This is a genomic window from Segatella maculosa OT 289, assembly GCF_000243015.1.
GTDB lineage: Bacteria > Bacteroidota > Bacteroidia > Bacteroidales > Bacteroidaceae > Prevotella > Prevotella maculosa.
In genome coordinates, this window is sequence record NZ_JH594502.1 from 253,916 (window position 1) to 309,481 (window position 55,566).

The window sequence follows — 55,566 nt, forward strand, 5'->3', positions numbered from 1 at the left end:
GGGCAGCACGGGAATTAGGAGCCCACAAACCGAAAGCCCACCCTCTGGAGCCTCCCCCCACCCCCTCCGAAGGAGGGGGAGCTGCGAGCTTGCGAGGAATTAGTTTGCACGCTGTTTGCGCTCCCCTCCTTCGGAGGGGTTGGGGGAGGCTTCAAGGGTTGGGGGAGGCTCCCGGGCTCCCGGATTTTAGGAGGCCTTCCAGCGGGAAGCCTCTTGGAGGGAGGGCGCACGACTTATCAGCATTTAATCAAACTCAAAATCAAAATCCATTTTATGATTAACTCGCTTGTCTGTGTGCCCTCCCCGTTTTAATACACACCCGGGAGCCTCACCCAAAAGCCTCCCCCGGCCACCCCTCTCGGTCTCCCCGTTATCGGGGAGCAGAAATCTCCCAAGGAGAGGGGAGTAATATGCAAATAGACCTTGCGAACACATTAGTCTGCAAGGCCTATTTTTGTTTATTTTATAATGTATTGTTCATCATTAGCCCGCAAGTTTGTATTCCCCTCCTTTGGAGGGGTCGGGGGAGGCTCTCTCCCCCTCCTTCGGAGGGGGTTGGGGGGAGGTTTTTGGGGTGGGCTTTCGCAGGCTATTTACTATTGAGAACCTTAATTTTTCTACCGCTTTATTAGGAACTTCTCTTGATTTTTCGTAAGTTTGTCGGCAGAAACAATACCGATGAACACAAAGATGTATGCCATGAAAAGGAGCATAGGCCGTATTGCCATTGTGATAGGGCTGTTGATTGCGACCGACGCCCGCGCACAGCAGGAGCAACGCTGGGAAGATTGCTACGAGGAACTCATGTCTACCGAAGGGAGCGAGGCGTCGGAGCCGATGGATTATGAGTTGTTGAGCCGCTTGGCAAGCCACCCTTTCAACATTAATACGGCCACGAAAGAGGACTTGGAGCAGTTGCCTTTTCTCAACGATCAGCAGATTGCAGACATCATGGAATACGTCTATAAATACCGCGCCCTGCAATCCGTGGGCGAACTCTACATGATTCCGTCGCTCGGGAACGCCTGTGCCCGACTGCTTTCCTATTTCATTGTCATCGGAGAACCGGAAGAACACAATCGCCTTTCATGGCGAAACATGTTGCGATATGGCAAACACAAGGTCGTCGGAACGGTGGGTATACCGACCTATCGCAGCAAGGGTTTCAGCGAAGGGAAGTATCTTGGCGGTCCGTTGAAGCATTGGTTGCGCTACACGTTCGACTATACCGACCGGTTTGAGCTGGGACTTGTGGCTGCACAGGACGCCGGAGAGCCTTTCTTCAGCGGTAGGAACCGCGGGTATGATTACGCGTCGTTCTATCTGATGTTGCGCGGACGGGGTAGCCTAAAAGCCCTCGTCGTGGGGAGATATCGGTTGCGCTTTGGCATGGGACTGGTGATGAACTGTGACTTTGGCTTCGGCAAACAGATGCTCCTGCAGTCGTTGGGGCGTTCGTCGGCTGCGGTCAGGCCCCATTCTTCGCGTTCGGAGAGCAACTATCTGCAAGGAGCCGCGGCCACGTTCAAGCTGAGCAAGGCGATAGAAACCACGCTTTTCATGTCTTATCGCAGTGTGGACGGAATGCTGCGAACAGATGGCTCGGGCGCGATTTCGGCCATCGGCGGTAGCGGATATCATCGTACGGAGACGGAGATGCAGCACAAGCACAATACATTCCAATCCGCCGCAGGCGGCAACCTACGCTACTTCAAAAACGGATTTCATGTCGGCGGAACGGTGGTTTACACGGCATTAAGTCGCGAACTGCGCCCCGATACGGGCCGGATTTATAAGCGTTGGGCGGCCGAGGGCACGCACTTCTACAACATCGGCCTGAACTATGGCTACATGCGTGGCCGATATTGCTTCAGCGGCGAGGCGGCAACAGACAACCGACAAGCCCTTTCGACCATCAATCGCTTGGATTTGCGTCTTACTTCGGCGGTCAGTGTGATGGCCATTCAGCGTTATTATGCCTACAAATACAACGGTCTGTTTGCCCGAAGTTTCTCTGAAGCAGGGGCTGTCCAAGATGAAAGCGGCCTCTATCTGGGCATGAACTGGAAGCTCGGCAGGCGACTTTCAGCGTTTGTCTATGCCGACTATGCCTATTTCGCATGGCCGAAATACAGGCAGAGTTTTGCGGGAACCCACGCGTGGGACGGCTTCTTGCAACTCGACTATCAGCACAAGGATTTCCTACTGACGGCTCAATATCGACTTCGGCGCAGGCAACGCGACAATAAGGACAAGTCGGCTTTGATGGAACGCAACGAGCAACGCGGGCGCATCAAGGCCGCTTATCACTTAGGAGCGTGGCAGTTGCGCACGCAAGCCGACCTTTCCTATGCGCATCAGCAGGTGAGTAGTGTCGGCTATCTCGTCGCGCAGAGCCTGCTCAGACATTACAAATGGCTCACGGCCTCGGCCTCTTTTGACTATTTCCACACGCAGGGCTACGACAGCCGCGTCTATGTCTACGAGCGCGGAACCCTGTATGACTTCAGTTTCCCTTGCTTCTTCGGTCATGGTATCAGATACAGTTGCAACATGAGGGCTGATCTTGGCAGCCACTTCACCCTCATTGGCAAGGTCGGCACGACCGATTATTTCGACCGCAGCGTCATCGGAAGTGGCAATCAGCAAATCAATCATTCCTCTCGGACCGACATTCAGCTTCAGGCGATTGTGAAGCTGTGAGCCGCAGGCCTTGCAACAGCTTTCCGATGTCAATCATAAAAAGGAATCTGAGCTCTATGAAAAATAGAAGAAGGAGAAAAATATAGGGGATAAAGAGATCTTTACCTGTAAAAAATCTACAAATATAAGGAGATCTATTACGCGAATTTGGAATAAATCCCAATGGGGGAAAATTCAAAAAGAGCCTCGGTGCCTCCGCCGAGACTTCGAGAAACAAAAAATACGTAGCGGGACCTCCGTCGGAAGCCAAGGGGGTAAAATACATATCAGCGGGAGCCCCGATAGGGGTTAAAAAGGCAAAAGATGCATAGGAGTGCGGCACGCTGACAATTAAACGGTAAGAAAAGCATAAGAGTGCGGCACTCTAACCGTAAAACGTTAAGAAAAGTATAGGAGTGCCGCACTCTGGCAGTTAAACATTAAGAAAAGTATAAGAGTGCCGCACTCTGACGGCTAAACGTTAAGGAAAGTATAGGAGTACGGCACTCTGACGGCTAAACGTTAAGAAAAGTATAGGAGTACCGCACTCTATTCGCTTCCGTTAAAAGAAACAAAAAAAAGAATATGATACTGCTTTTACCGCGCAAAATGTCTAATTTTGCAGGCTAATGAAGCGCATGCTATCCATCATAATGCTGCTGTTTTTCCTGATGAGTGTGTCGGGAGTAAACTTGAATATTCACTATTGCGATAGTGAATTGGTAGGCATGACCGTGAATGGCATTCATTTTAAGACCGAAGCCGGACAGAAAATGGCTGATTCTTGCAATGAGAATACAGGCTGTCCGATGTGTAAGCATGTCGCGCATCATTACCAGCTGCACCAGCAATTCATGCAAAGCAGCACGCCACAGGTGCATCCTTTGCTCCTGGCTAACGATTGGTTTCATGGTGTAACCATCAACTTTGATTACTTTTTATTTAATTTTATACCTGCAGAGGAGGGCAGCAACGGCAACGCTTATGCGTATGTTAACTCCTACTTGGGCTGCCTTTACCTTCCGTATAGCGGACTTCGGGCTCCTCCTACGATGAAACGGATTTCGTTTCAACATTTATTTATGGTATAATTTGACCGAACCGAAAGTTTGATTTTCGCAAGAAAAGAGACAGATCGTACAGATACGATTGGGCGATGCTTTTCTTTTGATGAGTCTTTAGCACGGGTGAGGTCGTTAAATAACAAGTACATTCAATGCACAAAATTATTGGATACTTTCTTCACAACCGTTTAATCACGGCACTTGTGTTGATATTGATTATTGTAGGTGGACTGTCTACCGTCCCCTTTAACTGGCATAGCGGTCTCATACCACGCAATCCTGTGGCCGTAGATGCTATCCCCGACATTGGTGATAACCAACAGATTATCGCAACAGATTGGATGGGACGATCGCCTAAAGACATTCAAGAGCAAGTCACATACCCCCTAACAACGGCATTGTTAGGAATTCCCGGCGTCAAGACCATTCGGTCATCGTCGATGTTCGGTATGTCGTTTATCTATATTATCTTTAATGATGATGTCGACTTTTATTGGAGCCGGTCACGCATTTTGGAAAAACTCAACTCGCTTCCTGCCGGTTTATTGCCCGAAGGAGTGAAACCAACACTCGGGCCAGATGCCACGGCATTAGGCCAAATTTATTGGTATACGCTCGAAGGACGAAACCCCAAAACGGGAAAACCTGCCGGCGGTTGGGATCCTCAGGAATTGAGAACCATTCAAGACTACTATGTAAGATACCAATTAAGTTCGGCCGAAGGGGTCAGCGAAGTGGCCTCGGTAGGTGGCTATGTGAAAGAATATCAGGTTGACCTCAATCCCGAAGCCATGCGCGCTTACGGCCTGAATCTCGTACAAGTCATGTTGGCTGTGAAGAATTCGAATATCGATGTAGGCGCCGGAACGATGGAAGTGAACCGCGCAGAATATTTGATTCGCGGCCTCGGCTACGTCAAAAAGCTGAAAGATTTGGAAGAGGCTGCCATCACAGATCGCCATGGTGTGGCCGTAAGAGTTAAGGATGTGGCTAAAGTTTCGTTTGGACCCGGCGACAGACGTGGCGGACTTGACAAGGAAGGACAAGAGGCTGTGGGCGGCGTTGTCGTGGCACGTAACGGCAGTAATCCCATGGAAGTCATCAACAATGTGAAAGCAAAGATTGCCGAAATGCAAGGAGGCATGCCTGAAAAAACGTTGAAAGATGGTTCTACATCACGCGTTACCGTCGTGCCTTTTTACGACCGTACCAGATTGATTAAAGAGACGATTGGCACACTCGAAAGCTCACTGATGCACGAAATCCTCATCTGTATCATTGTTGTTCTTATCCTGGTGCTCAACCTGCGCGCCTCTTTCGTGATTGCAACCATGCTGCCTTTGGCTGTATTAACCACGTTTATCGTCATGAAACTCTTAGGGATTGAGGCCAATATCGTGGCACTTAGTGGTATCGCTATAGCCATTGGTGTGATGGTTGACGTAGGAGTTGTGTTCATGGAAAATGTGGTTCGTCATCTGAGCACCGCTCCCCATGCTCGCGGTAAGCAATTAGAAGCATTGATTTTGAATGCTGTTCATGAGGTTTCAGGGGCAGTTATGACGGGCATGGGCACTACGATTATCAGCTTTCTACCTGTATTTGCCATGCAGGCACAAGAGGGAAAGATGTTTCATCCGTTAGCTTTCACAAAGACTTTCGCCCTATTATCAGCTCTGCTTTTAGGCATTTTAATTCTCCCGACGTTAGCTTACTGGATTTTCTCACTAAGGATTCCAAAACGATGGGCATTGAAAGTCTTCAAAAAACGTGTGCCACGCACCTTCAAAATCATGCATTGGACGGTCAGCACCAACATGCTGATTATTGCCATTGTGGTGCTTTTAGCTACCTATGAGCTTTCAAGTGTGTGGCTTCCTTTAGGCCCTCAGAATGGAACGTTGCTCAATTTACTATTCGTTATCGTTATTGTGGGGGCTATCCTATCTATCCTTTGGCTTCTGGTGCTCAAGTATGAGCAAATCCTTCGCTGGTGTTTAAACCACCGATGGAAGTTTATGTCTATCCCCATATTGACCCTGATTGCCGGCGGAATGATTTGGACAAAGACGGGAAGTGAGTTCATGCCCACCTTAGACGAAGGCACTTTCATGCTCATGCCCACAAGTATGCCCCACAGTGGTGTTGAAGAAAACATACAGAATTGCAAGATTTTGGACCAGCGTATAAAGGCCATTCCCGAAGTAGAATCGGTTGTTGGCAAATGGGGACGTGTGGAAAGTGCTCTTGACCCGGCACCCATTCAAATGTATGAGATAACCATCAACTACAAACCCGAATACCAATTGGACGATGATGGCAAACGCATTCGCGACAAGAATGGCGACTATATACGTCTGTGGAGAGACGAGATTAAAAACGAAGATGACATTTGGAAAGAGATTGTTAAGGCCGCTAATCTCCCGGGATTGACAGGAAGCCCGAAACTACAACCCATTGCAACCCGGCAAGTGATGCTGTCAACGGGGATGAAAGCCCCTATGGGATTAAAGATATATGGTCCTGATTTGGCTTCGATTGAGCAGGCAGGCTTGCAAATGGAGAAGGCTTTGAAAGCGATACCCGACATCAACTCATCCTCTGTGTATTATGATCGTGCAGAAGGAGCACCTTATATAGAGATTCATCTCGACAGAGAAAAACTCGGACGTTATGGCATTCAAGTGGGGACTGTGCAAAGTGTTATCGAGACAGCTATCGGTGGAATGGCTGAAGGAAGCACTGTTGAGGGGCGCGAACGTTTTCCTATCCGTGTGCGTTATGCACGTGAATTGCGAGATGACCCTGAGGTGTTAAACGGAATACTCGTTCCAACAGCCGACGGAACACAAATTCCTTTAGGCGAACTGGCAACCTTTCATTTTGTCAAAGGCGCGACGATGATTCAGAGTGAAAACACGTTTTTAGTGGGTTATGTCACGTTTGATAAGGTGGGAAATAAGGCAGAAGTGGATGTTGTTCATGCGGCGCAAAAGCACATTGACGAGCTTGTAGCTCATGGAAAGATTAAACTTTCTAAGGGCGTCACGTATAAATTTACGGGCACTTACGAGCAACAAATTCATGCTGCAGAACGCCTTCAGGTAGTCATTCCTATTGCGTTGATTCTGATTTTCTTGGTCCTTTTCTTCCAATTTAAGAGCGTCACGGCCTCAATGATACACTTCTCGGGTGTTTTTGTAGCCTTTGCGGGCGGCTTTATCCTGATTTGGCTCTACGGACAAGACTGGTTTTTAAACTTCAATATCGCGGGAGTGAATATGCGAACCCTCTTTGGTATGGGGCAAATCAACCTCAGTGTTGCCGTTTGGGTAGGCTTTATCGCACTCTTTGGCGTCGCTACAGACGATGGTGTTTTGATGGGAACCTACATCCATCAGGTGTTCTTAAAACGACAACCTCATAGTCCTTTAGAGATTCGAGAGGCTGTTGTTGAAGCCGGAATGAAGCGCGTTCGCCCAGCAGCAATGACCACTGCGACAACACTCATCGCGCTATTGCCCGTGCTTTCATCCACAGGAAAGGGCTCAGACATCATGGTTCCGATGAGCATTCCTACCTTTGGCGGTATGTTAATACAGACCATGACGATGTTTGTTGTGCCGGTTTTCCAATGCTGGTGGCGTGAATCGGCCTTGAAACGTGAACAAAAGAAGAAAAATTGAAAACGAAAATGACAATGAAGAATAAGATTTTATATTTCCTATGCATAGGACTATTCACCTGCTATGGCAGTGCTTATGCGACAGGAATAGACAATAAAGAAGATAGTTTGGCCGTGTATATTGCCGAAGCAATACGCAACAATCCCGGTCTGAAGAGTGAATATCAGGCCTATCAGGCGCAAATGGCCAATGCGCAAGGTGCGGGTGTCTTGAGCGATCCACAGCTAAGTGTCGGCCTTTTCCCACAAGCGATGCACCATGTCAATGGAAAACAGCTTGCAACCATAACCATTATGCAGATGTTTCCATGGTTTGGTACACTGAAAGCAGGTCGCGAACAAATGGAATATAAAGCGCAAGAGGCCTACCAGAAGTTTCGCGAAAAAAGCTTATCAACAGCTTTCAACGTTGAGAAACAATGGTATTCCATACTCGCAACGCAAGAAAAGGTGAAAGCTGTAAAACAGAAACGTGCGCTTTTAAACGATATTAAAAAGGTGGCTATCTATCTTTATAAGAACTATACTGCAGGGCGTGACACAAAAATGAGCGACCAATTGCGCCTCGATGCAGAAGAGGAGCGATTGAAAGAACAGACGGAAAGTCTTGAAACCCAGTTGACTTTACAAAAGCAGCAGTTCAACATCACGCTGCATCGGCAGCCAAATGCAGCTTTGTCCCTACCCGATTCCATCCCATTACGACAGATGCCCACCTTTAATTGGACAGAGATTGAACGAAACAATCCCAAACTCGCACAGTATTCGGCTATCCAAAAGGCGTTTAAATCACAGGAAGAGCAGACCAGAGCAAAAGGTATGCCCATGATAGGTGTGGGACTTCAATATATGCTTAATGGGAAAGTTGACATGCCTATGATGCCCAACATGAATGGAAAAGACATGGTGATGCCCATGGTGAGCCTCACAATCCCCATTTATCGCAAAAAGATTACGTCGGCTATCCATAGTGCACAACTCATGGAACGTAGCGCAGCCTACAATTATCAAAGTCAGTTGGATGCACTTCAAAGCACATATCTCAGCATTGAACAGCGTGCTGACGATATAAAACGCAAATTGAAACTTTATGAGAGTGAGGTGAGTTTGCTCAACAGAACGCTCGAACTGATGCAAAAAGAATATGCTACGGGGGCGACATCGCTCACCGATATTCTTCAAACAACACGCGAAAGCATCGACTACGACCTCTTAAAAGCCGAAGCCAATGCGCAATATAACACCATCACGGCAGAGGCTATTCAGCTCCTTGCACGCGATGTGAAGTAAAAGAATGTATAACCAAAAGAAACAAAAAATGATGAAAGATTTCATTAAAAAACATATCCTGCTATCGTTTGCCGTTGCGCTGATGATAGGACTCCTATTAGGGTGGCTCCTCTTCCGCACTGCTCACGCAACAGATGTACACCAACATTCGGAAGGAAAAACGATGTACACCTGCTCCATGGACCCACAAGTGAGACAGGATCACCCAGGAAAATGTCCCATTTGTGGAATGGATCTTATCCCTGTCAACGATGAAAAGCAAAGCACAACAACAACCGATTCCAATGCTGTTGTGATGAGTGATGAGGCCGTTGCATTGGCAAATATCGAGACAGAGGTTGTTGGCAGCGGAGCAACAAACAAAGAAGTGCGCCTATTCGGGAAGATATTGCCCGATCAGCGCTTAGAACAAACGCAGTCATCTTACGTGGAAGGACGCATCGAGAAACTATTGATCAATGCGCCGGGCGACCGTGTTAGTCGTGGACAAACATTGGCTGTAATCTATTCTCCGACGCTATACGCCATTGAACAAGAACTGATTGCTGCTGTAAACTTCCCTGCATCGCCCCAAAAGAAACCGCTGATTGACGCAGCTATTGAGAAGCTTAGACTGCTGAATATCACACAAGCACAGATCAATCAACTGATGCACACACGCAAAGCATCCCCCTACACCACGCTGAAGGCCAATACTTCGGGCACTGTGATTGAAAAAAATATCAATCCAGGCGATTATGTTAAACAAGGACAAGCGTTGCTGAAGATTGCAAATCTCGGCAAGGTTTGGGCCATATTCCAAGCGTATGAGAGCGACTTACCATTTATTCATGTTGGTGAAAAGATTCACTTTACAGCCGAAGCGATGCCTGGAAAAGTGTTCACGGGCAGCGTAAGTTTCGTCGATCCCGTGATTGATTCTTCCAGTAGAACGGCCGGTGTGCGCGTCGAAATGAATAATGCAAGTGGATGGTTTAAACCCGAAATGACTTTGACGGGCAACATTGTGGCTAATATGAAGCAATATCATGGTGAGATTGTCGTGCCGAAGAGTGCCGTGATGTGGACAGGGAAACGAAGTGTCGTCTATGTAAAAGACACGGGAGAAACGCAACCTACTTTCAGATTACGGCGTGTAACGTTAGGGCCTTCGCTATCCAATGGCTATGTCATCACGGATGGTTTGGCTGAAGGCGAAGAGATTGTGACGAATGGAACCTTTGCTGTTGATGCCAGTGCACAGCTGGCTGGCAAAGAAAGTATGATGGATCAATAAATTTATTTAATATAACAAGAAAATGAAAAAAGTGATTTTAACAATGCTTGCTGTTGCAGCCATGAGCGCAACCATGCAGGCCAAAACAGTGAAAACAGAAATTCCAGTAAACGGGAAATGTAACGAAATGTGTAAGCCACGCATAGAGAAAGCCGCAAAAGCTGTTCCCGGTGTGTTGTCGGCTACATGGAATTTAAAAGCACAAAAGCTCACGCTTGTGTATGATAACACCAAGACAGACACTAAAAAAGTGCAGAAAGCGGTAGCCGCTTCAGGTCACGATAGTGGCAATATAAAAGCCCCACAAGCCACTTATAACAAACTACCTGGATGCTGCAAGTATCGTAAATAGGGATGTATGGACATTTGACAGGCTAAAAACCTCTTGATTTTTAGCACTGAACATTTAGTAGGCTGGCAAATCCAGCCTACTTTTTTATATTCAAGAACGCATCTATAAACTTCTTTTTAGAAGTAAATTGTGTTTCTGTCCCGCTTACGGGTGAGTTACGCATCGTTTTTACAGCTGCAAAGTTCGACATGATTCTTTGAATAACAATGAAGTATGCGGTATCTATATTTACGCTGTATGGTATCACTGGCTACAATTTTAGAAGTATGATTTTTCCTGTAGCCATATTGTAGCCAGTTTGGAGTATTTTAAGCGACTCGGTGATACCTGTATGTACTCCCAAATAGGGGTATATAATAGATAATCGCTGTAATCTCAAAGAATTACAGCGATTATCTGATTTAATCAATTTCCTAAAAACTCTTGTTCAGAGTACGTTAAGTGGAGCTGGTGGGAGTCGAACCCACGTCCGCACAAGGAAACCATACGCTTTCTACACGTTTATTCCGGACTTCATTTTCGTGCCATGGCAAGACCCGGACTACCAACCATGACCTTATCCTCTAAAGTTTCACGCCCGAAGCGAGGCATTCTGACGCTATTTCCGATTTACCTGCACCGCTTGACCCTTAGATTCGGAACCACATCCTTGGAGCAGTGTCTCGTCGCATCACCTTGTAACGCGATAAAGCCAATGATCTACTATGCTTCGATCAGGCAGCGAGAGCGTAATTATTTTCGCCAATTAATTTTCTGATTCCTCTGATTTAGGAGCAAGAAACCAAGGCTCCACGTGCTTACGTACCATTTCATCTCGCCGTCAAATCCAGTCAACCCCGAGATTATCTACGCCTTATAACCGCCGTTATAAGTGCGAAGAATGGTCCGACGCAGCTGTCTACACGGATTTAGGCACACGTTTCGACCGCCTTGTCGGCTATTTTAATGATGCAAATATACCGCAAAAGGGACGTATTTCAAAATAAATTATGCTTTTTTTACATTTCGGTTGTCACATTATCTCGCAGAAAACACCCCCTCACCCCGCCTTTCTCTCGTGATGTGAGCGCTTCGGAAAGAGCTTAAAAGGCATGTCCGCCCTCCATTTCTCCACCTTATAGAGTATCCGGGCCACAGCTTTTTGATAGTCAGAAGGGTAATACAACGTGAGCACGTACCAGCGTTTATCGCGCCGGATATAGTGGGAAGCATAGGCATAATCGGGCATATCGTCAAGCAATCCACGCCGTATGAGGTCGCCACGACGGAACGTATAGACACTTTCGGGCACCACCTTGCACTCCATAACGATGTTCACACCATCGTGATAGCCGAACCTTACGTGCCCACAACCATAGCCATCGACTTGCTCCTGCCGCAGAAATGAGGGATATTCAAACTGATAATCGAAGTCTGAATCCGTGTAAGTGACAAATCGGGCAAAGTTCATTCCCTCTTTGAAACGCTCCATCGGCGTGCGTTCGTGGCCGAAGAAGAAGGCCGAAGTAGCAACACAAGCCACCAAGAAGAACAATATGACCAGCAATAGTTTCCTCATCTTAAGACACCGGTTATGCATTTCATGGCTCAAAGATAAGTATCTTTCAGCGGAAAAGCAAGAAAACAAGATTGAAATTTGCCAGAAATCATCATGCTGCCGCAATGTTGTTGCTACGTAAACCACCCTTGAAAAGAAAGTAAAAATAATCAGAAAATTTTACAGAATGGGTGTGTTAAAAACCTTACTCCGGTCAAGTCGGCTCTCAACATCAGCCCCTCCACAAGCCAAAATCACTCATCTTGCCACGCAATGTCAGCCACTTTACACTGCAAAATAACGCATATTGAAGCATTATATCAGGCGTATTGAAAGCCTATTCCAGCCATACTGACCCTTTTTCTACCCCACACAACAAAAAAGGAGAAAGCCTCTTGAGACTTTCCCCTATGCAAATATACAAAAAATTGCAGGCGAATGCAAATCGAATATGAATTAAATTGACAATTAATAAGAGCCTTTCCCCGGCTTCTCACAAGGAAGGAGAGAAGAAATCGCAGGCATATTGCCAGCGAATAAGGCCGTTTTTGCATGACGATGTAGTGTATCATCCTGCGTCAAGCCCTGCTTTCTGCCGCTCCGTCCACGGCTTTCGCGGACAAAGCCCTGCCGAATATTAGGGAAATTCCCATGCCCCTTTAGGGAAAATCCTTTCTTGCAGGCGATGAATAGTCCTACCTTTGTAACGTGAAGGCGAGGCGTAGAGTGCCTCAGACCCCACAAACAAGATAGCAATATAAAACATACGACGATGAAAAAGCTGATATTAACCCTCGTTACGCTGTTCACATTGACAGTCACTGCAAATGCAATGAGTTATGAACAAGCCCGCCGACAGGCCCTTTTCCTCACGGATAAGATGGCGTATGAACTGAACCTCACCGACGAACAGTATGAGGCTGCCTACGAAATCAACCTCGACTATCTGATGAGTATCAATGACTATGGCGACCTTTATGGCACATATTGGACCCGTCGCAACCTCGATTTGAGTTATATTCTGCTTGACTGGCAATACCGAAACTACTGTGCAGCCAACTATTTCTACCGTCCGCTTTATTGGAACGACGGCTATTGGCGCTTCCGAATCTACGCCCGTTATCCCCATAGAGACTATTTCTATTTCGGTTGTCCCGACTTTTATGCCGTCTATCGTGGCGGACATAGCTGGCGAATAAACGGCGGACGGAGTTGGTATTACGGCCGAAATTACGGCTTTGAAGACAGCCGCAGGTTCGTCGGCATGCGTGACCATTTCAACAACGGCAGCTATGGGCGGGGCTTCAGCAGTAGGGAATCCGACTATAACCGCATTGAAAACCGCGTCTTCGGAGGCAACAGAAACAGTCGCATCTATGGAAACGAGCCGCGCAACAACCGTGTTTTCGGTGGCAGCGACAGCTATTCTCGCAGCGGAAATTCGTTTGACAACAACGCTCAGAGCCGCATATTCGGAGGCAGTGCCGCTACCGAAAGCCGCAGCAATGGCGCATTCAACAACCGACCGAGCAGCACCCGGTCTACCGTTCCGGCCGTTCCAGACCGCGTGTTTGGCGCAGATCGCGGCAGTAACGACAGGCAACCGAGTCGCACTTTCGACCGTCCAAGTACGGGACGGAGCTTCGGTGGCGACGTGCCAAGCCGTTCTTTCAACAACAATGTGCCCTCAAACACTTTCGGCGGAAGCGCTCCGAGTCGCTCATTCGGCGAAAACAGTGCACCAACCCGCTCATTCGGAGGCGGCGGAACCACTCAGAGTGGGCAAGGAGTCTTTGGCGGAAGAAGATAAGGAAAGCCAAATCAGCCTAAACAATAGGTCAGACAACATATATATTCTCACGAAAAGGATTACCGAAAAGGCAAACGTCTGGCGGTAATCCTTTTCTCGTCATGGGCTACAGCACGTAAACCCGCACCTCTGCATTATCCATTTTCGGAATCTCGTTCATCGGTTTTTTGAAATAAACGCTTTGAATGGCCTTGTTGATGATGCCATGACCGACGGCCAAAACCGTTTGGTCGGGGAACGAAGTCTTGACGTAAGTGAGGAAATTCTGGGCCCGACGCTTCATTTGTTCAAGGCTTTCGACGTTGTCGGGCCATGCAACATCGTGCAAATCGGGAATAAATCGGCCCGTGAAGTCGCCCCAATCGCGCTCGCGCAAGAGCGGTGTCGTCTCCACGTCTTTATGATGTGGGGCTGCAATGATGCGGCAAGTGTCGACCGAACGCTTCAAATCGCTCGACACAAAGGCGTCGATTTGCTCGCCTTTCAACTTGTCGCGCGTGGCTTCGGCCTGCTTGATGCCCGTTTCGTTGAGCTCGCCTTGCTGCTGTCCTTGCAAGATTTGGGCGGCGTTGTCCACGGTTTCGCCGTGGCGCACCAAATATAATGTGGTCATATTCGTTGGCTTTTGGCTGCAAATTTACAAAAAAGGGCAGAGACATCGCGGTGAGTTTGAAGTTTTTTACTACCTTTGCCAACATATAAACACAGCCTATGAAAGTTTTAAGAAGTTCTCTTTTCCGTGCCATCAGTGCAATCGTCATCGGCGCACTCTTGATAGAATACCGCGAACAAACCGTCGAATGGCTCACTATTGTCATTGGCGTACTGTTCTTTCTGTCGGGTGTTATCTCTCTTGCTTCCTATTATACGGCCCGCAAAACGGCCGGCGAGCCGGAGGTATATGACAGCAACGGGCAGCTGATTTCGGGCGGTCAGCGCCCCGCTTTACCCATCGTCGGCCTTGGAAGTCTTATCCTTGGGGCCATTTTGGCACTCACGCCGGGCACCTTTATCACCGGTCTTATCTACATCATTGCCGCATTGCTCATCATCGGAGCCATCGGACAGTTCATCAATCTGGCCGAAATCAGCAAACTGGCCGATGTTGGTTTCTTTTATTGGGTGATGCCTTCTGTGATCTTGCTCACGGGACTTGTGGCCGTCATCTACCCGAAATCGATCGCTTCGGCACCGCTGTTCGTCATTGGTTGGTGCATGTTGCTCTATGGAGTCGTGGAGTGTATCAACGCATTGAAGATATATAGTTGCAGAAAGCAAATGGAAAAGAAGCCGGCGGCACAGGCTTCTGTGGAACTAAAGGAATGCGAACAGGAACCAACAGAAAGTAAGGAATAACCCTTTGTATGCCGGTATGAGATACAGGAAGACTGTGATAGACCGAAAATTTTATAGCGCAGTCCTGACATATATAATAAGGTATACCCACATCGTAGACCTTCTTGCAGAACATGAGCAATACTTTCATTGCACAAAAGAAGAGCTTTGTGCACAAGAAGTAGGTTTTTGTGCATTTTGTTTGGCTAAGAAATAAAAATAATGTACTTTTGTGCAGACCTAATGTCAGAACTATACATAAACACTATAAATAACAATGAAATTGAAAATCGTTGTACTTGCCAAGCAAGTACCTGACACACGAAACGTAGGAAAGGACGCCATGACGGCCGAAGGCACCGTCAATCGCGCGGCACTTCCTGCAATCTTCAATCCCGAAGACCTCAATGCGCTCGAACAAGCACTGCGTATCAAAGACCAACATCCCGGCTCCACCGTCGGTATCTTGACCATGGGGCCTCCCCGTGCGGGCGAGATTATCCGCCAAGGACTCTACCGCGGGGCCGATGAAGGCTGGCTTTTGACCGACAGAAAGAGTGCCGGTGCCGACACGTTGGCCACATCTTACTTCCTTGCCAAGGGCATTGAGAAGATCGGCAACGTCGATATTGTCATCGGAGGCAGGCAAGCTATCGACGGCGATACAGCGCAAGTGGGTCCACAGGTTGCCCAGAAGTTGGGCCTCAACCAAGTGACCTATGCCGAAGAAGTGCTGAAAATAGAAGACGGAAAGGCCACTATTCGTCGCCACATCGATGGTGGTGTGGAGACCGTCGTGGCTCCTTTGCCCGTTTTGATTACTGTCAATGGCAGTGCTGCTCCTGCTCGTCCGTGCAACGTAAAGCGTGTTATGAAGTACAAATATGCCACATGTCCGATGGAACGCAAGGGCGATGAGCCTTGGAGTTCGCTCTATGCGCGCCCATACCTTACACTTGGGCAATGGAGTATAGCCGATTGCGGAGCCGACGAGGCCCAGTGTGGACTCTCGGGTTCGCCAACCAAGGTGAAAACCGTGCAGAACATCGTGTTCCAAGCCAAGGAGAGTAAGACGCTCACCGGCAGCGACAGCGACGTGGAAAGCTTGGTAAAAGAATTGTTAGACGAAAAGATTATTGGCTAAAAACAGAAAAGGAGCGGAAGAAAAGCCTTGGAATGGATTGCCATACAGATGCTTTTGAAGGATAAAGAAATGCTCATTTGTCATTCTTCCTTGTTCATGTTACGCATCAATTCCACACGCCTCATTCCTCACTCCTCATTCATATTATGAACAACGTATTTGTATATTGCGAAACAGAAGGGCCAAATGTCCTCGAAGTTTCACAGGAATTGCTGACGAAGGGTCGCAAACTTGCCGATAAACTTGGCGTAGACCTGCATGCAATCGTAGCCGGAAGCGGCATCAAAGGTAAGGTGGAAACGCAGATTTTGCCTTACGGTGTGGACAAACTCTTCGTGTTCGAGGGAAACGGTCTCAGGCCTTATACCTCAGCACCTCACACGGATATCCTCGTAAACCTATTCAAAGAAGAGCGGCCACAGATTTGTTTGCTGGGCGCAACTGTCATAGGTCGCGACCTTGGACCACGGGTTAGCTCGTCCTTAACCTCTGGTCTTACGGCGGATTGTACGCAACTTGAGATTGGAGACTACGACGAAAAGAAGACCGGAAAGCACTATGATAACTTGCTATATCAAATCCGTCCGGCCTTTGGAGGCAACATTGTGGCAACCATTGTCAATCCCGATCATCGCCCACAAATGGCAACTGTGCGGTCAGGAGTGATGCAGAAAGCACTCTATGAGGGCCAAGCTAAGGGCGAAGTTGTCTATCCTGACGTGGCAAAATATGTGCCCGAAGCCGACTATGTGGTGAAAGTCATCGACCGACATGTTGAGGCTGCGAAGCATAATCTCAAGGGTTCACCCATCGTTGTGGCTGGAGGTTACGGCGTAGGAAGCAAGGAAGGCTTTGAACTTTTGTTCCAATTGGCAAAGGAACTCCATGGAGAAGTTGGCGCAAGTCGCGCTGCCGTCGACGCGGGCTGGGCTGATCACGACCGTCAAATCGGTCAGACCGGTGTCACCGTTCACCCGAAAGTCTACATTGCCTGCGGCATTTCGGGCCAGATTCAACATATTGCCGGCATGCAAGACAGCGGCATTATCATCTCCATCAACAGCGATCCTGATGCCCCAATCAACAAGATTGCCGACTATGTCATCAATGGAACCGTTGAAGAAGTGGTGCCGAAACTGATTAAATACTATAAACAGAATTCAAAGTAAAGCCTCTCCCCCGCCCCCTCCCCGAAGAGGGAGGGGAGTAATATGCTGTAGTGTAGGAAAGGATAAGACAAGGATAAACGACTGATATATGATGAATAAAGTGGAAACATCATTCGAATATATGAGCGCTTCGCCCGACCGTTATGCACTACTAAAGGCATTTGCCAAAGAAAATCGGCTAAAAATGACACTTGCCGAGACCATACTTTGGGAAGAACTGAGGCTACTTCCAAAGCCCTTTAAGTTCAGACGTCAGCATATTATAGGTGACTTTATCGTTGATTTCGCATGCTTGTACCATCACTTAGTGATTGAAGTTGATGGAGAATATCATCAAGAACGGCTACAAAAAGAAGATGACAAGCTGCGCACGGAGAGTCTAAATAGAATGGGATTTACAGTGATTCGGTTCACTAATACACAAATAATAGAGAATTCACAAAGCGTGATAACAGAGATAAAAAACATATTGTATAACGAATAAAACAATCCACCACCAGCCCCTCTCGGCGATTTAAGGAGAGAACATATTACTCCCCTCCCTCTTCGGGGAGGGGTTGGGGGTGGGGCTTTAGCTTATGTCAAACTATTACACCGACCATCCTGAGATTGAGTTCCACTTGAACCATCCTCTGATGAAACGCATTGTTGAGCTGAAAGAGCGCGACTTTGCAGACAAAGATGCTTTTGACGACGCGCCCGTTAACTACGAGGACGCCATCGAAAACTACAAACGAATGCTCGATATCACAGGCGATATCGCAGCAAACATCATTGAACCGAATGCCGAAAGCGTAGACCAAGAGGGCCCGCATTTGGAGAATGGGCGCATGATTTATGCGAGCAAGACCGTCGAAAACATTGAGGCTACGCGCCAAGCCGGGCTTTGGGGCATCTCTATGCCACGTCGTTATGGTGGCTTGAACCTCCCGAATACCGTCTTTTCCATGGCCTCCGAGCTTATCGCTTCAGCTGATGCCGGCTTCCAAAACATTTGGTCTTTACAGTCGTGTATCGACACTTTGTATGAATTCGGCACCGAAGAACAACGCCAAAAGTATATTCCCCGCATCGCAGCAGGCGAGACGATGTCAATGGATTTGACCGAACCTGATGCGGGATCCGACCTGCAACGCGTCATGTTGAAGGCCACTCAAGATGCCGATGGCACGTGGCGACTCAACGGAGTGAAGCGTTTTATCACCAATGGCGACTCAGATATTCATCTCGTTTTGGCCCGTTCCGAGGAAGGAACACGCGACGGACGCGGCCTTTCCATGTTCATCTACGACAAGAAAGACGGCGGTGTTACCGTGCGACACATCGAGAATAAGCTCGGTATCCACGGCAGTCCCACCTGCGAACTGGTCTACAAGAATGCCAGATGCGAGCTTTGCGGCGACCGAAAGTTGGGACTTATCAAGTATGTCATGGCCTTGATGAACGGTGCCCGCTTGGGAATTGCAGCCCAAAGTGTGGGCGTTGAGCAGGAAGCCTACAACGAAGGCCTTGCTTATGCCAAGGAACGCGCCCAGTTCGGCAAGAAGATCATTACCTTCCCTGCCGTTTACGACATGCTTTCCCGCATGAAAGCGAAACTCGATGCAGGCCGTTCGCTGCTCTACATGACAGCCCGTTACGTCGATATCTACAAGGCACTCGAAGATATTTCACGCGACCGTAAGCTCACACCTGAGGAGCGTAAGGAGATGAAACAGTATAGTAAGCTGGCCGATGCCTTTACTCCTATCGCCAAAGGTATGAACTCTGAGTATGCAAACCAGAATGCTTACGATGCCATTTCCATTCATGGTGGCTCGGGATTCATCATGGAATACAAGAGCCAGCGGCTCTTCCGCGACGCCCGAATCTTCTCCATTTACGAGGGAACCACCCAACTTCAGGTCGTTGCCGCCGTGCGTTACATCACCAACGGCACCTATCTGGCCATCATGAAAGAGATGCTCGAACAGCCGACCACGGCCATGCAACCGCTGCAAGTGCGCGTTGCAAAGCTCGTGGCCCACTACGAAGAGGCACTGAACAAGGTGAATGCCGACGAAAACCAAGAAGAACAAGACTTCCTCGCACGTCGCCTCTACGACATGACGGCCGAAATCATCATGTCGCTACTCATCATTGCCGATGCAGAAAAGGCACCCGAGCTCTTCGAAAAGAGTGCAAACGTCTACGTGCGCATGGCAGAAGAAAGCGTCATCGGCAAGGCCGCATACATCAATTCGTTTGATGCAGCCGACTTGAAGAACTTCGCTTCGGAAGCAAAACCTGAAGAAACGGAAGCCTGACAGCCCCATCTTCAACCTCAAAAAGAGGGCGCAACATAAATCCATTTTATGTAGTGCCCTCTTTTTCTTATACCTTTTATCGCGCCACCAAGTGTTTTCAATCAGCTTTTACCTATTGAGACGGGCGCAGTAGAGCTTTCATGAGCGTGGAATCGCACGCCTATCCTGTCCTATAAACAAAGAAATTGCGATGCGTTTTACCCATGAAAGGTAATTTGTTTGGCCATAAGCCTTACTGAATGAAGCCCATCAACAATCCTATCGAGCCGTGCGAGCGATTGATATAAGTCAAGAATCAAGCCGGAAACAAATGATTTCGCATGTCGATTCTTTGCAGCAAGCAGGATTGTCCCTATCTTTGCAGCATCAGAGAAAGGTATTGGTAAGTTAGAATTCACACTGTAAAAACGAAGAGGGTTATTCGATATAAAAAATAAAATTAGTTCTTTTGAGGGAAAGGTTGTTTCAAAAAGGATAACATTTTAGAGAGAGAAGAATAGAAACCTTGGAAGGTTTGAGAGAGAGATACGGTTCCATAGCAATATGGGACCGTTTTTTTTGTGAGTTTGCCAGATTTACATTACTTTTGCACATTCAAGAAAACAATATGTTAGGCAGCAAGAAAAGCGAAGCTTTATTGGCAAACATACGCAACGGATTGCCCATGTCGCGGAGAGAAAAGCTCAGTTTGATCATCAATCTGAGTATCCCTTCGATGCTGGCACAGCTGACCACGGTGATGATGTTCTTCATCGATGCCGGCATGGTGGGCCATTTGGGGGCCGAAGCCTCTGCAAGTATCGGACTGATAGAGTCGACGGCATGGCTAATAGGCAGTGTTCTGAGCGCCTCGGCCATCGGCTTTTCCGTTCAAGTTTCACATTTTATCGGAGCCAACGACTTTGTAAAAGCACGCCAAGTCTTCCGTCATGCCTATATCTGTGAAATCATTTTGAGTCTGTTTCTGCTTGCCATCGGTGTCGCTATCCATGCTTCTCTTCCCATTTGGTTAGGAGGAGACGCTGCAATAGCAGGCAATTCATCAAGCTATTTCTTTGTTTTTTCATTGACGATTCCGTTCCTGATGCTGTTTCATCTGTCGTGCGACATGTTGAAATGCACCGGAAACATGCAGTTGGCCAGCGCAATGAGCGTGCTATTATGCGTGCTTGACGTGGGCTTCAACTATGTTTTCATCTATCTATTTGGACTTGGTGTGATTGGTGCAGCCCTCGGAACGGCGATGGCTTACATCTGTACTTCGCTCCCGGTTACGTGGATGACGACTTGCAGAAACAAGATTTTGGCTTTGAAACTCGATACAATACCTTTCCATTGGGTGTGGGATTACGTGATCAAATCAGCTAAAATCAGCTTTCCCATTGCCGTTCAATCCATCTTGATGAGCGGTGCACAGATCGTCAGCACACTGATAGTGGCTCCCTTAGGCAACATTGCTATTGCGGCAAACTCGTTTGCCATCACGGCAGAAAGCCTGTGTTACATGCCCGGATACGGTATCGGTGATGCTGCAACCACGCTGGTTGGCCAGACTTACGGGGCTGCCCGGAAGGACCTTTGCACGAGTTTTGCCCGCATGACCGTGGGACTTGGTATGCTTGTCATGGCCTTTATGGGAGCTGTGATGTATGTGTTTGCCCCTGAAATGATTGGCCTTTTGAGTCCTGTCGAAGCCATTCGCACGCTCGGAACCACCGTCTTGCGCATCGAAGCCTTTGCAGAACCGTTCTTTGCAGCATCAATCGTGGTCTATAGTATCTGCGTCGGTGCAGGCGACACCCTGCGTCCTGCCATCATGAACCTCATCTCCATGTGGTGCGTTCGCCTTACGCTTGCCGCATGGCTTGCCCGTGATTACGGCTTAAAAGGCGTATGGACAGCCATGGCCATAGAGCTTACGTTCCGCGGTTCACTCTTCCTTTACCGGCTTTTCCGCGGCAATTGGCTCAAAGGATTGGCGGAAAAACCAGCTGTTGAGACCCTACAAACAACATAAAATAAGCCTGTCATGAAGAGAACGCTTTTGATTTTAGCTGGGATTTTGGTTTCCCTTGCATCGTTTGCACTAAGCAAAGACGGTGCAAACGCCGTCACAATGCTGGATTATGAACAGGCATGGAATGACGACACCGGCCGACTTTCACTGAAAAACAACACGAAAGAGCCCATTGAAGACGTTGCTTTCCAAATCACATATATCAATATGGAAGGGCAAACCATCGGTTCCGAAGACTTCAATAAAGATGTATATATTGCCCCCGGAGAGGCAAAAACGGTCGAAATCCCTGCCTTCCGATATGACGACCACTATGCTTATTACAAGTCTATAGCCAAGAAAGACGCTGCAAATATCTTCATCATAAGGTTTGATCTTATGGATTACAACCGGCAGAACAGGCTAACAGCAGGAGAAAAGGACCTAAACAATGACACGACTTCTGCAGTTTACCATTCAGACGAAAGCCTTTTCCATAGATTAGGCCCTATCGCATGGCTTGGTTTGTATGTCATTTTAGCAGGAGCAATGTTTGGTTTATATGTCATTGTTGCCGTTATGGCCAATAAACGCCATCGAAATGCAGCCTTATGGATACTCCTCAGCTTCATCACCACCCCACTTTTGGCCATATTCGTCCTGCTGATCGTCGGCAAAGACTGTGACCGAAACAACGAGGAAGATGGTATCAGATAACCGAAAGTACCATTTTAACGGCCGAAATAGCTATTTAAAAAAATCAAAAACATTGACATTCTCGATTGGCCGCCATTGTTCTGTTTTTCCGTAAGCACCAAATCAGCCACTCAATTCAAGGATTTTACGCGCTTATCTCACCCATTTCATGCGCTAATATGGGTTATTTCGGCGTGCAATATGATTGATTTTAGCACGCCACATGGCTTATATGAGCTGGAAACTTCACCCATTTTAGCCGCCCATTACGGCTGTTCACGAAAAAAGGAAAGCCATCATCGACTTTCCCTCCATGCAAAGATAACACTTTTGACAGCCAAATGCAAATCCACTATGAATTATTTTGACAGTTATTACCGTTGAGAAAGGGTTATATTAGGACCTCCCCCGGCCCCTCCGAAGGAGGGGGAGAGCGAACGAACATCAAGTGAGTTTGCATGTGATTTGGGCCTCCTCCTTTCGGAGGGGCTGGGGGTGGCTTCATATTTTGGTGGAGCGGACGCACGAACCGTGCGTCCCTACATGCTGTCAACAGCATTTGGCGAGGATTAATTGGGAAAAACCGCATCGCGGTTTCGTTGTTTATAGGGCAGTGTTGGCGTGTAGCGCCAACGCTGTCAAAGCCGGAGAGTGAGGGAATGCAACGCCATCGGTGTTGCGTTTAAGCCTCCCCCAACCCCTCCAAAGGAGGGGAGTCCAATCTGTTTGCTGGTACATTCTCCCTCCTTTTGGGAGGGAAGGGGTGGGCTTCACATCTTTTGACGTTGCTTTCTCGCTTACTTCTCAGATAGGGTTACCTCACTTTGTTCGGCAACCCTGCCCTGTAAATAACGAAACCGCGATGCGGTTTGTCGATAGCGAGCCTCATACACCACTCCGCCACAGCCCTGTAAACGATGAAACCGCGATGCGGTTTGTCGAGAAACAGCGTTATGTTCTGCCCTATGTGCTACCAAGTAAAGTTAGAAGTGCACTGCTATGCCGCACTACTTTTATGTTTCGGTTCGCCTACCTATGGTGTGCTACTTCGCTCATACACGTTTGTTAATATCTGTTTCAAATCACCTTATTTCCCGATTTAATTTGTTTTAAACCGTTAAATATTGCACTTTATTATGCATTTTCTTGCTTAAAAGCTTGACAAATAAGTGAGATTGAACTACATTTGCAGTGTTCTATTGAAGTGGTACACTAAAGTTCGCAAAATAAAATAACGTAAATCGCAAGATGACTTAAAACAAAATAATATGGAACTAATTATCACAAGCACTACAATCGCAGCGATGTTTTTCAACATTTCGACATCATCTGTCAGTAACGGTTACTGTTACAATGCTGAAACGAACGGAAATGAAGTGAACAAAATCACGGTATTCGAGGCCAGTGGCAAGTATCTTGGCCGCAAACTTCAGTATCGTTTTGACTATGATGCATTGGGAAGGTTGGCCAATAAGGAAGCACAACGTTGGAATAACCTTACAGAACAATGGGAGAACGTCTACAAACTGGTTTATCATTACACAGAAACGGGATTTAGATTGAGCCGTCATGATTGGGACAAGAAGACCCAATCGTATGGCAAAGCAACCACATTGACAGACTATGAAATGCTTGGTGACCGCCTAATGGCCGTGACAACCTACAGCTGGAACACCCGGAAAAACGACTATACCAAGGTAGATGGCTTTGTTATTATGGACCCGCATGAAGGTCTTTTGCTGGCCGAAAGCCTTTCTCCTATCCTCGCCAATGAGCAAAAATGACGCAAATAAAAAATGAAAACCAAGAAAACAAATGACAATGATAGAGATTAAGAACCTCAGGTTTGCCTATAATAAGAAGGCAAACGTGTATGATGACTTGAATTTAACATTCAAAGAGAACTGTATTTACGGCCTGCTTGGCAAAAATGGTATGGGAAAGAGCACGCTACTCTACCTCATTTCAGGTCTGTTGAGCCCTCAAAGTGGACGGCTACTTGTTGATGGTAAGCAACCAAACAAACGTACACCTGACTTCCTTTCCGACATCTATCTCGTGCCCGAAGAGTTTGATTTGCCCAAGATGAGCCTCAAACAATTCACACAATATCACAAAGATTTCTACCCAAACTTCAGCTTTGAACAACTCAAACGCTGCCTTCGCGACTTTGAACTCGCTGAAGATTTAGACTTGAAAGCACTGTCGTTGGGCGACAAGAAAAAAGTGTTTATGAGCTTTGCGTTGGCTTCGGGCACGAAAATCTTGCTGATGGACGAGCCTACCAACGGTCTCGATATTCCCTCGAAAAGCCTCTTCCGCAAGGTGATTGCAGGTAGCATGAGCGAAGACCGCATTCTTGTTATCTCGACACATCAGGTGCACGACGTGGAAAGTCTGCTCGATCACATCGTCATTCTCGACCATCAAAAGGTGTTATTCAACGCTTCGATTGCCGACATCACGGCCCGTTACGACTTCAAATATCGCCATCAAAGCGAACAAAGTGAGGGCGTTCTCTATGCCGAACCGGCGCTTCAAGGCAACGCAGTCATCACCCCTCACCATGAAAATGACGAGGAAACGCCGCTAAATCTTGAACTATTCTTTAACGCAATCACGAAAGGAGCCCTGAATGAACATGTTTAATAGAAAACGATTTGCCCATTATGTAAAATGGGACATCTGTAATCAGCGCAGCAAAGAAACACAGGTTTTCGGCATTCTGTTGCTAAGTTTCACGCTCATCATGTTGATGCTGTTCATCGATACGAGCAGTGTTACAGAAGGAATGCACCTAACGGCGTTTCTCATGTCGGCCATTATCTTCGTCTTTGCCACTTTTGCCGCCTGCCAATCTCCCTTTGGAAACAAGGCGAACAGCACAAAACGCGGTCGCATCAGCCAGTTGATGGTACCCGCATCAACGCCAGAGAAGTTTGTCTCGACCTATGTCGTGCGGCCGATTCTCTTTGCCGCAATCGGGATAATCGCCTTTTGTTTGGCCGACATTATCCAGCAATTATGGGCGAAAATGATTGGTATTGCGCCGCAATCCCACCTGTCTTACGCCATCAATAGAGTCAGAGAAATCGTATATCAGGCAGGAACCGTGGCTCAATTCTATGATAAAGCTCGACTTTATGCAGCTATGAGAGGGGGCAATGTGGCTGATATGTATGTCTTTAATCCCGTGATATTCATCTATTCAGCAATCAGTTGCCTCTCGTGCTACGCCTGTTTTACGTTCTTCGGCATTGTGTTCAGGCGGTTTGCCTTCTTCATTTCGCTCCTTTGCCTCGGCCTGATTATGGTGTCAGACCTATATATCATCAAGCACATCAGCTATCATCTTGTGCCCTTGACCAACCTTGTTTGCGTCGTCACCTTATATTATTATGCCTATCAAAATTATAGGAAATTGCAGATTATTCACGGTAAATTCATGAACATATGAACGCATTCAACCCCACCCGATTTATGAAATTGCTGAAGTGGCGCATACACTTTGGTGGAAAGTTTCCCTTGGGTTATCTGTTCGGTATATTTGTTCCGCCGATCATTTTTGCCTTTATCGGACTCTATTCTGCACCGATTTACATGGACTACATGCCAAGTGTAGATGCCTATCAGATATATATTTCCAATACATCTACCTATATGCTCCTCATGATATTACCCTTGGCGCCGAGCTTTTTGATGCCTCGAATGAAACGAAAGAGCGACCGTATCAATGAACTTATGCTGCCGGCAAGCAACATGGAACGCTATCTGAGCAGCTATCTTGTTGCTGTTGGCACTACCATCGTCGTGATTTGCAGTGCTTGGGAACTGACAAACCTTGTGCAATATGTCGCATCAGCGCTTTGGTTTCACGATGCCCAATGGATGTATTTGAGGATACCAACCACGTTATCAGGCCCGAACAGCCTGCTGCTACTCGTGTTGTTGCATGCCTTTATGATGATGCTTTCAAACTTCAGAGCCGTCACCATATTCTTTACCGTGGCAACATTGTTCTTGGCCTTGATGGTCGTTCCCCATTGTCTTCGGCATATTTCCGCCCATACATGGGTCTGTTTGCTCGGCATTATCACCTGTTTTGCGGGCGCATACATCGGTTATTGCCACAAGAAACTTGTCTCACAAAACTCCTTCAGCTTATGAATTTCAACAATGATAAAGCCATTTATGTGCAGATGGCCGACCGCCTTTGCGATGAAATCCTTGCAGGCAACTACGCTGCCGACGACAGAATACCGAGCGTAAGAGAGTATGCTGTGATGTTGGAAGTGAACACCAACACGGCCGTCAAAGCCTATGAGCTGCTCGCCCGCAACGAGATTATCTACAACAAACGCGGACTTGGCTACTTTGTAAGCCCCTCGGCTCACGACCATATCCATGCTTCGCGCAAGCAAGTCTTCCTCGGTCAGGTGTTGCCCGACCTGTTCCGGCAGATGAAACTCCTTGGTATCGACATCAAAGAGATTGATGCAGAGTGGGAGAAAAGCAACGAACAGCCTCCGGAAAACGCGAGTCCGGTAGATGAACGGGGGTAAACTGCATTTGCAGTTGGTTGGTTTTCTCCCCGTGACTCATAGCGGACGCACGTATGCATTGGCATTAAACGACGCAGGAAAGCCCGGAAAGCGAAACAAAACGAATGAAACAAGCGTGCTTCATGTGTCACATTGTCACCCGCTTGTGTCACATTTCCACCACGTGTCAACCTTGGCACGTGGTTTGTTATTGTAAGACTGACTTCGGAAAAGCTCCGATGAAGGAACAATCAGAAAACAAATAAAAACAAATATAATTATGGGAAAGATTATTGGAATTGATTTAGGAACTACAAACAGTTGCGTTGCCGTGTTTGAAGGCAACGAACCGGTAGTGATTGCAAACAGTGAAGGCAAGCGCACAACGCCTTCTGTTGTTGGTTTCGTAAAGGACGGAGAGCGCAAGGTGGGTGATCCGGCAAAGCGTCAGGCTATCACCAACCCGCAGAACACAGTGTATTCTATCAAGCGTTTCATGGGCGAGACCTACGAACAAAGCCGCAAAGAGGCAGAAGCTATGCCTTACAAGGTGGTCAACGACGGCGGTTATCCGCGCGTAGAAATCGAAGGTCGCAAGTATACGCCGCAGGAAATCTCGGCCATGGTGCTCCAGAAGATGAAGAAGACTGCTGAGGATTACCTCGGTCAAGAGGTCACCGATGCAGTGATTACCGTGCCGGCTTACTTCTCTGACTCGCAGCGTCAAGCCACCAAAGAGGCCGGACAGATTGCCGGACTCAACGTTCAGCGCATAGTCAACGAGCCTACGGCTGCTGCTTTGGCTTATGGTGTAGACAAGGCCAACAAGGATATGAAGATTGCCGTGTTCGACCTCGGTGGCGGAACCTTTGATATCTCAATCCTTGAGTTCGGCGGTGGTGTGTTCGAAGTGCTGTCTACCAACGGCGACACTCACCTTGGCGGTGATGACTTCGACCAAGTGATCATCAAATGGCTGGCCGATGGCTTCAAAGCTGACGAAGGTATCGACCTGACAAAGGACCCGATGGCTATGCAACGCCTGAAAGAAGCTGCCGAAAAGGCAAAGATTGAGCTTTCAAGTTCTACGTCTACTGAAATCAATCTGCCTTATATCTCGGCAGAAGGCGGTGTACCAAAGCACTTGGTGAAGACCTTGACGCGTGCACAGTTCGAGCAGTTGGCCCACGACCTGATACAAGCTTGTCTGGTTCCGTGCCAGAATGCCATTCGCGACGCAAAGCTGCAGACTTCCGATATAGACGAGGTAATCCTCGTAGGTGGTTCGAGTCGTATTCCTGCCGTGCAGACCTTGGTGAAGAACTACTTCGGCAAAGAACCTTCGAAAGGTGTGAACCCCGACGAAGTGGTAGCCGTGGGTGCAGCAATCCAAGGTGCCATATTAAACAAGGAGAGTGGTGTGGGCGACATCGTGCTGCTTGACGTAACCCCGCTGACGCTCGGTATTGAGACCATGGGCGGCGTGATGACCAAGCTCATCGAGGCCAACACAACCATTCCGGCCAAGAAGAGCGAGATATTCTCTACCGCAGTCGACAACCAGACGGCCGTAACCATTCACGTGTTACAGGGTGAGCGTCCGATGGCCGCGCAGAACAAGAGTATCGGTCAGTTCAACCTCGAAGGCATCGCACCGGCACGTCGCGGTGTTCCGCAGATTGAAGTAACGTTCGACATCGATGCCAACGGTATCCTCAACGTAAGCGCAAAGGACAAGGCCACGGGCAAGGAACAGAAGATACGCATCGAGGCCAGCAGTGGTTTGAGTCAGGAAGAAATCGACCGCATGAAGGCCGAGGCCGAGCAGAACGCTGCAGCCGACAAGGCCGAGCGCGAGAAGGTGGACAAGCTCAACCAAGCCGACTCGATGATATTCACCACCGAGAACTTCTTGAAGGACAATGCCGACAAGATACCGGCCGACAAGAAGGCTCCCATCGAGACAGCCCTTCAGCAACTGAAAGATGCCCACAAGGCAGCCGACATCGCCGCCATCGACACGGCAACCGCAGCCCTCAACACTGCTGTTCAGGAAGCCAGCGCACAGATGTATCAAGGCGGTGCACAGCCCGGTCCTGATGCAGCACAAGGCGGTCAGCAGTCAGAAAGCAATCCCGACGATACCGTCCAAGATGCAGATTTTGAGGAAGTAAAGTAAAAGTGCTAACAAACACTAATTAAAAATAAGTAAATCCCAGTAACATAATACGTTGCTGGGATTTTTATTTCTTAATAATAATTAAATCTTATCGTTTTTAATCGTTTTTGTGCTTATATTTGTACCATATTTGTGCCGCGACTTAATGGGAGATAATGTGCGACTTAATTTAAAAGATAGATTGATAATCAAATAGATACAAATAGTATGGCAAGTGCAAAATTTCAAATAGAGCGGAAATGCGAAATTTGCGGTAAATCTTTTATTGCAAAGACGCTAACCTCCAGATACTGCTCTAAGATCTGTTCTCAAGCTGCATACAAACAAAGAAAAAAGGAAGAACAATTGGATGTATTGAAAAGAGAAAAGGCTGCGAGAGTTCCGAAGAACCAGCCTTATCTCTCAATAGCTGATGCAACTGCATTATTTGATATTGGACGAGATTCCCTTTATCGCTTAATCAGGAATAAACAAGTCCGTTATTATAACCTCGGACTAAGGATGATACGTATTTGCAAAGCTGATTTACAAGAACGTTTTAATCTACGTCCTTACGATGAAAGAAGAAAAGAAAAGCAATCGGAAGTAAAGACTTATCGGCTTGAGCCTGAAGATTGTTATACGATTGGAGAAATAGCCAAGAAGTTTGGTATCCATGATAGTACTGTATATCTGCATATTCGCAAATATTCTATTCCAACAAGGCAGATTGGTAATTACGTCTATGCGCCAAAATCAGAGATAGACAATTTGTATAAACACTAACCCCGACATACAATGAGAAAGGAACTTGATAACACAAAGGCAACAGTACGATTGCGAAAGAGTGCCTATCGAAAAGAATGGTACCTGTATATAGAAAGCTATCCTGTGAGAGTAGCAGGCAAAGATTCTCCACAAAGAGTGCGTGAGTATTTAAACAGAACAATCACTACTCCTATTTGGGATAAAAGCAGATCTGCTCGTACTACCGAAGCGACTCAAACATTCAAACCTAAACGAGATTTGAACGGAATTATCTTGTGCAAAAGTGAGATAGACCAAGAGGCCTGTATTTATGCAGATAGTGTTAGAAAACTACGGCAGCGTGAATATGATAATGCAAGCTTGTATAGTGACACAGAAACAGCACAAGCAGAACAAAAAGAACGATTGCAACAAAATTTCATCAAGTACTTTGATAAAGTGGCAAACAAGCGACACAGTAATAGTTCCCTTTCAATTCAGACAAACTGGGAGCGAGTACATGCTTTATTGAAAATGTTTGCTGGAGACACGCTACTCTTTTCACAGATAGATAATAGATTGGCAGAAGATTTCAAGTTTTTCTTGTTATCTGCTCCTTGTGGTGGAAGTAAAAAAGGGACAATATCACGAAACACAGCTTCCACATATTTCTCTATTTTTAAGGCTGCACTCAAACAAGCATTCATAGACGAATATTTGACCATAGATTTATCTGCAAAAATCAAAGGCATACAGGAACAAGAATCCCGAAGGGAATACTTAACCCTTGATGAACTTAACAAGTTAGCTAATACCCCTTGTGAACGTGATATACTTAAACGAGCTGCACTATTCTCTGCTCTGACAGGATTAAGACATTGCGACATTCAAAAGCTAAAATGGAAAGAAATTGCTATAGAAGGTAACCAAGCCAAACTTCTTTTTACTCAGAAAAAGACAAAAGGGGTGGAGTATATGCCCATTTCAGAGCAGGCTTTTAAACTTTGTGGAGAACCAAGACAACCAGAACAACTTGTTTTTGAAGGATTACCAAATCCTTCTTGGATTTCTCGTCCATTAAGAGCATGGATAGAAAAAGCTGGTATTCAGAAGCATCTCAGCTTTCATTGTTTTAGGCACACATTTGCTACTCTTCAACTTGCAAACGGAACAGACATCTATACTGTAAGCAAGATGCTTGGGCATACAAATGTCAAAACAACTCAAGTATATGCAAAGGTTGTCGATGAAAAGAAAAATAAAGCAGCCAATGCTATTCAAATAGATATTGAAAATGATAAAACTTAATTCGACAACATAATATGAATACCAAATATTTTGAGCATATCGTAGTATATCTGTCCGTTTTTGTTGTTTGTGTCATCATTGCGTTGTTTGCAAGAGTGGTTGCCTTGCGTTTAGGGGGTGATGAATTTACTGCACAAATAGTCTTTTGGAGTGTTGTTGCAATAGGCATCATCATTTATTCTATATTGTCTATTTTGGTGGAGGGACTATTTACGGCATTAGTCAAGTTTTTCTTTCCAAAGAAACAAGAAGATAAGACAAATGATAAAGCATTGGACGCTGAGGCTGGACAAGTAGTAGACAATGTTGGCAGTCCATCTTCCGCACAACAGCAACAATCAATGGACTTTGACTCAATTCGACAGCAGCAACAAAAGTTAATGGACCAGAAAGTACAAGATAAACGTGCTGTAGCTATTAAATATACTCAACAGCAATTCGCACCTTATGTTTCTGACAAAGATTTGCTCAAACTTTGTGAATATATAGAGTTGTACTCAGCTAAGCTTCCTTTATCACACGTTGAACCAATTAATATTAAAGGTTTAGTTGCCTTAGATCTGTTTCATTTTGGTTGGAATATATGGAACCATTTTAGAGTTGGCAAGCAAGATGAAATTTCGCAGTTTCTTAAGCAGGTTTTTGCCAACACATTCAAAGATGTAGAAGTTGGAAGCATAAAAAGTCACCTCCGTGATGATGAGAAGAAAGGCACTATACCTATTGTACAAAGCCTTTCAGACCACCAAATAACAGAATAACACACAAACCTATTGTGTTTTTATAGTGTTTCTTCAGTGTCTTAGGACACAGAGGAAACACTTTTTTCATTTGCACCGTAAAAATCAATAACGAGTATTATGGTACAAAATGAAATCACTTTTGAGAACTTGCCAAAGGCAGTTGCTCACTTAGTCAGCGAAGTTACTGAAATCAAGAATTTAGTATGTAAAGGACAAACACCTGTTGTCCCTCCCAAACGTATTTCTATTGGAATAGATGATGCGTGTAAACTAATAGGGAAAGCCAAGCCAACAGTTTACACCTTAGTACGAAAACGCTTACTACCTTGTTATAAGAATGGTAAGCATCTCTATTTTTTTGAAGATGAGTTGTTGGCATGGATTGAAGGAGGTAAGAAAAAGACTGTTGCCGAAATCAACGAGGAGGCAAAAGCTTTTATCTCTGAGAAACATTCTGATTCTTCCCTTTTATAAATATATGCATTATGGAAAAGGAAAGAACTGAAGGGCGAGCCAAGCAATCTAAGAATGAACGCATAGAGCAATTCTTGAAAGAACATTATGTTTTTCGTTTTAATACAGTTAAAAGTAGAACAGAGTTTCGAGAACAAGAGTCTAATACATCATTCCGTCCTCTTACTAAATATGATATTAATTCTATGCGTCGGCTGGTAGATGGGACTTTGGGGATATATACTCCCTCTGACAATATTCGTGCAATATTGGAGAGCGACTTTTGCAATAAAGTTAACCCGATTCGTGAGTATTTGTTGAATCTTCCAAAGCCTAAAGGTGAAGATGAATCTGAAATCATAAGGTTGGCAAATTGTGTTGTGGTGAGAAATCCTGATAAATGGAAACACTACTTTGTAAAATGGTTGGTTGCTGTCGTAGCCAATGCTATGGATGATTTACAGTGTTGTAATCATACATGTTTAGTACTTACAGGTGAACAAGGAAAATTCAAAACAACTTTCCTTGATTTACTCTGTCCAGAAGAACTGAAGAGTTATCTTTTCACAGGAAAGATTGACCCACAAGGAAAAGATGTACAAACACTGATTGCGGAATATCTTTTTATCAATATTGACGACCAGCTAAAGGCACTCAATAAGAGAGATGAAAATGAATTGAAGAATCTGATAACGACGCCAAGAGTAAAATATCGTAGACCATACGACACTTACATCGAAGAGTATCCACATCTGGCAAGCTTTATGGCATCTGTTAATGGTAATGATTTTCTAACAGATCCGACAGGCAGTCGTCGCTTTCTACCTTTTGAAGTTGAACATATTGATATTGACGCAGCTAAAAAGATTAATATCAATAAGGTGTACTCCGAAGCAGTTGAATTGTGGAGAGTTGACTATCATTACTGGTTCAATGAAGAGGAAATAGCTGAACTGCATCAAGAAAGTGAAGGTTTCCAAGTGCAGACTGTTGAGTATGAAATGCTTCTTAAAGGCATGGAAAAGCCAGCAGCAACCGAAGAATGTTATATGACTACTTCTGAAATCCTAAACTATTTGCGTGGATATACAACGCTTAACCTAAGTGAAAGGAGAATGGGAGAAGCCTTGAAAAAAGCTGGTTTCTTGCGGAAATCCAAAAGGGTAGGTGGCAATCCAATGTATGTTTACCATATACGCAAGATTGTTCCAAATCCCTTTATTCAAAGTTACAATACTAATTATTAATACTACTTTACTACAAAGAGAGATAAAGCATTGAAAGAAAAAAGGTTAGACCGTAGTAAATAATGATATAAGGTATTACTACCTCATTACTACCAACCTACCATATACATGTGCAATAATTACTACAAAGATAGTTAGTACTACATGTTTTTCTTTCATTGTCAATGACTTAGAAGAATATTACATTGTAGTAAGTACTAAACTTAAAAGTTACAAGTATGACAATAGATGAAATTAAAGCAATATCAATTAAAGATTACTTAGGTAGTATGTCTATATACCCTATAAAGAATTATGGCTATTACGGAATGTATAAAAGTCCATTCCGAAATGAACATACTCCAAGTTTCAAAGTTGATTATAACCAAAATCTATGGTATGACTTTGCTCTTGATGAAGGTGGGAGTCTTATAGATTTAGTTATGAAATTACATAATTGCAGTTTAGTACAAGCTATAGAGTTGTTTAATGGCAAACAAAATAACCTACCAAAATTCTCCATAGCTAATAGCAAAACAAATTCTCCAAGCCAATCACGTATAGAGGTTATCGGCTCTACCAACTTATGTCATCCGAATCTCATAGAATATTTCACACATAGAGGAATCAATCTGAACATTGCGAAAAAATATTGTAGGGAAATCCATTATAGAATTGGTGATAGAAGTTATTACGCAATAGGCTTTCCAAACAATTCTTATGGGTATGTGTTGCGCAATCCATACTTCAAAGGGTGTTTGCCTCCTTCCGATATCTCGTATGTTCCCAGTCCTTCAGAACAAATCAATCTGTTTGAAGGTTTTATGGATTATCTTAGTTTGCTTACGATGAGTCCAGATGAAGAGAAGAAAGCTGCACTGATACTGAACTCGATTAATAATATCAAAAAGTCAAGATCTTTCCTTTCAAAGCACAAACTCATCTGTTCATATTTAGATAATGATGAAGGAGGAAAGCGAACTTTAGAACAACTTAAAAGAGATTGTTTTGCTGTTCAAGACTGCTCTTCCGTCTTCCAGAATTATAAAGACCTAAATGAATACTTATGTGCTGAATTCAAGCATTCAGAGAAAGCAAAAAATAAGAAAACCAAAGGGATTAAGCTATGATTGTAGGATTTGCTTTGCATAATCTATTTTTGGGGGAGCAAGTTTATGTTTTGGGCATACCAAAACCACTTGCTCCACCTCCTGACAGTCGTTGCAGAGGATTATCCCGCTGGTCTCCATCAAATCAAAGAAACAGGTATGATAAAAACAGAATATAAAAAAGGTGGTCGTCCAACCAAGGGCGTAGCCGAAAAGAAGAAATACCGTATCACGGTGAAACTGAATACGCAGGATTATTATACGCTTAAAGGCAAAGCCAAAAGCGCAGGAGTAACCATGAGTGAATTTGTAAGGAAAGTTCTTGATAAAGGAAATGTCATTGAGCGACTGACCATAGAGCAAGCAGACTTCATCCGCAAGCTGTGTGGAATGGCAAACAACCTCAATCAGTTGGCACATCGTGCTAATGCGGAAGGATTTCATACCATTGCTCCTTTCCATAAAATCATCATTAGCAAGATTGATGAAATCCTAAATCTGATACGAAGATGATTGCAAAGATAATGAAAGGTTTGGGCTTCAAGGGTGTAATCAATTACATCCTTGACCCGAAGAAAGGAACGGAACTTATAGACTGTTCCGGAGTGAGAATAGACAGTATCAACCATATTGTTCAGAGCTTTATTGACCAAACGGAACTTAATCCACGAGTGGGTAAGGTTGTGGGACATATCTCCCTAAGTTTCTCTGTACAGAATTCTTCCAAGCTCAGTAATGAATGGATGGCGCAGATTGCTCGTGAATATATGGAGAAGATGGGAATAAAAGATACGCAATACATCATTGGGCGCCACTTTGACAAAGAGCACCCTCATGTGCATATAGCTTTCAACCGAATAGATAATAACGGCAAGACTATCTCTGACCGTAATGACAGATTCAGAAGTGAGAAGATTTGCAAGGAACTGACCACCAAATATGGTTTATACTTTGCCGATGGCAAGGAGAAAGTCAAAGAGTATCGCTTGAAAGAACCCGATAAGACCAAATATGAAATCTATCAGGCATTGAAAGCAGAAATAGCTCGGTGCAGGGATTGGACAACTCTCCTTAGTCATTTGGAAAAGCAGGATATTGGTGTCCGTTTTAAGTATAAAGGCAACTCACAGGAGGTGCAGGGAATTATCTTTGAAAAGAACAGTTATCATTTCAATGGCTCAAAAGTGGATAGGGGGTTCAGTTATTCCAAGATAGACTTTGCTCTGCAACAGAATAATAAGGAACACGAACAGCAAACACAGGGAATGATAAACCTCATATCCAATGTTGCAAGTGTTACGAGCGAAATTACCAACAACCTCATAGAAGGAGGATTGGATTTGTTTCAAACTCATGGTACTGTCCCTGCGGAGGTCTATAACACACTCGATAAAAAGAAGAAAAAGAAAAAACGTAAAATACATTTGTAACTATGACAGATAATAATACATTCGTCCTCTTCGAGGAAATCAAAAACAAGTTGGAAACAATTTACAGGGAGCTAAAGGAGTTGAAAGAAAAGGAGAACGGTTCTGTTTCCCTCCCTGTTCAATCTATACCAGCACAAAGTGATGAGCAGAAGGAACAGGAATTGCTCAATCAGTATGAGCAGCGGACAAAAGAAGTGATTAACAAGTATATTGGTGTGCAATTGCGCATTAAAGACGAGGAGGTTAAATCCATGGACAAATTGGTGGCAAGTGTCTTGACCATGTTGCACGAATGGCAGGAACAGAAAGAGCATCCAATACCGCAGGAACATATTCACAGGCATAGTTTTGATATCAAATCGTCTAAGGTCTTCACCTATGTGGTTATAACAGCAGTTGTGTGTCTTGTTTCTTTGGTCGGTAATTACTTCTTGTGGCAAAGAAAACAGCAATACAAGGATGATGCCTTGAAGTTTCATATTATCCGTGTATGGAGAGGTTGTAGCCCTAAGGAAATCCTATGGCTTAACGATGTGTTTGACATTCATCGCAATGAAAAGATTATCAAACTAATCAAGGAAAAAGCCGATGATTACGACATGGAATTGAAGCAAAAGGCAGATAGTTTGATGCAGAATAATCTACAAAATAAGAAAGGCAAATAGAATTGTAGATATAAGACTTTTGAAGGAGGAGAAAATATCTCCTCTTTTTTATTCTTTATACAAGAATATTTACTATATTTGCAAACAATCAGATGATATTTATGGAAAGTCCAACTAATAGAATTAAAGAGGTGCTTATCGAGAAAGGGATTAAGCAAACATGGCTTGCGGAAAAACTTGGTAAGAGTTTCACTATTGTGAACTCATACGTTTGTAATCGTCGTCAGCCAAGCCTCGAATTGCTATTTCAGATAGCAGAGATCTTGCAGGTTAATCCAAAAGAATTGATTAACACCCCAGATGAGTAACTTTATTATGGTAGAGCATAAAAAATCTATTCGTTTTTTCAACGACCGTGAAGTTAGGGCGGTGTGGGACGAGGAACACAGTAAGTGGTGGTTCTCTGTGCTGGACATCATTGCTGCGATTAACGAGCAAGATGATTACCAAAAGACGAGAAACTATTGGAAGTATCTCAAAACAAAGTTGAAGAAGGAAAATAACGAACTGGTTAGTGGCACTAACCAGTTCAAAGTGCAAGCCTCGGATGGGAAGCTTCGATTGACGGATATGTTGGACAGTGAGGGAGTTGTCTTATTGGCAAAGGCAATACCTAATAGCAAGGCGATGTCATTTCTCGATTGGTTCACTTACAGCGACAACACCATTGACGGGCAAAGTAAGAAGAAAGCCTACCAACTATTTGAAAGTGGGCTATTGAAGACGGCAGAGCCTGGTAGTGTAAAGTGTTTGCAACAGATCCATGCTTATCTCTTTGGAGGATTGTATGACTTTGCAGGACAAATCCGCACGAAGAATATTTCAAAAGGTGGTTTTACCTTTGCTAATTGTATGCACTTCCCCGAAACACTGCAAACAATAGAGCGTATGCCCGAAACAACCTTTGATGAGATTATGGACAAATATGTAGAGATGAATGTAGCTCATCCTTTTATGGAGGGCAATGGTCGCAGCACCCGTATTTGGCTTGATCTCATGCTGAAGCGTTCTCTCAAACGGTGTGTGGATTGGAGTCAGATAGACAAAAACGAATATCTGACCGCAATGCGTGAGAGTGTGTCTGATAGCATGCATATTAAGGCTTTGGTACAACCTGCACTTACCACCAAGATTAATGATAGGGAAATGTTTATGAAGGGCATTGATTATTCATACTATTATGAACAAGAATGATTGATTCAAAACGTATTCCAATAATTTATTTGGAATATCCTTTCCTGTTACAATGAATCCTCAGATGGGATAGGCTAGCGAGAAACATGCATTAAAACATCAAATAAATATATTGTTATAAACCCTAAGATAAATTGAAATGAAAGAGCATATAGTTTTTGAAAGAGGAAGCGAATGGCGCAAATGGGATTTACACCTCCATACACCAGGTACTGCTAAAAATGATGGTTTCAAAGGTGATGATATTTGGGAAGAATATATCACGAGTATAGAAAAATCAGATGTAAGAGTATTCGGTATTACTGATTATTTTTCTATGAAGAATTATTTGAAAGTAAAGTCGTATCAAGAAAAAGGGAGGTTAAAAGATAAACTCATTCTTCCAAATATAGAATTAAGGATTCAACCTGTTACAGGGAGCGGAATCCCTATAAATATTCATGCTATATTTGATCCAACCTTGACAGAAGAAGAAATAGAACGGGAGTTTTTTAGAGATTTAAAATTTGAATATAAAGAATCCACTTATTCATGTACATCTCAAGATTTATGCAATTTGGGAAGAGTTATAGCAGAAGATCCTTTATGTCCAGAGGAATCTGCCATAAAGAAAGGAATAGGTTCTTTCAGTATAGCATATTCTTTGTTGAAGAAGATATTTGATAAGTCTTTCTTTCACAATCGCCTAATCGTAGGAACAGCTAATAGCTCTAATGATGGTATGAGTGGATTGTTAAAACAAGAAGCTGGACTACAACCTGCTAGAGAAGAAATTTGTCGGATGTCTGATTTTATTTTTTCAGGAAATCTCAATGACATAGACTATTTTCTTGGTAAAAAGACATCGATTGATGAAGTGATAAATACATATGGAAACTTAAAACCATGTGTTATCGGTTCTGACGCCCACTCAATGGATAAAGTAGGAGTATTCCCTAACAATAGAATTACTTGGATAAAAGCGGATCCGACTTTTGAAGGATTAAAGCAGGTTATATTTGAACCAGAAGAAAGAATTAGAATATCAGAAACTTGTCCAGATACAAAGTTCGACTATAATGTCATTGATTATGTAGAGTTAAATAAAGCTGGTACTTGGCACCAAAAGATCTATCTTAATCAGAATTTAAATACTATAATAGGGGGACGTTCAACAGGAAAGTCAACCTTATTATCCTCTATTGCATATAAATTTGATGCAATAGAAGAAATAGAACATAAAGATTATATAAGTTCATTAAGTGACTATATCCGAGTTTTTTGGAGAGATGGTAATGAATCCTACCAACGAGATATAGAGTTTTTTCCACAAAATTATATTAGCAAAATCGCCGACACAAAATCAGATGAACTTTTATTAGATATCTTATTAGGAAATGAAGAGAAAAAGCAGCGTTATGAGGTATATCTATCAAAGCGTGCAGAACAATTTTCTATGATTCAAACACAAGTAGCTCTGTTGTTTGAAAAGAAGAGATTATGCTTAGAAAAGGTAGCATATATAAAAGGTATTGGAGATATTGAAGGTATAAAACATGAGATAGATAAACAACAAAGTTTTCGTAACGAAATCCAAGCGAAATTAAGTGATAAAAAAGATATACTAGAGACATATGAAGAAATAGAAAAAAAGCTTAATGTGCTGAAAGTGCAGCAACAATCTTACAAACAGGAGATTGATTTCTTAAACCAATTATCTCAAAAAGATTTTCTAAATTTGAATAGTTCTATTTCTTTATTGTCTTTACCTAAAGATACCATGGATTTATTATCACAGAAAATAAATCAAGTCATAAATCAAGCAAACAAGAGTATCAAGGAGGAAATAGGAAATCAAATAATCAATAAAAGTAATGCTTATAAGAAAGTATCACACGATATTAATACTACCTTAGAAAAGGAGGAATATAAACAGGGCAAACAAATTTTTACTGATAATAAAAACCTAAATGAAATAATTAAGAATTTGGACGCTTTAAATAAGAAGTTAGCTCAAATTAAGAAGGAAATAGAATCTCTAACTACATTACAAAAGGAATATGAGGAAATAGGACATTCCATTATAAAACATCATCTTGAGTATTTAGATATAATGAATGATATTGCTTCACACATGAGGATGCAACATGAAGGGGTAAAATTAACCTCTGAGATAGCGTTGAAAAACGGATTAGAAACTGCTCTTAATGAAAGTATCTCTTTGCGTTCTGGGGCAATGAACGATTTTATCAAACAGATCGTTGATGGATATAGAAAGACTACAAAAACAGATATTGAGCTTTCTGTAAAAACTCTAATTAATTCAGGTATGGAAGATAAACTCACATTAAAAGGTAATGCTTCAGTCCAGTCTCTTATAACAAGAATACTATCTGAATGTTGGTTTGAATTGAAACTGAATGTAGAATATGATGGAGATAATCTGAAAGACATGTCTCCTGGTAAACGCTCATTTGTCATATTAAAGCTACTTCTAGATTTTAGTGATAAAAAATGTCCTATTCTTATAGATCAGCCAGAAGACAATCTTGATAACCGTGCAATATATAATGAATTGGTAAAATATATACGAAGTAAGAAAAAGGAGCGCCAAATTATTTTAGTTACCCATAATCCGAATATTGTTGTTGGGGCTGATGCAGAAGAAATTATTATAGCTAATCAAAATGGTAAAAATTCTCCTAATAGAGATTCTATTAAGTTTGAATATGTATCTGGAAGTATTGAAAATAGAAAAGCTAAGGATATAAACGGTACAGATAGCCCTATATTACAACGATGTGGCATACGAGAGCATGTATGTGATATCCTCGAAGGAGGAGAGATTGCATTTAAACATAGAGAACATAAATATGGTTTTCACAATTTGTAGTTTATACTTATTTACAGGCATATTCTATGATCCTATGTGATAACATCCAAGATGTTTGCTAATCAATACTGCTCAAATTGAGGAGACATTTTTGTACCATACAAATATAAATCGTTGATAATCAGCATAGGATATATTTGAGGAAGTAAACTTGCTACTTTCATGCCTCAAACTTATCGCTTTCAACACGAAGTAGGACTACACCTCGTCTAAAGTAGGAGTAGATGCCATCTAAAGTAGGACTACATCGTGTCTAAAGTAGGAGTAGATGTCATGTAAAGTAGGAGTAGACGCAGCCTGCTTCCAAACCGGATGCACAGCACTCGTGGCAAAGCCCCATGAAAAGAGGCGGAAGCATGCCTGGCACGGGGCAACGATCATTCATCTTCGATAACCAACTTTTCCTAATTTTATAGGCATAGGATTGGCCAATACCCATTTGGCGGCCAGTTCCTGCAGGCGATTGAAGTCGTCTTCCGTACTTCCGGCATGGATGCCTTTTGCCAAATCCGTAAGCTCTTCGTTCTCATCATGCTGCTGTGAAGATGTCGGTGGCGATGAAAAATCAGTCGCAGGAATAGGATTTCCCATGGCAAAATAGGCGGGAAGTGCTTGGGGGAGTTTCCGATAATCGCGGCTCCAGTTGCATGCCCCGTTGTCAATAATCTCATGGGCTACCTTTCCGCAGATGCGGATAACCTCACCCTGCACGGTCTTGGCATGACCTTCAGAAGGCACAAGAAAGTCCCATAGTTCATTGAAACGAGCGCCCCAATCGGTCGCAAGGACGGTAATCGGTTCCTTTCCATTGTGTTTCCGACAGGCAGGAACAGGCTCTACATCGAACAAGGTGTAGAGCTCTTTCATGCCTTCTTCACATTTCTGCAGCGTTTCGGGTGGCAAATCAGCGCGTGAACTTTCAAATTCGTGGCCGATGGCACGCACTTGTGCGCGCATTTCCTCGTTCACTTCGTCGCCGGCTCCGATGAACAATTTGGCCACTTTTGCCATTCGTACGATATCAAAGGTCCGGCATTCCATGAGCCGCCGCATGAGTGGCGTCTCGTTCATATCGTTCTTTGCACGGGAGTCGGCACCATTCTTCAATAAGATTTCAATGGTTTCGGGGGCCTCAGCATAGTGCAAAGCCGTTCGTTGGTAGCCATTTTTGGCGTGAATATCGGCTCCGAGTTGCAGCAGTAACCTGACCTTTTCTGTTTGGTTGATACTTGCCTGCCGCATCAACGGTGTGTCGCCGTAAACGTTTTTGGCATTGATGTCGGCCTCATGTGCCACCAACCAGTCGATAAACTCCTTTGAAATGCCATACATACACAAGGCGGGAGTCTTCATCCAATCACGTTCGTAGGCATTGATGTCGCAGGTTTCATACACCTTTGCAAGTTCGCTGATGTCGTTGCGCTCCATGATTTCCTCGAAATCCTTGGGCAGGGTGGTTCGCTTTTTCGCCATATCTCAGTCTGAATAAATCGGTTTCATTTTCACAAAGATAGGGAAAAATATCAGGGTGACAAGGAAGCTTTGAGAAAAAAGACGGGAAAAAGGACGCAATTATGAAGAAAATATATAATTTTGTAACAGACTTTGAAGACAGAAAACATATTTTTTGTATGTGGCGTCTCATAAAACAAACACTATGAACATCAGAAACCTTTTCAGAAAACAGTTGCGTTCGGTCATTGAATGGAAGGAACAAGACTCGCACATCCTGTTTCATCGCATGGCAACATCGACCGATGAAATCAAGAATTCAAGTAAATTGATTGTGGCCCCGGGACAAGGGTGTCTTCTCGTCTATGATGGGAAAGTGAAAGCCACGCTGACGGAACCCGATACGTATGAATTGGAAACGGACAATCACCCGTTTATCACGACAATGCTCAATCTGGCGCAAAGCATGGAGAGCGAGCACAAGATGCGTTTCTATTTCTTCCGCACGGCCGAACTGGTGAATGTGCTTTGGGGTACAGCCACTCCCGTGAAATACATGGAACCCAACTATAAGTTCCCTGTTGCTTTGGGAGCCTGTGGCAATTTCTCGGTGAAGATTGACGACGCAGCCACAATGTTCAGCACCCTTTTGGCCACGGTGAACGACTATACTTCCGGCGATGTGCGCGAGCTGGTCGTATCGCGTATCGTGGCCCCCTTGACGGCTTTCCTCGCCGAAAAGGCCTATCCCTACACCGAAGTAGACAAGCATTTGCTGGAACTGTCGACCGACCTGAAGGCACGCACTACGGAAGAGCTGCAACGCCTCGGGTTCATTCTGACCGACTTCCGTATCGATTCCGTCACTTTCGACGACGATACCCTGTTGCGCATCGGTAAGATTGCCGACATGACGGCCGAAAAACAAGCCGCGGCTGAGGTCGATCTTGACTATGTCGGCGTGCAAAAGTTAGGTGCATTGCGCGACGCGGCACGTAACGAGGGCGGCCTTGCAGGCGCAGGACTGCAATTGGGTGCCGGTGTTCAATTGGCAAAAGACATTTTTAAGACGCAGGAAACTTCTGAGACTTCTACCGGAACGACACCTGCTGATGTTGCCGTGCGCCTGAAGCAATTGAAAGGACTGCTGGACGAACAGCTCATCACCGAAGAAGAATACAACAAGAAAAAGGACGAAATACTCGAGAAACTATGAAAAGAATCATCATCATTGCCCTCGTCGTACTCATTGCCAATCTCCTCGCCGGCCTGCTGATAACGGCCTATTCGCCACTCAACCTGCTCTTCACGAGCATGGCCATCGTGGTCAACACGTTGCTGACAGTCCTGCTTTTCATGGGCCATGCTGAAAGCACACATCGCTTGAGTCTGGGCTTTGTCTTCGCAGGAGTGGGCATGCTAGAGTTCCTTACGGGCTTTTTCGCACCGCAACATTGGGCCGATAACTGGTGGCTGCTCGGCATGATAATCCTCACGGCCCTGCAATCCATACTGCTGTTCCTTGCTGTTTATTATTCAAAAGAGGCTTAGTCGCGCATGGCAACGAAAATCAAAGCAGTGAAATGCCCGCAATGCGGTAGCGAGAAGCACGAACAGATAGACGAGAAGCGGTTCAGATGCAAGAGTTGTGGCACGGAGTTCTTCTTCGATGATGACGACATCAACATCAATGTCAACCATCACTATGAGTTTCAGCCAAGCCACATTTCCAATACCTCCTTGGACAACAGAGTCAAAATCATTTTTGCGGCCATCTTAGCTCCGTTGTTATTCCTTTTCTTGTTTGTGTTTCCAATGTTCCGGTCGAACGATGGCAGCGGCTCTGACAGCGGAAGAAAAGATTCCATCCACGTGAGAGACAGTTACGAAGAGCTCGTGCCGATGCTGCACAACGGCAAACCTTGCTTCTTCTATCTGACCGACCGCGACTACAGAGTAGGCTATGGGGAAGACAATCCCAAGTACGTCAGCGGCTATTACTTCGGCTTTCGCGATGCAGCAACGGGGCAGGTGTTGAAAGAACAGTTGTTCATCTCGGAGAAAGATGCGAGCGACAACTTTTCTCTTTCGTTCTCCATGACCACGGTCTCTTATCTGCAGCAGGCCCATCGGTGGTTCATTGTGATAGGAAAGCATTATGTTTATGAAATCAATCCCAATACGCTGACCGTCACGGACGTTTCTCAGTCGCTTTTCAAGGGGAAACAGGCCATGAGCACAGGCATCTCTTCCATTGAATTCATCAGTGAAGACTACGGTGAAGGCTTCGAGGTGCACAACAACTTGGCCGAAACTTACTATTACTTCCCTGCCACCAAGCGGCTCTATACCGAAGAAGCATTCAAATTTGCCCGCAACCTTCCGCCCTCGGAACTCAACGGCGAGGTGCGTGACACGACCTATTTCGACCTGCAACAGGTGAATATCAGCGAGGAGACCCGTGCCGGTGGCCGGTTACGCCTTTGGAAACTTCGTGCGAAATACCACTTGGGCGACCCGCAGCAGGCTGGTTTTTATAACTGGATCAGCAAGTCTTACTCCTTCGACCCTGCCAATCGGCTCGTCAGTGCAGCCCCCCTCACCGACTGGTTCATTGGTTTCAACGGCAAAGTGCTTTATCAGAATGCGCAGTATATTCTGATAACCTACAACCCAACCCTGTCGGCCGATGCAAGTTCGGTCTTCCAACTGCGCAGCACTGACGGGCGCAGGCTTTGGACACAGGCGTTGAACCGATTTTCACGCGTCAGCAATGCCACGCGCAGTGGCGACAGCCTGTGGATATCGGGACGCAGAGACCATCGTAGCGGCGATGACGACCTCCATGCCTACAGTTTCAACATCAAGACAGGGATGTGGCAGCAAAGGGCCGCCATTCCTATCACATACAACATCAAACCTGAATAGCTGATGAAACAAGTTCTCCTCCTCGTTCTGCTTCTCCTTTCGCCAGCCGCATCGCATGCGCAAGAGAAATACATGGAGCACGATGCCGATGGCAAGTTGCGCGTCTTGGGATATATCAACAAGGAAACCGGAAAGAAAGAAGGTCATTGGATAGCCTACGGGAGCAACGGACGGAAAATACGTGAGACCGACTACAAGAACGGCGAGAAAGAAGGCCGTGAATACGACTATGACGATGCAGAGCGCGTCTATATCATGCGCACTTTCCGCAATGGTCTGCTCGACGGTCCCTACTTGCAATACCATGACGAGCCTTTTCGGAATGGTCGGTTACCCCTCTACGTGCGTTCCGTTTATCGGGATGGACAGCAAGAAGGCATGGAATATGTCTACGAATGCGACGGAACAATCCTCCACTGCAGGCGTTATGAGCAAGGAATGATGGTAACCGACACGAGCTATGCACACAACGGCATCTACATCACGTCATGGCGTCGCGTCACCGACCCAACGGCATTCAATGGTTACCGCTATAAAGAGGTGACGGAATTCACGCCTTACAAGCACCGGCCCGCTACTACACGGCAAAATAAAACGGCTCCGCAAAGAAGACATGCGCAGCCTAAGCGCGACAAACCGCAAGCCACACCGAAGAAGAACAAACTGCGAGTGGGCAAAAACGGTACCATAGAAGTGGGCTGAAGGCTTGGTATAGTTGACCGTTGACAAATGAACGGGTTAACGAATTGCATGCTTTGAGGCATGTAGGGACACACGGTTCGTGCGTACGCGCGGCGCGGTTGACAAGTAAACAAGTTGACAAGTGGACGAGTTGCATGAACACTCAGCTTGTTCACCCGTTTGCTCGTCAACGGTCAACTGAAAAACGGTAGGGACGCACAGACCGTGTGTCCCTACATTCATTCATAACGGTTTGCTGCGTCGGCCATATAGGAAAACAATCTCAGCCATTTTGTGCGGCAATCTCAGCCATTTTGTGCGGCAATATGGGCCATATTAGCGTGCAATCTCAGCCATTTTACCGCGTAATCTCAGCCTTATTGCGAACCGAGATGACTATGCCTGATTTCACTTTACACATTTTTGGTTATTGTTACTGATATTGTTTATACATTTTTTACTTGCTTCCTGAAAGATTTTACGGTTTGCATGAGACCTTCCTTGAAAGGGTTTACGTCATGAAACTTCTTTACATGCGGCTCGGAAGTGGCCCCGTCGGGTGCAAAGTTGAGAATTTTCCTTCATGGAACGAAATCTGACACCATGAAAAACATCAAAGGCTTCCGTCAGGGGACATGGGCATGGCGCTGTTTCTTTTGCACGGGGGTGAGCATGTCGTTGCTCATGTGTGGCCGTCGGTTGTTGTAGAAGTCTATAATGTGTGCAATGATACGCGTTGCCTCACGAAGGTTGGCGGGGTGTTTCGTGTGATAGAGCCATTTGGACGTGAGGATGCCGTTCACTCTTTCTGCGATGGCGTTGTCTGTGGGCTTGTGGTCTTCGGTCATGCTGATGGCCGCATGGATTTAGTTGAGCCTCGCGATGTAGACATTGTAGCAATACTGCGAGCCACGGTCTGAGTGCTGGGTAAGCGTAGACAGGTCGGTGCTACCGGCTTGTGCGATGGTCATGTCAAGGGCGGCCAACGTGTGGACGGCCCGCAGGCTTTCGAAAAGTGTCCAATCTATGATTTCGTGCGTGAACGCGTCGGTGATGATATGCAGGTAGGTCACACCCGCGTCGGTGTTGACGTAGGTTATATCTGCGACTCATAGTTGGCCGGGGCGTGTGGGCGTCATTCCCTTTACGATGTTCTTGTACTTGAAGTAGTTGTGGTTGGAGTTGGTCGTATGCCGGCAGCGTGCTGGTTTCAGGATAAGGTGGTGTTTGTGTAGGAGCTTGTAGAACTTGTTGCGACCGACCATCAGGTCCGGACTGATGCCCTGAGTATATAAAGCATTTTCTTGGTACCTATCCGGGGGCTTCGGCGCGGATGTCCCTCACGGCCTGGACGAATGGTCCGCTTCTTGAAACTACTGCGTGAACGGTTTGCCTTGCCTGAAGCGTAATAGCCTTCTCTTGTCTTCCCAAACAGCCGACTCAGCAGTCCGACCGTCAGGGTCGGGTTGTTGAGCTAAAGGCTGTCTGACTGAAATAAACTCACAACCGAAAGGTGTGTAAGCCAATATGAGATTATTTTAGTCTATTTATTTTTTTTTGTTTATTATGTAATTTTAACCGTGTTTACATTTATTAATCAGAATATAGTGTGTAATTTTGCAACGGAATTTTGATTTTGGATATCTTATTGGAAGTTTTTCTAAGGTAAAGAAAGCGAATATTTTGGTGTTCTTGATGACAAGACACTTTATTTATATCTATAATAATAAATTACATAAGGATTAATGAAAGAATTTCAGGAAAAAAAAATCTTAGCAGAACGAAAGAAGTATGTTTGCCCATCCATCAGTGTACATGCAATGATGTATGATCTTGCGATGCTTGATGCTTCATTTGTAGGTCTTGATACGCCTGGACAAGCTATGGACAGTGATGGCGGACTGACAAAGTATGGAGTTGGTGGTGAAGCCGGTGAAATTGAAAATGGCGGTATGCTCGACAATGCAAAATCATGGGGAAGTATTTGGGAGGACGAATAAGGACCAGGATTTTTGAAGTATTTGTAAAAAACAATCAAGAAACATTATTTTAAATGAAGAATAAACAACTAATTATACAATTGTTTGCCCTTGGAGCACTGATATTGAATTTTTGTGCTTGTGCTGAAGATAGTGTTGATAAGGGAAATGAGAATAATAATAACGGTGGCGTCAAACCTGTTCAAGGCTCTGAATTCCGTGGATATATAGATTCTATAGCTTGGCACGAAGGCGAGAAAGAGTCTTTGGTCGCATCTGCACATACCCGTATGACAGGCTTTTATGGTAAACTCAAAGATAATGTCAGGAAGGGTATCCGCTTTTATTTCGACCAAACGGAGGATGATCAATATACCAGTGCAGGTTATCCACTGTTTGTCAATCTTGGTACAGACGCTTCACCTGTTTGGCAGTATTATCCCAACAGTGGAACCATGACGGTTTTAGAAACGGACCCGGTCACCAATGGTGTTACAAAGGCTTCATGGGTCGGTTCTCAAAAACTGAATAAAGAGAAGTACAAGATAAGGTATGGCCGTAATGCAAATTCTAATCAGTCATATATTCAGACCCCACAAGTGCAACTTGAACCGGGAAAAGCCTCTAATCTTCGACAGTACGGTGATTATGCCACAGCTGATGCAGAAGATAATGGTGAGTACTATGCTTTTGTTTTGAAGCATCATAGTGCTTATATCACTTTTTTCCCATATGCGGGTGCGGGTGACAGCCAGACAGCCTTGATGAACTGTAAGTTGCTGAAAGTGCGAATTACCTCAGATCAACGTATGGGTAGTGTCAGTTTCCCTGTTAATGATGCCGGTTACAACATTACATCATGGCCGACTTGGGGGCAGCAATATATCGATTTGGATTGTACTGATAATATCAATCAGCCGAATATTGTCAACTATTCTATCAAGGGAAATAAAGCAGACGCAGAGAATGCAGGAGGTGCAATCATGGTATTGGCACCGGGAACCTACACGAATGTAAAGATTGAATATGTTTTGTGGGATCCGGTTGTAGATACTTATGCCGTCTTCACAAAGACTACGCCGTCAATGACTTTGGCATCGGGCAAGAATTTCCAAGTGTTTTCTTCCTTAATTTGTAAGGACTACACAAGTCAATACTTTAATACCTACCACATGTGGGGTGCAACGGACTATTATTGGAATGCCTCTCGTCCGGCTCCGCATAATTGGAATAAAACGGGAAACGTTGGATCGAGTTCTAATGTACCACAGACAGGAAATCCAAGTTACTATAATGCTGTAAATGCAAATGCACAAGGAACTGTTGATGCACCTGCAGGCTCGTTGGACTATAATGCTCCTACGGTGAATCTATATGCTTGGTACATTGAAAAGGGCGATCCACGCTATGACAATTATCCCTTTACTTATGATGGGCATTTGTTTAACGGCCGTCTATGGTTCAAAAAAGCCAGTGTCATTGCCAGCGAAAATGGAACAACTGTAGCACAAATGTCCGCTGCAAGTTCTGCGTATAATGATATTTCTACCAGTTCTGCTAGCTGGCTATATAATGTATTTCCACCATCATGGAGTGAAGTGCAAGAATCTGAACGTCATAAATACTTTTTTATCTTGCCTTTAGGAGGATATATAAATGGAAGTTTGACAGGTATGACCAGAGGAAGTAATTCATCTCAATATATTTTTACTGCATATTGGTCAAGCACAGCATATTATAATAGTACTAATGTAAGTTGGGCGATTATGGCCAATTTGCGATATAACTATAGTACTATGTCTCTTTTTAGGGCTAATCTTTGGGTAAATTCGACTTATGGCAGCTCTGATGCATTAGGTAGTACGCAAAGTTACCGTTATACCGGTTTGCCGAAATGGCCGGGAGAGGTGCATACCTACGCCAATCCATAAGTGAAACAGTGAAAATAAAAAAAGAATTGAAAATGAAAAAGAATATCCTAATATGGGTTGCATGTACAGTTGCTGCTTTCGGGTTAAACAGCTGTGCTTCCGATGATGCGCCTGAAAAGAGTGAGGAAAGAAATACGGAAGGTATCAGTTTTGAAATTCCTGCAGAGAGCCAGGCGGCTTCGACTAAGGCATCACGAACGGGTGGTGTGAAACTGTCCGACAGATTGAAATTTGTTTGGTCGGAAACAGACTTCAACTATCTTTGGTGTGATGTGAACCAACAGGCGACCACTGCCAATTGGCAAAAGCCTACGATGCAGTACACCCTGTCAAGAGATAATGCCAATCCGGCTCAACTTACTTCGGTATCTTTTGTTTATCAGCAGTTGATGCCACTCGTCAAGCGCCAAAACGAGTCTGATTATAATAGCCCGACAAGTCTTTTCAATAAAGGTTATTATACCTTGCTTTACACAGGAGGAAGTAGTTCGCCGACAAAGGTAAACATCCGTAGCGTGCAAAATCAGACCGGAACTGCGGGTTATGCGGACAAGTTAGGAGAGAATGGTGACTGCTTTGTAGCTTATGCTGCAGCTTTGTGGGGCAATCAGACACAGAGCTACGACTCAAATTTGGGAATGTGGACATATACCTATAAACGTTATCGTGTTTATGTCGGGGATAATGTGAGTGGAGAGAGTGTATTGAACTCAACTTATCAGCCTTATTCTCATGGCATATACTATACAACCGGACACAAGGCAAGCTATATAACATTCTTGGTGTATAATTCTACAGGCGCTCTGCCCGCTACTTATATCACCCAAGTGAGTGTCACCGTGGGCAATCAGAGTATTAATGGTGAGTTGAACTTTAGTGTCAATGGCATTGATCTCAGTACGCGTCCTAATACAGTTGCGAGCAAAACGACCGCGCTGAACATCACCGACGGACTTTCGGTTGCCGGTAATTCTACAGATGCGCAGCAGAAAGCTGCTGTGATGGTGGCACTTCCCGGCGAATATCAGAATGTACAGGTGAGTGTACGCCTAAAAGATTCTGCAACGGGAATTATTCGTAATGTTAACAGGAGTTATCCTAAATTGAAATTGGAAGAGGGTAAAAATGTCCCACTACCAATCAAGATTGATTAATAAGACTGATTTTAGGAAAATGCGGAGTACACCTTGAGTGTGCTCCGCTTTTTTATAATGGATTTATAATAGATACGTAAGTTCGGGATAAGGCGCTTTCCAAATAGAAGTGCAAAATCTTGGTGGTGTTTGACACCATGAAAAACACGTCTGTTCGGGATAAGATAGTCTTGTAGGAAACGCTATGAGCATATTCAAAAGAGGGCACTCTTTTTTACAATATGGAAACAGTACTACTAAAATAAGATAGCATTTATTTTGCCAATCACTAAAAACTCAGTACATTTGCAACCATATTTACACTAAAAATATGGATTGGTTAATTAATCTTTTTACCACAACTGACTCAATAGCCCACATTGCATTGCTCTATGCCATTGTAATCTCTGTCGGAGTCCTATTGGGCAAAGTGAAAGTAGGCGGTATTTCATTGGGCGTCACCTTCGTACTCTTTGCCGGAATTCTCGCAGGTCATATAGGCTTTACTGCTCCTATCAATATCTTGGGATTCATACAGGACTTCGGACTTATTCTCTTTGTGTTCTGCATCGGTCTTCAGGTAGGACCGGGCTTCTTCGAGAGTTTCCGCAAGGGGGGAGTGACCCTTAATCTGCTGACCACGGCAATTATCTTGCTCAACATTGCCGTGATGTTCATTTGCTATTGGGTCTTTTTCGACACAAGCAATGTCAACAACCTCCCAATGATGGTCGGCACGCTCTATGGAGCTGTGACCAACACACCCGGACTTGGTGCGGCCAATGAAGCCCTTACGAGCATCTTTACACCCGGCAGCATGCCTCAGATTGCATCGGGATATGCCTGTGCCTATCCGCTTGGCGTACTGGGCATCATCGGTGCAACCATTGCTATCCGCTATATCACGCGTGTGAAATTAGAGAAAGAAGAACAGAACCTTGCTGAACAAGAGGATGAAAATCCACACGCAAAGCCTCACCAGATGCATCTGAAAGTGAGCAATGCCTATATTGCCGGACGCACACTGCTTGAGATTTCCCAATTCCTCAATCGTGATGTCATCTGTTCGCGACTGCTTCACGATGGCGAAGTGACTATCCCTAATCGTGACACCATCTTTAGCCTTGGCGATGAAGTGCTCATTGTGTGTACCGAAGCCGACGCCGAAGCCATCAAGGCTTTCATCGGCCCGGAGATAGACACGCCATGGCACACAGAGGCCGAAATACAACCACTGATCAGCCGCAGAATAGTCGTGACCAACCCTGCTATGAACGGCAAGACATTGGGAAAAATGCACTTCTCAAGTGTCTATGGCGTCAATGTCACCCGCATCACCCGCCAAGGCATGGACCTCTTTGCCGGCCGTAATCACCATTTCCAGATTGGCGACCGCATCATGGTAGTTGGTCCCGAAGACAATGTGAACCGCGTGGCCGACATCATGGGCAACAGTATAAAGCGCCTCGATGCACCCAACATCGGTACCATCTTCATCGGAATCATCATCGGTATTCTCTTCGGGAGCATTCCACTCGCTATCCCGGGCATGCCGGTTCCCTTGAAACTCGGTATCGCCGGCGGCCCACTGATTATCGCCATATTCATAGGCCGATTTGGCTATCATTTCAAACTTGTTACCTATACCACAACCTCGGCCAACATGATGCTACGCGAAATAGGACTCGTGCTCTTCCTTGCATCGGTGGGCATCAAGGCCGGTGCAGGCTTCTGGGAAACAGTTGTGCAGGGAGACGGACTGAAATATGTCTATACCGGCTTCCTCATCACCATCGTTCCCATTCTGATTGTGGGAACGATTGCCCGCCTACGCTACAAGTTCAACTACTTCACCATCATGGGTATGATTGCCGGTTCATATACCGACCCCCCGGCACTGGCCTACGCCAACAGTGTCTGCTCGCGCGAAGCACCGTCTGTGGGCTACTCCACCGTCTACCCTTTAAGCATGTTCCTGCGCATCTTTACGGCTCAGCTCATCGTGCTGTTCTGTTGTGGGGCATGAAACATTTTCTTTCCTAATTGTTTGGAGGTTAAGAAAAATAGTCTTACCTTTGCTGCCGTGAAGCAAAACCATTTGACATATCGCATATATATAAAAGGTATAACGCCGATGCAGAGAAACTTCAACTTCTCTGCATCTTTTAACGCTTATTATTTGGTTAATCCAAATAATTTGCTAACACACACACACACACACACACACACTTAGCGCACCTGGCGTTTAAACGTCTTCACGTACGCGCGCGCGAAGAGCGCGTAACACCAATAAACAAAGGGCTTCTCGGAGTTCCCTTTGTTCGCATATTCGTGTCCCTTTACGAGCAAAAAATGAACGAAATAAGGGAGCAAAATGTAGGGACGCACGGCTCGTGCGTCCGCTCACCATGGTTGACGAGTTGGCAGTTAGCGGGCCATTGGAGCGGACGCACGAACCGTGCGTCCCTACATGCATTCGCAAACAAAAAGACGCAAAAGGAAGCAAACGAAAAGACGCAAGAGCATGTAGGGACGCACGGCTCGTGCGTCCGCCCACCACAGTTGACGAGTTGGCAGTTAACGGGGTATTGGAGCGGACGCACGAGCCGTGCGTCCCTACATGCAGACAACAAATATATTCACCCTATAAATTAGAGATTATGAACAGAAAACAATTCAAAAAGAAACGGTATGTGAGTCCTTCAATTGAGGTCGTCGCTACCCAGTTCGATGGTCAGTCGCTACTGACTGCGTTCTCCAACCTTGGCGGGCACAACAAAGCCGGCGATGACGGAAACGACATCAATGATGCAAAGCGAGGAGGCTACTACGATGATTTCGAAGAAGAAGAGGAAGAAACTCCGCAGCCGTGGGGCCTGCAGTAACAAAACGTTTCAATGACTAAAAAAGAACAGAAGATGAAAACAAACACATTATCCCTGCTCGCATTTACAGGCGCATTGTTCCTGATGACAGCCTGTGCAAACGAAGAAACAAACAGCAAGCAAGAGCAAGCACAGAAACCCGACACCAAAGGCCTCACGGCTTTTGTCGTAAACAACGGAGCCACGAGAACCACGGCCGATTACGACGGCTCGGGACTGAACTTTTATTGGACGGAGGGCGACCGCCTGTGGGTGAACAATGGAACGTTGATACAAGACAACAGTAACAACATCACCGACCTACTCACCCCTAACCCCAAAAGGTCTGACGCTGTAAAACGGGCCGCTACAGCAAGGTTCTATTTCTCGGGCACCTACACGGCTCCCTCCTATCCCGTGCGCTACACGGGTAAGAATAGCACCGTGGGCGACAAAGTAATCATCAAGGACCAGCAGGCGCAGGCTCTGCCCAATGATGCCGCACACATCGGAGAGGACGGTGATTGCGGCACGGGAACAGCTATCAATTCGGGAGGAGGCTATAACTTCACCCTCGACCACAAAGCCTCTTATCTCACCCTGTTGCCCTATTCAACCATCAACTTCTCTGCTGCCGTGAAACTAACGCAGGTAAAGATAACCGCCGACGAAGCCCTTTCGGGGCAATTCAACTTCAACGACAGCGGCATCGACCTTGGCTCACGCCCCGCTCCCACGCCTGCTAACCGCAGTATTACACTCACACTCTCTGGTGGCGGCACCAACGGTTTCGTTATCCCTGTTGCAGCGGCCAAAGAATCCAATTCGCCCATCATGGTGTTACCTCCCGGAACGTACAATAATGTGTCTATCGAATACACCCTATACGACCAGTTCACAACGAAGACCGAGACTATAAAGAAGGAATATGCTACGCTTACCTTTGTCCCCGGTAAAAATAAAAAGATATCTACCAATCTGCAAATGAGAAGTTATATTACACCGATGGGATATTGGAGAGAGTTTGTCGGGCCAAATACGAACCAAGCACTGTGGTATATATATAGAGGAGACCCACATTTGGATCAAACTACCATTTTTGCAGCCAAACGTTCAGCCACATCGCCTGCCAACATTTGCTTGGGCGGTATATGGGTCAAGAAAGCGGCAAAGATTCCTGGCTTCACTGGTTCTAATGATCCCTTTGGGGTAAATCAGATATATTATTGGGAAACCTATCGTGTAGATGGTTATAGTGGCTATCTATCTAACATGAACAACGGCAATCTTGGTTCTCTTACAATAGGGATACCTGCCAATATTAGTGATTATTATTTTATTCCTTCGGTATTTGGTTATAATGTAGTAGATGGAGTTAGCATTAAGAGTGGTGACGGTATGATTCGCTATTGGGTAGGAACCCGTTTCTATGGGCATATGGTTCAAGGAAATGTGTTTGCAGTAGATATACCACCTGCCGTACCATCGGCAACCATAGGCGTTGGTTGTGGCTACAGTACTAACATAATGGCCTATTGGCAGGCGCAATAAAAATATGTTGCAAAGGACAAACAAAGGCTATCATCCTATGGGTGATAGCCGAATAAAATAAAGAAAGAATTATTTTTAGTTAACATATATATTCACTCGCTTATGAATGAAAAAGAGGCAAAGACGGAGGGCGTTGAGAGGAAGATGAACAGGCGATCGTAAGGCTGGCGATGCCAACTCCGAGGATAGGTTTTGTCTACTCCTACTTTAGACGAGATGTAGTCCTACTTTAGATGGCATGTAGTCCTACTTTACATCA

Annotated in this window: 49 protein-coding genes and 1 other RNA gene; 43 read left to right on the forward strand and 7 right to left on the reverse strand. The window is 45.1% G+C overall.

What is annotated here, in order from left to right:
* Positions 1–678: 678 nt before the first annotated feature.
* From HMPREF9944_RS05180 to HMPREF9944_RS05205, 6 genes are all read left to right on the forward strand, one after another.
* Positions 679–2,703 carry a helix-hairpin-helix domain-containing protein gene (locus HMPREF9944_RS05180; RefSeq protein WP_008564939.1) on the forward strand — a complete coding sequence of 675 codons (2,025 nt, stop codon included), beginning with the start codon at positions 679–681 and terminating at the stop codon, positions 2,701–2,703.
* Between the two features lie 608 nt (positions 2,704–3,311).
* Complete coding sequence (locus HMPREF9944_RS05185) at positions 3,312–3,773, forward strand: HYC_CC_PP family protein (protein ID WP_008564942.1); 462 nt, start codon at positions 3,312–3,314, stop codon at positions 3,771–3,773.
* A gap of 125 nt (positions 3,774–3,898) precedes the next feature.
* Positions 3,899–7,432, forward strand: coding sequence for an efflux RND transporter permease subunit (locus HMPREF9944_RS05190; protein WP_008564944.1), 3,534 nt, complete (start codon positions 3,899–3,901; stop codon positions 7,430–7,432).
* A 14-nt stretch (positions 7,433–7,446) separates the two neighbouring features.
* Positions 7,447–8,721 (forward strand): TolC family protein, encoded by a 1,275-nt coding sequence (locus tag HMPREF9944_RS05195; RefSeq protein ID WP_008564945.1) that lies wholly within the window; start codon positions 7,447–7,449, stop codon positions 8,719–8,721.
* A gap of 28 nt (positions 8,722–8,749) precedes the next feature.
* A complete protein-coding gene (locus tag HMPREF9944_RS05200) occupies positions 8,750–9,997 on the forward strand; it encodes an efflux RND transporter periplasmic adaptor subunit (RefSeq protein WP_244861117.1) in 1,248 nt (415 codons plus the stop codon).
* A 22-nt stretch (positions 9,998–10,019) separates the two neighbouring features.
* On the forward strand, positions 10,020–10,349 hold the full coding sequence (locus HMPREF9944_RS05205; protein ID WP_044113386.1) for a heavy-metal-associated domain-containing protein: 330 nt from the start codon (positions 10,020–10,022) through the stop codon (positions 10,347–10,349).
* A gap of 439 nt (positions 10,350–10,788) precedes the next feature.
* Here HMPREF9944_RS05205 and ssrA read toward each other — a convergent pair.
* Positions 10,789–11,187, reverse strand: a transfer-messenger RNA (tmRNA) gene (gene ssrA, locus HMPREF9944_RS12710).
* Between the two features lie 201 nt (positions 11,188–11,388).
* Positions 11,389–11,907 (reverse strand): hypothetical protein, encoded by a 519-nt coding sequence (locus tag HMPREF9944_RS05210; RefSeq protein ID WP_008564948.1) that lies wholly within the window; start codon positions 11,905–11,907, stop codon positions 11,389–11,391.
* Between the two features lie 751 nt (positions 11,908–12,658).
* Between HMPREF9944_RS05210 and HMPREF9944_RS05215 the strand changes: the two genes are divergently transcribed.
* Positions 12,659–13,696, forward strand: a complete 1,038-nt coding sequence (locus HMPREF9944_RS05215; protein ID WP_008564949.1) for a hypothetical protein — start codon at positions 12,659–12,661, stop codon at positions 13,694–13,696.
* A gap of 106 nt (positions 13,697–13,802) precedes the next feature.
* On the opposite strand, the gene HMPREF9944_RS05220 is transcribed toward HMPREF9944_RS05215, so the two are convergent.
* The gene (locus HMPREF9944_RS05220; protein ID WP_008564950.1) at positions 13,803–14,309 is read right to left on the reverse strand and encodes a histidine phosphatase family protein; all 507 of its coding nucleotides are present in this window, start codon (positions 14,307–14,309) and stop codon (positions 13,803–13,805) included.
* A gap of 98 nt (positions 14,310–14,407) precedes the next feature.
* Here HMPREF9944_RS05220 and HMPREF9944_RS05225 point away from each other — a divergent pair, with 98 nt between their 5' ends.
* The 25 genes from HMPREF9944_RS05225 (at position 14,408) to HMPREF9944_RS05345 (ending at position 40,788) form a co-directional block, all read left to right on the forward strand.
* Positions 14,408–15,052 carry a DUF308 domain-containing protein gene (locus HMPREF9944_RS05225; RefSeq protein WP_008564951.1) on the forward strand — a complete coding sequence of 215 codons (645 nt, stop codon included), beginning with the start codon at positions 14,408–14,410 and terminating at the stop codon, positions 15,050–15,052.
* A gap of 256 nt (positions 15,053–15,308) precedes the next feature.
* The gene (locus tag HMPREF9944_RS05230) at positions 15,309–16,175 is read left to right on the forward strand and encodes an electron transfer flavoprotein subunit beta/FixA family protein (protein WP_008564952.1); all 867 of its coding nucleotides are present in this window, start codon (positions 15,309–15,311) and stop codon (positions 16,173–16,175) included.
* Between the two features lie 146 nt (positions 16,176–16,321).
* Entirely contained in the window at positions 16,322–17,344 is a 1,023-nt protein-coding gene (locus HMPREF9944_RS05235) for an electron transfer flavoprotein subunit alpha/FixB family protein (protein ID WP_044113387.1), read from the forward strand.
* 88 nt (positions 17,345–17,432) lie between these two features.
* On the forward strand, positions 17,433–17,828 hold the full coding sequence (locus HMPREF9944_RS05240; RefSeq protein ID WP_008564954.1) for an endonuclease domain-containing protein: 396 nt from the start codon (positions 17,433–17,435) through the stop codon (positions 17,826–17,828).
* A gap of 94 nt (positions 17,829–17,922) precedes the next feature.
* Positions 17,923–19,650, forward strand: coding sequence for an acyl-CoA dehydrogenase family protein (locus HMPREF9944_RS05245; protein WP_008564956.1), 1,728 nt, complete (start codon positions 17,923–17,925; stop codon positions 19,648–19,650).
* Positions 19,651–20,257: 607 nt separating this feature from the next.
* Positions 20,258–21,667: an MATE family efflux transporter gene (locus HMPREF9944_RS05250; RefSeq protein ID WP_019968833.1), complete on the forward strand. Its 1,410-nt coding sequence runs from the start codon at positions 20,258–20,260 to the stop codon at positions 21,665–21,667.
* A 12-nt stretch (positions 21,668–21,679) separates the two neighbouring features.
* Positions 21,680–22,363, forward strand: coding sequence for a hypothetical protein (locus HMPREF9944_RS05255; RefSeq protein ID WP_008564958.1), 684 nt, complete (start codon positions 21,680–21,682; stop codon positions 22,361–22,363).
* A gap of 1,247 nt (positions 22,364–23,610) precedes the next feature.
* Positions 23,611–24,126 carry a DUF3836 domain-containing protein gene (locus tag HMPREF9944_RS05260; RefSeq protein WP_008564959.1) on the forward strand — a complete coding sequence of 172 codons (516 nt, stop codon included), beginning with the start codon at positions 23,611–23,613 and terminating at the stop codon, positions 24,124–24,126.
* Between the two features lie 37 nt (positions 24,127–24,163).
* Positions 24,164–24,991 (forward strand): ABC transporter ATP-binding protein, encoded by an 828-nt coding sequence (locus HMPREF9944_RS05265; RefSeq protein WP_044113388.1) that lies wholly within the window; start codon positions 24,164–24,166, stop codon positions 24,989–24,991.
* Positions 24,984–25,799 (forward strand): hypothetical protein, encoded by an 816-nt coding sequence (locus HMPREF9944_RS05270; RefSeq protein ID WP_244861118.1) that lies wholly within the window; start codon positions 24,984–24,986, stop codon positions 25,797–25,799. Before HMPREF9944_RS05265 ends, HMPREF9944_RS05270 begins: the two co-directional genes overlap by 8 nt.
* A complete protein-coding gene (locus HMPREF9944_RS05275) occupies positions 25,796–26,509 on the forward strand; it encodes a hypothetical protein (protein WP_008564962.1) in 714 nt (237 codons plus the stop codon). The genes HMPREF9944_RS05270 and HMPREF9944_RS05275 overlap by 4 nt, the downstream gene beginning before the upstream one ends.
* Positions 26,506–26,904, forward strand: coding sequence for a GntR family transcriptional regulator (locus tag HMPREF9944_RS05280; protein WP_008564963.1), 399 nt, complete (start codon positions 26,506–26,508; stop codon positions 26,902–26,904). Before HMPREF9944_RS05275 ends, HMPREF9944_RS05280 begins: the two co-directional genes overlap by 4 nt.
* Positions 26,905–27,163: 259 nt before the next feature.
* Positions 27,164–29,062, forward strand: a complete 1,899-nt coding sequence (gene dnaK, locus HMPREF9944_RS05285; RefSeq protein WP_008564967.1) for a molecular chaperone DnaK — start codon at positions 27,164–27,166, stop codon at positions 29,060–29,062.
* Between the two features lie 207 nt (positions 29,063–29,269).
* The gene (locus HMPREF9944_RS05290; protein WP_008564968.1) at positions 29,270–29,827 is read left to right on the forward strand and encodes a helix-turn-helix domain-containing protein; all 558 of its coding nucleotides are present in this window, start codon (positions 29,270–29,272) and stop codon (positions 29,825–29,827) included.
* A gap of 12 nt (positions 29,828–29,839) precedes the next feature.
* Positions 29,840–31,096, forward strand: a complete 1,257-nt coding sequence (locus HMPREF9944_RS05295; RefSeq protein WP_008564969.1) for a site-specific integrase — start codon at positions 29,840–29,842, stop codon at positions 31,094–31,096.
* A gap of 14 nt (positions 31,097–31,110) precedes the next feature.
* Complete coding sequence (locus HMPREF9944_RS05300; RefSeq protein ID WP_008564970.1) at positions 31,111–31,857, forward strand: hypothetical protein; 747 nt, start codon at positions 31,111–31,113, stop codon at positions 31,855–31,857.
* A 99-nt stretch (positions 31,858–31,956) separates the two neighbouring features.
* On the forward strand, positions 31,957–32,313 hold the full coding sequence (locus HMPREF9944_RS05305; RefSeq protein ID WP_008564971.1) for a helix-turn-helix domain-containing protein: 357 nt from the start codon (positions 31,957–31,959) through the stop codon (positions 32,311–32,313).
* Between the two features lie 11 nt (positions 32,314–32,324).
* Entirely contained in the window at positions 32,325–33,539 is a 1,215-nt protein-coding gene (locus HMPREF9944_RS05310; protein ID WP_008564972.1) for a VapE domain-containing protein, read from the forward strand.
* A 218-nt stretch (positions 33,540–33,757) separates the two neighbouring features.
* Positions 33,758–34,648 carry a toprim domain-containing protein gene (locus tag HMPREF9944_RS05315; RefSeq protein ID WP_008564973.1) on the forward strand — a complete coding sequence of 297 codons (891 nt, stop codon included), beginning with the start codon at positions 33,758–33,760 and terminating at the stop codon, positions 34,646–34,648.
* A 138-nt stretch (positions 34,649–34,786) separates the two neighbouring features.
* A complete protein-coding gene (locus tag HMPREF9944_RS05320) occupies positions 34,787–35,140 on the forward strand; it encodes a plasmid mobilization protein (RefSeq protein ID WP_021589044.1) in 354 nt (117 codons plus the stop codon).
* Positions 35,137–36,057: a relaxase/mobilization nuclease domain-containing protein gene (locus HMPREF9944_RS05325; RefSeq protein WP_008564975.1), complete on the forward strand. Its 921-nt coding sequence runs from the start codon at positions 35,137–35,139 to the stop codon at positions 36,055–36,057. The genes HMPREF9944_RS05320 and HMPREF9944_RS05325 overlap by 4 nt, the downstream gene beginning before the upstream one ends.
* A 2-nt stretch (positions 36,058–36,059) precedes the next feature.
* Entirely contained in the window at positions 36,060–36,722 is a 663-nt protein-coding gene (locus HMPREF9944_RS05330; RefSeq protein ID WP_008564976.1) for a hypothetical protein, read from the forward strand.
* A gap of 101 nt (positions 36,723–36,823) precedes the next feature.
* Entirely contained in the window at positions 36,824–37,030 is a 207-nt protein-coding gene (locus HMPREF9944_RS05335; protein WP_004362600.1) for a helix-turn-helix domain-containing protein, read from the forward strand.
* Positions 37,023–37,916, forward strand: coding sequence for a protein adenylyltransferase Fic (gene fic, locus HMPREF9944_RS05340; protein ID WP_008564979.1), 894 nt, complete (start codon positions 37,023–37,025; stop codon positions 37,914–37,916). Before HMPREF9944_RS05335 ends, fic begins: the two co-directional genes overlap by 8 nt.
* Positions 37,917–38,055: 139 nt before the next feature.
* Positions 38,056–40,788: a TrlF family AAA-like ATPase gene (locus tag HMPREF9944_RS05345; protein ID WP_008564981.1), complete on the forward strand. Its 2,733-nt coding sequence runs from the start codon at positions 38,056–38,058 to the stop codon at positions 40,786–40,788.
* Positions 40,789–41,169: 381 nt separating this feature from the next.
* On the opposite strand, the gene HMPREF9944_RS05350 is transcribed toward HMPREF9944_RS05345, so the two are convergent.
* Entirely contained in the window at positions 41,170–42,261 is a 1,092-nt protein-coding gene (locus HMPREF9944_RS05350; RefSeq protein WP_008564983.1) for an ankyrin repeat domain-containing protein, read from the reverse strand.
* 184 nt (positions 42,262–42,445) lie between these two features.
* Here HMPREF9944_RS05350 and HMPREF9944_RS05355 point away from each other — a divergent pair, with 184 nt between their 5' ends.
* The 4 genes from HMPREF9944_RS05355 to HMPREF9944_RS05370 are packed head-to-tail and all read left to right on the forward strand — an operon-like array spanning position 42,446 to position 45,870.
* Positions 42,446–43,456, forward strand: a complete 1,011-nt coding sequence (locus HMPREF9944_RS05355; RefSeq protein ID WP_008564984.1) for an SPFH domain-containing protein — start codon at positions 42,446–42,448, stop codon at positions 43,454–43,456.
* Complete coding sequence (locus HMPREF9944_RS05360) at positions 43,453–43,791, forward strand: hypothetical protein (RefSeq protein WP_008564985.1); 339 nt, start codon at positions 43,453–43,455, stop codon at positions 43,789–43,791. Before HMPREF9944_RS05355 ends, HMPREF9944_RS05360 begins: the two co-directional genes overlap by 4 nt.
* 6 nt (positions 43,792–43,797) lie before the next feature.
* A complete protein-coding gene (locus HMPREF9944_RS05365; protein ID WP_008564986.1) occupies positions 43,798–45,168 on the forward strand; it encodes a hypothetical protein in 1,371 nt (456 codons plus the stop codon).
* A gap of 3 nt (positions 45,169–45,171) precedes the next feature.
* Positions 45,172–45,870 carry a toxin-antitoxin system YwqK family antitoxin gene (locus HMPREF9944_RS05370; RefSeq protein WP_008564987.1) on the forward strand — a complete coding sequence of 233 codons (699 nt, stop codon included), beginning with the start codon at positions 45,172–45,174 and terminating at the stop codon, positions 45,868–45,870.
* Between the two features lie 605 nt (positions 45,871–46,475).
* Here HMPREF9944_RS05370 and HMPREF9944_RS12950 read toward each other — a convergent pair.
* Genes HMPREF9944_RS12950 through HMPREF9944_RS12960 form a run of 3 tightly spaced genes read right to left on the reverse strand, consistent with a single transcriptional unit; the run spans position 46,476 to position 47,114 of the window.
* Positions 46,476–46,697, reverse strand: coding sequence for an integrase core domain-containing protein (locus HMPREF9944_RS12950; RefSeq protein WP_008564988.1), 222 nt, complete (start codon positions 46,695–46,697; stop codon positions 46,476–46,478).
* Positions 46,698–46,715: 18 nt separating this feature from the next.
* Positions 46,716–46,949, reverse strand: coding sequence for a DDE-type integrase/transposase/recombinase (locus tag HMPREF9944_RS12955; RefSeq protein ID WP_155814617.1), 234 nt, complete (start codon positions 46,947–46,949; stop codon positions 46,716–46,718).
* A 9-nt stretch (positions 46,950–46,958) separates the two neighbouring features.
* Positions 46,959–47,114: a hypothetical protein gene (locus HMPREF9944_RS12960; protein WP_155814618.1), complete on the reverse strand. Its 156-nt coding sequence runs from the start codon at positions 47,112–47,114 to the stop codon at positions 46,959–46,961.
* A gap of 480 nt (positions 47,115–47,594) precedes the next feature.
* Between HMPREF9944_RS12960 and HMPREF9944_RS05385 the strand changes: the two genes are divergently transcribed.
* From HMPREF9944_RS05385 to HMPREF9944_RS05410, 7 genes are all read left to right on the forward strand, one after another.
* Positions 47,595–47,849: a hypothetical protein gene (locus HMPREF9944_RS05385; RefSeq protein ID WP_008564989.1), complete on the forward strand. Its 255-nt coding sequence runs from the start codon at positions 47,595–47,597 to the stop codon at positions 47,847–47,849.
* A gap of 53 nt (positions 47,850–47,902) precedes the next feature.
* Positions 47,903–49,759: a hypothetical protein gene (locus HMPREF9944_RS05390; protein WP_008564990.1), complete on the forward strand. Its 1,857-nt coding sequence runs from the start codon at positions 47,903–47,905 to the stop codon at positions 49,757–49,759.
* A 32-nt stretch (positions 49,760–49,791) separates the two neighbouring features.
* Positions 49,792–50,913 carry a hypothetical protein gene (locus tag HMPREF9944_RS05395; RefSeq protein ID WP_008564991.1) on the forward strand — a complete coding sequence of 374 codons (1,122 nt, stop codon included), beginning with the start codon at positions 49,792–49,794 and terminating at the stop codon, positions 50,911–50,913.
* 310 nt (positions 50,914–51,223) lie between these two features.
* Positions 51,224–52,918, forward strand: a complete 1,695-nt coding sequence (locus HMPREF9944_RS05400) for a putative transporter (RefSeq protein ID WP_008564992.1) — start codon at positions 51,224–51,226, stop codon at positions 52,916–52,918.
* 326 nt (positions 52,919–53,244) lie between these two features.
* Positions 53,245–53,547, forward strand: a complete 303-nt coding sequence (locus tag HMPREF9944_RS12725) for a hypothetical protein (protein WP_081475815.1) — start codon at positions 53,245–53,247, stop codon at positions 53,545–53,547.
* A 5-nt stretch (positions 53,548–53,552) separates the two neighbouring features.
* On the forward strand, positions 53,553–53,777 hold the full coding sequence (locus HMPREF9944_RS05405; RefSeq protein WP_008564994.1) for a hypothetical protein: 225 nt from the start codon (positions 53,553–53,555) through the stop codon (positions 53,775–53,777).
* 33 nt (positions 53,778–53,810) lie between these two features.
* Positions 53,811–55,307 carry a hypothetical protein gene (locus HMPREF9944_RS05410; RefSeq protein WP_008564996.1) on the forward strand — a complete coding sequence of 499 codons (1,497 nt, stop codon included), beginning with the start codon at positions 53,811–53,813 and terminating at the stop codon, positions 55,305–55,307.
* Positions 55,308–55,566: the final 259 nt, after the last annotated feature.

Bases quoted from the DNA above. Each gene is read 5' to 3' on its own strand.
- HMPREF9944_RS05180 (WP_008564939.1), top strand. From the start codon at position 679: ATGAACACAAAGATGTATGCCATGAAAAGGAGCATAGGCCGTATTGCC.
- HMPREF9944_RS05185 (WP_008564942.1), top strand. From the start codon at position 3,312: ATGAAGCGCATGCTATCCATCATAATGCTGCTGTTTTTCCTGATGAGT.
- HMPREF9944_RS05190 (WP_008564944.1), top strand. From the start codon at position 3,899: ATGCACAAAATTATTGGATACTTTCTTCACAACCGTTTAATCACGGCA.
- HMPREF9944_RS05195 (WP_008564945.1), top strand. From the start codon at position 7,447: ATGAAGAATAAGATTTTATATTTCCTATGCATAGGACTATTCACCTGC.
- HMPREF9944_RS05200 (WP_244861117.1), top strand. From the start codon at position 8,750: ATGATGAAAGATTTCATTAAAAAACATATCCTGCTATCGTTTGCCGTT.
- HMPREF9944_RS05205 (WP_044113386.1), top strand. From the start codon at position 10,020: ATGAAAAAAGTGATTTTAACAATGCTTGCTGTTGCAGCCATGAGCGCA.
- HMPREF9944_RS05210 (WP_008564948.1), bottom strand. From the start codon at position 11,907: ATGAGGAAACTATTGCTGGTCATATTGTTCTTCTTGGTGGCTTGTGTT.
- HMPREF9944_RS05215 (WP_008564949.1), top strand. From the start codon at position 12,659: ATGAAAAAGCTGATATTAACCCTCGTTACGCTGTTCACATTGACAGTC.
- HMPREF9944_RS05220 (WP_008564950.1), bottom strand. From the start codon at position 14,309: ATGACCACATTATATTTGGTGCGCCACGGCGAAACCGTGGACAACGCC.
- HMPREF9944_RS05225 (WP_008564951.1), top strand. From the start codon at position 14,408: ATGAAAGTTTTAAGAAGTTCTCTTTTCCGTGCCATCAGTGCAATCGTC.
- HMPREF9944_RS05230 (WP_008564952.1), top strand. From the start codon at position 15,309: ATGAAATTGAAAATCGTTGTACTTGCCAAGCAAGTACCTGACACACGA.
- HMPREF9944_RS05235 (WP_044113387.1), top strand. From the start codon at position 16,322: ATGAACAACGTATTTGTATATTGCGAAACAGAAGGGCCAAATGTCCTC.
- HMPREF9944_RS05240 (WP_008564954.1), top strand. From the start codon at position 17,433: ATGATGAATAAAGTGGAAACATCATTCGAATATATGAGCGCTTCGCCC.
- HMPREF9944_RS05245 (WP_008564956.1), top strand. From the start codon at position 17,923: ATGTCAAACTATTACACCGACCATCCTGAGATTGAGTTCCACTTGAAC.
- HMPREF9944_RS05250 (WP_019968833.1), top strand. From the start codon at position 20,258: ATGTTAGGCAGCAAGAAAAGCGAAGCTTTATTGGCAAACATACGCAAC.
- HMPREF9944_RS05255 (WP_008564958.1), top strand. From the start codon at position 21,680: ATGAAGAGAACGCTTTTGATTTTAGCTGGGATTTTGGTTTCCCTTGCA.
- HMPREF9944_RS05260 (WP_008564959.1), top strand. From the start codon at position 23,611: ATGGAACTAATTATCACAAGCACTACAATCGCAGCGATGTTTTTCAAC.
- HMPREF9944_RS05265 (WP_044113388.1), top strand. From the start codon at position 24,164: ATGATAGAGATTAAGAACCTCAGGTTTGCCTATAATAAGAAGGCAAAC.
- HMPREF9944_RS05270 (WP_244861118.1), top strand. From the start codon at position 24,984: ATGTTTAATAGAAAACGATTTGCCCATTATGTAAAATGGGACATCTGT.
- HMPREF9944_RS05275 (WP_008564962.1), top strand. From the start codon at position 25,796: ATGAACGCATTCAACCCCACCCGATTTATGAAATTGCTGAAGTGGCGC.
- HMPREF9944_RS05280 (WP_008564963.1), top strand. From the start codon at position 26,506: ATGAATTTCAACAATGATAAAGCCATTTATGTGCAGATGGCCGACCGC.
- dnaK (WP_008564967.1), top strand. From the start codon at position 27,164: ATGGGAAAGATTATTGGAATTGATTTAGGAACTACAAACAGTTGCGTT.
- HMPREF9944_RS05290 (WP_008564968.1), top strand. From the start codon at position 29,270: ATGGCAAGTGCAAAATTTCAAATAGAGCGGAAATGCGAAATTTGCGGT.
- HMPREF9944_RS05295 (WP_008564969.1), top strand. From the start codon at position 29,840: ATGAGAAAGGAACTTGATAACACAAAGGCAACAGTACGATTGCGAAAG.
- HMPREF9944_RS05300 (WP_008564970.1), top strand. From the start codon at position 31,111: ATGAATACCAAATATTTTGAGCATATCGTAGTATATCTGTCCGTTTTT.
- HMPREF9944_RS05305 (WP_008564971.1), top strand. From the start codon at position 31,957: ATGGTACAAAATGAAATCACTTTTGAGAACTTGCCAAAGGCAGTTGCT.
- HMPREF9944_RS05310 (WP_008564972.1), top strand. From the start codon at position 32,325: ATGGAAAAGGAAAGAACTGAAGGGCGAGCCAAGCAATCTAAGAATGAA.
- HMPREF9944_RS05315 (WP_008564973.1), top strand. From the start codon at position 33,758: ATGACAATAGATGAAATTAAAGCAATATCAATTAAAGATTACTTAGGT.
- HMPREF9944_RS05320 (WP_021589044.1), top strand. From the start codon at position 34,787: ATGATAAAAACAGAATATAAAAAAGGTGGTCGTCCAACCAAGGGCGTA.
- HMPREF9944_RS05325 (WP_008564975.1), top strand. From the start codon at position 35,137: ATGATTGCAAAGATAATGAAAGGTTTGGGCTTCAAGGGTGTAATCAAT.
- HMPREF9944_RS05330 (WP_008564976.1), top strand. From the start codon at position 36,060: ATGACAGATAATAATACATTCGTCCTCTTCGAGGAAATCAAAAACAAG.
- HMPREF9944_RS05335 (WP_004362600.1), top strand. From the start codon at position 36,824: ATGGAAAGTCCAACTAATAGAATTAAAGAGGTGCTTATCGAGAAAGGG.
- fic (WP_008564979.1), top strand. From the start codon at position 37,023: ATGAGTAACTTTATTATGGTAGAGCATAAAAAATCTATTCGTTTTTTC.
- HMPREF9944_RS05345 (WP_008564981.1), top strand. From the start codon at position 38,056: ATGAAAGAGCATATAGTTTTTGAAAGAGGAAGCGAATGGCGCAAATGG.
- HMPREF9944_RS05350 (WP_008564983.1), bottom strand. From the start codon at position 42,261: ATGGCGAAAAAGCGAACCACCCTGCCCAAGGATTTCGAGGAAATCATG.
- HMPREF9944_RS05355 (WP_008564984.1), top strand. From the start codon at position 42,446: ATGAACATCAGAAACCTTTTCAGAAAACAGTTGCGTTCGGTCATTGAA.
- HMPREF9944_RS05360 (WP_008564985.1), top strand. From the start codon at position 43,453: ATGAAAAGAATCATCATCATTGCCCTCGTCGTACTCATTGCCAATCTC.
- HMPREF9944_RS05365 (WP_008564986.1), top strand. From the start codon at position 43,798: ATGGCAACGAAAATCAAAGCAGTGAAATGCCCGCAATGCGGTAGCGAG.
- HMPREF9944_RS05370 (WP_008564987.1), top strand. From the start codon at position 45,172: ATGAAACAAGTTCTCCTCCTCGTTCTGCTTCTCCTTTCGCCAGCCGCA.
- HMPREF9944_RS12950 (WP_008564988.1), bottom strand. From the start codon at position 46,697: ATGACCGAAGACCACAAGCCCACAGACAACGCCATCGCAGAAAGAGTG.
- HMPREF9944_RS12960 (WP_155814618.1), bottom strand. From the start codon at position 47,114: ATGGTCGGTCGCAACAAGTTCTACAAGCTCCTACACAAACACCACCTT.
- HMPREF9944_RS05385 (WP_008564989.1), top strand. From the start codon at position 47,595: ATGAAAGAATTTCAGGAAAAAAAAATCTTAGCAGAACGAAAGAAGTAT.
- HMPREF9944_RS05390 (WP_008564990.1), top strand. From the start codon at position 47,903: ATGAAGAATAAACAACTAATTATACAATTGTTTGCCCTTGGAGCACTG.
- HMPREF9944_RS05395 (WP_008564991.1), top strand. From the start codon at position 49,792: ATGAAAAAGAATATCCTAATATGGGTTGCATGTACAGTTGCTGCTTTC.
- HMPREF9944_RS05400 (WP_008564992.1), top strand. From the start codon at position 51,224: ATGGATTGGTTAATTAATCTTTTTACCACAACTGACTCAATAGCCCAC.
- HMPREF9944_RS12725 (WP_081475815.1), top strand. From the start codon at position 53,245: ATGAACGAAATAAGGGAGCAAAATGTAGGGACGCACGGCTCGTGCGTC.
- HMPREF9944_RS05405 (WP_008564994.1), top strand. From the start codon at position 53,553: ATGAACAGAAAACAATTCAAAAAGAAACGGTATGTGAGTCCTTCAATT.
- HMPREF9944_RS05410 (WP_008564996.1), top strand. From the start codon at position 53,811: ATGAAAACAAACACATTATCCCTGCTCGCATTTACAGGCGCATTGTTC.